Origin of the sequence: Morganella morganii H1r (assembly GCF_000633515.1) — a bacterium.
GTDB lineage: Bacteria > Pseudomonadota > Gammaproteobacteria > Enterobacterales > Enterobacteriaceae > Morganella > Morganella morganii_B.
Genome location: NZ_AYMP01000031.1, coordinates 1 through 55,957, shown reverse-complemented (window position 1 = coordinate 55,957; position 55,957 = coordinate 1). Strand labels below are relative to the sequence as shown.

65 protein-coding genes and 3 pseudogenes (1 of these 68 cut by a window edge) are annotated in these 55,957 nt (G+C 48.0%); 49 read left to right on the top strand and 19 right to left on the bottom strand.

Features of this window, described 5'->3' with window-relative positions:
* The 7 genes from phoQ to rluE form a co-directional block, all read right to left on the bottom strand.
* A protein-coding gene (gene phoQ, locus U868_RS0117870) for a two-component system sensor histidine kinase PhoQ (protein ID WP_025154492.1) crosses the window boundary here: on the bottom strand, positions 1-1,173 show its 5' portion. It extends 297 nt beyond the left edge of the window; only the first 1,173 of its 1,470 coding nucleotides appear in the window; it begins with the start codon at positions 1,171-1,173; the stop codon falls past the left edge of the window.
* A 32-nt stretch (positions 1,174-1,205) separates the two neighbouring features.
* A complete protein-coding gene (gene phoP / locus U868_RS0117865) occupies positions 1,206-1,880 on the bottom strand; it encodes a two-component system response regulator PhoP (RefSeq protein WP_025154491.1) in 675 nt (224 codons plus the stop codon).
* Positions 1,881-2,053: 173 nt separating this feature from the next.
* Complete coding sequence (gene purB / locus U868_RS0117860) at positions 2,054-3,421, bottom strand: adenylosuccinate lyase (RefSeq protein WP_025154490.1); 1,368 nt, start codon at positions 3,419-3,421, stop codon at positions 2,054-2,056.
* A 21-nt stretch (positions 3,422-3,442) separates the two neighbouring features.
* Positions 3,443-4,072: a high frequency lysogenization protein HflD gene (gene hflD / locus U868_RS0117855; RefSeq protein WP_025154489.1), complete on the bottom strand. Its 630-nt coding sequence runs from the start codon at positions 4,070-4,072 to the stop codon at positions 3,443-3,445.
* 2 nt (positions 4,073-4,074) lie between these two features.
* Complete coding sequence (mnmA, locus tag U868_RS0117850; RefSeq protein WP_025154488.1) at positions 4,075-5,178, bottom strand: tRNA 2-thiouridine(34) synthase MnmA; 1,104 nt, start codon at positions 5,176-5,178, stop codon at positions 4,075-4,077.
* Between the two features lie 142 nt (positions 5,179-5,320).
* A complete protein-coding gene (locus U868_RS0117845; protein ID WP_025154487.1) occupies positions 5,321-5,788 on the bottom strand; it encodes an NUDIX domain-containing protein in 468 nt (155 codons plus the stop codon).
* Positions 5,778-6,419 carry a 23S rRNA pseudouridine(2457) synthase RluE gene (rluE, locus tag U868_RS0117840; protein ID WP_025154486.1) on the bottom strand — a complete coding sequence of 214 codons (642 nt, stop codon included), beginning with the start codon at positions 6,417-6,419 and terminating at the stop codon, positions 5,778-5,780. Before rluE ends, U868_RS0117845 begins: the two co-directional genes overlap by 11 nt.
* Positions 6,420-6,563: 144 nt before the next feature.
* Between rluE and icd the strand changes: the two genes are divergently transcribed.
* The 3 genes from icd to U868_RS0117820 all read left to right on the top strand — a co-directional run bounded on the left by icd (position 6,564) and on the right by U868_RS0117820 (position 12,174).
* Entirely contained in the window at positions 6,564-7,817 is a 1,254-nt protein-coding gene (icd, locus tag U868_RS0117835) for an NADP-dependent isocitrate dehydrogenase (protein WP_025154485.1), read from the top strand.
* A 714-nt stretch (positions 7,818-8,531) separates the two neighbouring features.
* Entirely contained in the window at positions 8,532-10,712 is a 2,181-nt protein-coding gene (locus U868_RS0117830) for an AAA family ATPase (protein ID WP_025154484.1), read from the top strand.
* Between the two features lie 925 nt (positions 10,713-11,637).
* On the top strand, positions 11,638-12,174 hold the full coding sequence (locus U868_RS0117820; RefSeq protein WP_025154483.1) for a hypothetical protein: 537 nt from the start codon (positions 11,638-11,640) through the stop codon (positions 12,172-12,174).
* A 163-nt stretch (positions 12,175-12,337) separates the two neighbouring features.
* Here the strand turns inward: U868_RS0117820 and U868_RS0117815 are convergent, their stop codons facing one another.
* The 6 genes from U868_RS0117815 to U868_RS0117795 form a co-directional block, all read right to left on the bottom strand.
* On the bottom strand, positions 12,338-13,465 hold the full coding sequence (locus tag U868_RS0117815) for a site-specific integrase (RefSeq protein ID WP_025154482.1): 1,128 nt from the start codon (positions 13,463-13,465) through the stop codon (positions 12,338-12,340).
* The gene (locus U868_RS24715) at positions 13,446-13,688 is read right to left on the bottom strand and encodes an excisionase (RefSeq protein WP_071997735.1); all 243 of its coding nucleotides are present in this window, start codon (positions 13,686-13,688) and stop codon (positions 13,446-13,448) included. Before U868_RS24715 ends, U868_RS0117815 begins: the two co-directional genes overlap by 20 nt.
* 62 nt (positions 13,689-13,750) lie before the next feature.
* A complete protein-coding gene (locus tag U868_RS0117810) occupies positions 13,751-13,978 on the bottom strand; it encodes a hypothetical protein (protein WP_025154481.1) in 228 nt (75 codons plus the stop codon).
* Between the two features lie 150 nt (positions 13,979-14,128).
* Entirely contained in the window at positions 14,129-14,356 is a 228-nt protein-coding gene (locus tag U868_RS0117805) for a hypothetical protein (RefSeq protein WP_139294243.1), read from the bottom strand.
* 111 nt (positions 14,357-14,467) lie between these two features.
* Positions 14,468-14,680, bottom strand: coding sequence for a hypothetical protein (locus tag U868_RS0117800; protein ID WP_025154479.1), 213 nt, complete (start codon positions 14,678-14,680; stop codon positions 14,468-14,470).
* 129 nt (positions 14,681-14,809) lie between these two features.
* Positions 14,810-15,454, bottom strand: coding sequence for a LexA family protein (locus U868_RS0117795; protein WP_025154478.1), 645 nt, complete (start codon positions 15,452-15,454; stop codon positions 14,810-14,812).
* Between the two features lie 95 nt (positions 15,455-15,549).
* Between U868_RS0117795 and U868_RS0117790 the strand changes: the two genes are divergently transcribed.
* From U868_RS0117790 to U868_RS26025, 41 genes and pseudogenes are all read left to right on the top strand, one after another.
* The gene (locus U868_RS0117790; RefSeq protein WP_025154477.1) at positions 15,550-15,750 is read left to right on the top strand and encodes a Cro/CI family transcriptional regulator; all 201 of its coding nucleotides are present in this window, start codon (positions 15,550-15,552) and stop codon (positions 15,748-15,750) included.
* A 29-nt stretch (positions 15,751-15,779) separates the two neighbouring features.
* Complete coding sequence (locus U868_RS24710; protein ID WP_071997734.1) at positions 15,780-16,442, top strand: hypothetical protein; 663 nt, start codon at positions 15,780-15,782, stop codon at positions 16,440-16,442.
* Between the two features lie 23 nt (positions 16,443-16,465).
* Positions 16,466-16,951: a YmfL family putative regulatory protein gene (locus U868_RS24175; RefSeq protein ID WP_071997733.1), complete on the top strand. Its 486-nt coding sequence runs from the start codon at positions 16,466-16,468 to the stop codon at positions 16,949-16,951.
* A gap of 64 nt (positions 16,952-17,015) precedes the next feature.
* A complete protein-coding gene (locus U868_RS0117775) occupies positions 17,016-17,216 on the top strand; it encodes a hypothetical protein (protein WP_025154474.1) in 201 nt (66 codons plus the stop codon).
* Positions 17,209-17,403, top strand: a complete 195-nt coding sequence (locus U868_RS0117770) for a DUF4222 domain-containing protein (protein ID WP_025154473.1) — start codon at positions 17,209-17,211, stop codon at positions 17,401-17,403. Before U868_RS0117775 ends, U868_RS0117770 begins: the two co-directional genes overlap by 8 nt.
* Positions 17,400-18,284 carry a helix-turn-helix domain-containing protein gene (locus U868_RS0117765; protein ID WP_025154472.1) on the top strand — a complete coding sequence of 295 codons (885 nt, stop codon included), beginning with the start codon at positions 17,400-17,402 and terminating at the stop codon, positions 18,282-18,284. The genes U868_RS0117770 and U868_RS0117765 overlap by 4 nt, the downstream gene beginning before the upstream one ends.
* Complete coding sequence (locus U868_RS0117760) at positions 18,284-18,679, top strand: hypothetical protein (protein WP_025154471.1); 396 nt, start codon at positions 18,284-18,286, stop codon at positions 18,677-18,679. Before U868_RS0117765 ends, U868_RS0117760 begins: the two co-directional genes overlap by 1 nt.
* Positions 18,680-18,721: 42 nt before the next feature.
* Positions 18,722-19,513, top strand: a complete 792-nt coding sequence (locus U868_RS0117755) for a KilA-N domain-containing protein (protein WP_025154470.1) — start codon at positions 18,722-18,724, stop codon at positions 19,511-19,513.
* Positions 19,513-20,529 (top strand): DUF968 domain-containing protein, encoded by a 1,017-nt coding sequence (locus tag U868_RS0117750; protein ID WP_025154469.1) that lies wholly within the window; start codon positions 19,513-19,515, stop codon positions 20,527-20,529. The genes U868_RS0117755 and U868_RS0117750 overlap by 1 nt, the downstream gene beginning before the upstream one ends.
* 30 nt (positions 20,530-20,559) lie before the next feature.
* The gene (locus U868_RS0117745) at positions 20,560-20,997 is read left to right on the top strand and encodes an antiterminator Q family protein (protein ID WP_025154468.1); all 438 of its coding nucleotides are present in this window, start codon (positions 20,560-20,562) and stop codon (positions 20,995-20,997) included.
* 374 nt (positions 20,998-21,371) lie between these two features.
* Positions 21,372-21,584 (top strand): transcription antiterminator/RNA stability regulator CspE, encoded by a 213-nt coding sequence (gene cspE, locus U868_RS0117740; RefSeq protein ID WP_004242341.1) that lies wholly within the window; start codon positions 21,372-21,374, stop codon positions 21,582-21,584.
* A gap of 9 nt (positions 21,585-21,593) precedes the next feature.
* Positions 21,594-21,734 carry a hypothetical protein gene (locus U868_RS26030; protein ID WP_223302381.1) on the top strand — a complete coding sequence of 47 codons (141 nt, stop codon included), beginning with the start codon at positions 21,594-21,596 and terminating at the stop codon, positions 21,732-21,734.
* A 75-nt stretch (positions 21,735-21,809) separates the two neighbouring features.
* Positions 21,810-22,739, top strand: coding sequence for an LpxL/LpxP family Kdo(2)-lipid IV(A) lauroyl/palmitoleoyl acyltransferase (gene lpxL, locus U868_RS0117735; protein ID WP_015422817.1), 930 nt, complete (start codon positions 21,810-21,812; stop codon positions 22,737-22,739).
* Positions 22,740-23,286: 547 nt separating this feature from the next.
* Positions 23,287-23,478 (top strand): phage holin family protein, encoded by a 192-nt coding sequence (locus tag U868_RS0117730; RefSeq protein ID WP_004238694.1) that lies wholly within the window; start codon positions 23,287-23,289, stop codon positions 23,476-23,478.
* Positions 23,471-23,947 (top strand): lysozyme, encoded by a 477-nt coding sequence (locus U868_RS0117725; RefSeq protein ID WP_025154467.1) that lies wholly within the window; start codon positions 23,471-23,473, stop codon positions 23,945-23,947. Before U868_RS0117730 ends, U868_RS0117725 begins: the two co-directional genes overlap by 8 nt.
* Before the next feature lie 136 nt (positions 23,948-24,083).
* Positions 24,084-24,461 carry a hypothetical protein gene (locus tag U868_RS0117715; RefSeq protein WP_025154466.1) on the top strand — a complete coding sequence of 126 codons (378 nt, stop codon included), beginning with the start codon at positions 24,084-24,086 and terminating at the stop codon, positions 24,459-24,461.
* The gene (gene lysC / locus U868_RS26375) at positions 24,379-24,612 is read left to right on the top strand and encodes an Rz1-like lysis system protein LysC (RefSeq protein WP_029991293.1); all 234 of its coding nucleotides are present in this window, start codon (positions 24,379-24,381) and stop codon (positions 24,610-24,612) included. The genes U868_RS0117715 and lysC overlap by 83 nt, the downstream gene beginning before the upstream one ends.
* 470 nt (positions 24,613-25,082) lie before the next feature.
* Positions 25,083-25,394 carry a hypothetical protein gene (locus U868_RS0117705; RefSeq protein WP_015422814.1) on the top strand — a complete coding sequence of 104 codons (312 nt, stop codon included), beginning with the start codon at positions 25,083-25,085 and terminating at the stop codon, positions 25,392-25,394.
* 44 nt (positions 25,395-25,438) lie between these two features.
* On the top strand, positions 25,439-25,792 hold the full coding sequence (locus tag U868_RS24700; protein ID WP_025154464.1) for an HNH endonuclease: 354 nt from the start codon (positions 25,439-25,441) through the stop codon (positions 25,790-25,792).
* A gap of 146 nt (positions 25,793-25,938) precedes the next feature.
* Positions 25,939-26,409 carry a phage terminase small subunit P27 family gene (locus U868_RS23750; RefSeq protein ID WP_036412066.1) on the top strand — a complete coding sequence of 157 codons (471 nt, stop codon included), beginning with the start codon at positions 25,939-25,941 and terminating at the stop codon, positions 26,407-26,409.
* A gap of 3 nt (positions 26,410-26,412) precedes the next feature.
* Positions 26,413-28,143: a terminase large subunit gene (locus tag U868_RS0117690; protein ID WP_025154462.1), complete on the top strand. Its 1,731-nt coding sequence runs from the start codon at positions 26,413-26,415 to the stop codon at positions 28,141-28,143.
* 9 nt (positions 28,144-28,152) lie between these two features.
* Positions 28,153-28,332, top strand: a complete 180-nt coding sequence (locus U868_RS0117685; protein WP_025154461.1) for a hypothetical protein — start codon at positions 28,153-28,155, stop codon at positions 28,330-28,332.
* Positions 28,332-29,552 carry a phage portal protein gene (locus tag U868_RS0117680; protein ID WP_025154460.1) on the top strand — a complete coding sequence of 407 codons (1,221 nt, stop codon included), beginning with the start codon at positions 28,332-28,334 and terminating at the stop codon, positions 29,550-29,552. Before U868_RS0117685 ends, U868_RS0117680 begins: the two co-directional genes overlap by 1 nt.
* On the top strand, positions 29,542-30,192 hold the full coding sequence (locus U868_RS0117675; RefSeq protein WP_025154459.1) for an HK97 family phage prohead protease: 651 nt from the start codon (positions 29,542-29,544) through the stop codon (positions 30,190-30,192). Before U868_RS0117680 ends, U868_RS0117675 begins: the two co-directional genes overlap by 11 nt.
* 9 nt (positions 30,193-30,201) lie before the next feature.
* Positions 30,202-31,413: pseudogene (locus U868_RS23745) on the top strand (phage major capsid protein).
* Between the two features lie 41 nt (positions 31,414-31,454).
* The gene (locus U868_RS0117665) at positions 31,455-31,748 is read left to right on the top strand and encodes a head-tail connector protein (protein WP_024474653.1); all 294 of its coding nucleotides are present in this window, start codon (positions 31,455-31,457) and stop codon (positions 31,746-31,748) included.
* Between the two features lie 10 nt (positions 31,749-31,758).
* The gene (locus U868_RS0117660) at positions 31,759-32,085 is read left to right on the top strand and encodes a phage head closure protein (RefSeq protein WP_025154458.1); all 327 of its coding nucleotides are present in this window, start codon (positions 31,759-31,761) and stop codon (positions 32,083-32,085) included.
* Positions 32,078-32,527 carry an HK97-gp10 family putative phage morphogenesis protein gene (locus tag U868_RS0117655; RefSeq protein WP_025154457.1) on the top strand — a complete coding sequence of 150 codons (450 nt, stop codon included), beginning with the start codon at positions 32,078-32,080 and terminating at the stop codon, positions 32,525-32,527. The genes U868_RS0117660 and U868_RS0117655 overlap by 8 nt, the downstream gene beginning before the upstream one ends.
* A complete protein-coding gene (locus U868_RS0117650) occupies positions 32,524-32,859 on the top strand; it encodes a hypothetical protein (RefSeq protein ID WP_025154456.1) in 336 nt (111 codons plus the stop codon). Before U868_RS0117655 ends, U868_RS0117650 begins: the two co-directional genes overlap by 4 nt.
* A gap of 59 nt (positions 32,860-32,918) precedes the next feature.
* On the top strand, positions 32,919-33,386 hold the full coding sequence (locus U868_RS0117645) for a phage tail tube protein (RefSeq protein WP_025154455.1): 468 nt from the start codon (positions 32,919-32,921) through the stop codon (positions 33,384-33,386).
* Between the two features lie 3 nt (positions 33,387-33,389).
* Positions 33,390-33,773: a phage tail assembly chaperone gene (locus U868_RS0117640; protein ID WP_036412064.1), complete on the top strand. Its 384-nt coding sequence runs from the start codon at positions 33,390-33,392 to the stop codon at positions 33,771-33,773.
* A 23-nt stretch (positions 33,774-33,796) separates the two neighbouring features.
* A complete protein-coding gene (locus U868_RS0117635) occupies positions 33,797-34,069 on the top strand; it encodes a phage tail assembly protein T (protein WP_418300685.1) in 273 nt (90 codons plus the stop codon).
* Between the two features lie 25 nt (positions 34,070-34,094).
* A complete protein-coding gene (locus U868_RS0117630; protein WP_025154453.1) occupies positions 34,095-37,355 on the top strand; it encodes a phage tail tape measure protein in 3,261 nt (1,086 codons plus the stop codon).
* Positions 37,352-37,687, top strand: a complete 336-nt coding sequence (locus U868_RS0117625) for a phage tail protein (protein ID WP_025154452.1) — start codon at positions 37,352-37,354, stop codon at positions 37,685-37,687. The genes U868_RS0117630 and U868_RS0117625 overlap by 4 nt, the downstream gene beginning before the upstream one ends.
* Positions 37,684-38,442: a phage minor tail protein L gene (locus tag U868_RS0117620; protein WP_025154451.1), complete on the top strand. Its 759-nt coding sequence runs from the start codon at positions 37,684-37,686 to the stop codon at positions 38,440-38,442. Before U868_RS0117625 ends, U868_RS0117620 begins: the two co-directional genes overlap by 4 nt.
* A gap of 2 nt (positions 38,443-38,444) precedes the next feature.
* Positions 38,445-39,146: a C40 family peptidase gene (locus U868_RS0117615; RefSeq protein ID WP_025154450.1), complete on the top strand. Its 702-nt coding sequence runs from the start codon at positions 38,445-38,447 to the stop codon at positions 39,144-39,146.
* 31 nt (positions 39,147-39,177) lie between these two features.
* Entirely contained in the window at positions 39,178-39,780 is a 603-nt protein-coding gene (locus U868_RS0117610; RefSeq protein WP_025154449.1) for a tail assembly protein, read from the top strand.
* Positions 39,781-39,813: 33 nt separating this feature from the next.
* The gene (locus U868_RS0117605; protein ID WP_025154448.1) at positions 39,814-42,990 is read left to right on the top strand and encodes a host specificity protein J; all 3,177 of its coding nucleotides are present in this window, start codon (positions 39,814-39,816) and stop codon (positions 42,988-42,990) included.
* Position 42,991: 1 nt separating this feature from the next.
* Entirely contained in the window at positions 42,992-43,312 is a 321-nt protein-coding gene (locus tag U868_RS0117600) for a hypothetical protein (protein WP_025154447.1), read from the top strand.
* Positions 43,309-43,995 carry a hypothetical protein gene (locus U868_RS0117595; protein WP_025154446.1) on the top strand — a complete coding sequence of 229 codons (687 nt, stop codon included), beginning with the start codon at positions 43,309-43,311 and terminating at the stop codon, positions 43,993-43,995. The genes U868_RS0117600 and U868_RS0117595 overlap by 4 nt, the downstream gene beginning before the upstream one ends.
* A gap of 382 nt (positions 43,996-44,377) precedes the next feature.
* The gene (locus tag U868_RS26025; protein WP_025154444.1) at positions 44,378-45,766 is read left to right on the top strand and encodes a hypothetical protein; all 1,389 of its coding nucleotides are present in this window, start codon (positions 44,378-44,380) and stop codon (positions 45,764-45,766) included.
* A 273-nt stretch (positions 45,767-46,039) separates the two neighbouring features.
* Here the strand turns inward: U868_RS26025 and U868_RS0117580 are convergent, their stop codons facing one another.
* A complete protein-coding gene (locus U868_RS0117580; protein WP_025154443.1) occupies positions 46,040-47,629 on the bottom strand; it encodes an anti-phage dCTP deaminase in 1,590 nt (529 codons plus the stop codon).
* 379 nt (positions 47,630-48,008) lie between these two features.
* Positions 48,009-48,103, bottom strand: a pseudogene (locus U868_RS26020) (hypothetical protein); the annotation flags it as partial.
* Between the two features lie 662 nt (positions 48,104-48,765).
* On the opposite strand from U868_RS26020, the pseudogene U868_RS24685 reads away from it, so the two are divergent.
* Positions 48,766-48,933 (top strand): annotated as a pseudogene (locus tag U868_RS24685) (isocitrate/isopropylmalate family dehydrogenase); the annotation flags it as partial.
* A gap of 250 nt (positions 48,934-49,183) precedes the next feature.
* Here U868_RS24685 and U868_RS0117565 read toward each other — a convergent pair.
* Together U868_RS0117565 and U868_RS0117560 are read right to left on the bottom strand one after the other, a co-directional pair.
* Positions 49,184-50,377: an MFS transporter gene (locus U868_RS0117565; RefSeq protein WP_025154441.1), complete on the bottom strand. Its 1,194-nt coding sequence runs from the start codon at positions 50,375-50,377 to the stop codon at positions 49,184-49,186.
* 141 nt (positions 50,378-50,518) lie between these two features.
* A complete protein-coding gene (locus U868_RS0117560; RefSeq protein ID WP_025154440.1) occupies positions 50,519-51,655 on the bottom strand; it encodes an alpha/beta hydrolase in 1,137 nt (378 codons plus the stop codon).
* Between the two features lie 173 nt (positions 51,656-51,828).
* Here U868_RS0117560 and U868_RS0117555 point away from each other — a divergent pair, with 173 nt between their 5' ends.
* Positions 51,829-52,713 carry a LysR family transcriptional regulator gene (locus U868_RS0117555; protein WP_025154439.1) on the top strand — a complete coding sequence of 295 codons (885 nt, stop codon included), beginning with the start codon at positions 51,829-51,831 and terminating at the stop codon, positions 52,711-52,713.
* A 111-nt stretch (positions 52,714-52,824) separates the two neighbouring features.
* On the opposite strand, the gene U868_RS0117550 is transcribed toward U868_RS0117555, so the two are convergent.
* Complete coding sequence (locus U868_RS0117550) at positions 52,825-53,958, bottom strand: site-specific integrase (RefSeq protein ID WP_025154438.1); 1,134 nt, start codon at positions 53,956-53,958, stop codon at positions 52,825-52,827.
* Positions 53,933-54,184 carry an excisionase gene (locus U868_RS24680; RefSeq protein WP_071997731.1) on the bottom strand — a complete coding sequence of 84 codons (252 nt, stop codon included), beginning with the start codon at positions 54,182-54,184 and terminating at the stop codon, positions 53,933-53,935. Before U868_RS24680 ends, U868_RS0117550 begins: the two co-directional genes overlap by 26 nt.
* 76 nt (positions 54,185-54,260) lie before the next feature.
* Here U868_RS24680 and U868_RS24675 point away from each other — a divergent pair, with 76 nt between their 5' ends.
* The 3 genes from U868_RS24675 (at position 54,261) to U868_RS0117540 (ending at position 55,559) form a co-directional block, all read left to right on the top strand.
* Positions 54,261-54,602, top strand: coding sequence for an antitermination protein (locus tag U868_RS24675; protein WP_240182739.1), 342 nt, complete (start codon positions 54,261-54,263; stop codon positions 54,600-54,602).
* Positions 54,603-54,837: 235 nt separating this feature from the next.
* On the top strand, positions 54,838-55,131 hold the full coding sequence (locus U868_RS0117545) for a hypothetical protein (protein ID WP_025154437.1): 294 nt from the start codon (positions 54,838-54,840) through the stop codon (positions 55,129-55,131).
* Positions 55,131-55,559 (top strand): DUF1240 domain-containing protein, encoded by a 429-nt coding sequence (locus tag U868_RS0117540; protein ID WP_025154436.1) that lies wholly within the window; start codon positions 55,131-55,133, stop codon positions 55,557-55,559. The genes U868_RS0117545 and U868_RS0117540 overlap by 1 nt, the downstream gene beginning before the upstream one ends.
* Positions 55,560-55,957: the final 398 nt, after the last annotated feature.

The following is a 55,957-nucleotide window of genomic DNA, read 5'->3' as shown; positions in this document are numbered from 1 at the left end:
GTTTTCCATGATATTGCCCATGACTTCCATAAAGTCATTCTGCTGCCCCAGCCAGGTGATATCCGGCGGAATATCGACGGTGATATCCACCCCTTTGCGCTGATACACTTTGGACAGTGCGCTGGCAAGGCTGTCAATCAACGCAGGAACGGAGGAAATGTCCCGCATCAGCACGGTATTGTCACCCCCGATACTGGCGCGGTGCAAATAATAACCGACCTGCTGGGAAATCCGTCCGATCTGCTCAAGCATGACCGGCTCGGCGGTTTCAATGGTCATATCTTTACCGCTGCGCAGTGAGCGCAGGGTACTTTGCAGCACCGCCAGCGGAGTTTTCAGGCTGTGAGTCAGATCCGAAAGTGTGCGCTGATAGCGGGTATAACGCTCCCGTTCACTGTGCAGCAGCAGGTTCAGGTTACGCACCAGCCCGCGCAGTTCACTGGGCGGGGTTTGATCCAGATCCTCGCGCTCGCCTTTTTCAAGGGCGCTTATCTGCCCGCTGAGGGCATTAATCGGCCGCAGGCTCCAGTGTGCCGCCAGCCAGATCAGCGGTGTGAGGAGAAACAGGTTGGCCAGCACCACATAGCCGAACCATTCCCAGACACGGAAAGTCTTCTGCAGATTCTGCGGGATGGTATCCACCACCACAATCGTCAGCGGCGGCAGGGTATCGGTTTTGCCGTAACGGCTGACAGACACGGAGTGGATCATCCGCCCGTCGTTATCATCATCGAGGTCATTAATCCGGATATCTTCCGTGGCAAAAAGCGGGGTATTGACCAGCAGGGATTTGGTGGCTTCCAGCGAGGTATTCAGATCATACAACCCCTCTTTGGTCAGCCATTTGGCCGGAATCGCTCTCTCCAGCGCGTCAATATGATACTGCTGCCAGAGCAGATTCTGATTGTCATCATAAATCAGCACCACGGACGGGGCATTCAGGGAGAAATTCGGCGGAAAGCGGATATTAAGTTTACCGTTATCCCACTGCGACAGGCTGTAAAACAGGTTACTCTGGCTGCGCAGCATGGTGTAGGTGGTTTTATCAAAACTGACCAGGTAACCGACCAGCGCCACCGCACCGTAAGAGAGCGTCATGGCGAGGATCACGGCAAAGGTTGCCAGTAAAAACCGGGTCCGCAGAGAGAAAGGGCGCGTTGTCCGCCTGGTCATGCGCAATACCTCAGTGGCTTAAGTGGCGTCTGTTACTTCCCGGCGTCGAAACGGTAGCCCTGTCCGCGGACAGTGACGATGGCATCAATATCGGTAAATGCCTGAATTTTCTTGCGCAGACGCCCCATCAGTACATCGATGGTGTGACTTTCACGCAGTTCGGCATCCGGATAGAGCTGGCGCATCAGGGAATCTTTACTGACGACTTTACCATTATTCCGCATCAGTGTTTCAATAATCGTGTATTCAAATGCAGTCAGCTTGACGGCGTTACCGCCGACAAGGAACTCTTTGCGGGAAAGATCGATCATAAAAATACCCAGTTCCAGCGTCTGGGAGGCAAGGCCGCTGTTACGGCGCATCAGTGCCTGCATTCGGGCGACAATCTCTTCCAGCTGGAAAGGTTTGGTGACATAATCATCCGCCCCGGCATTGAGTGCGGCGACCTTTTCCTGCCAGCTTTCGCGGGCGGTCAGTACCATAATCGGGATTTTGACCTGTTGCTGACGCCAGCGGGCAATCATCACCATACCATCCTCACCGGGCAGACCGAGATCAACCACCGCGATATCCGGCTGACTTTCCTGAAGAAAATAATCTGCTTCTTTTGAATCTTCTGCCGCATCAACCTGGTGGCCGAGGTCGCGGATCTGAACCGTCAGATGGTGGCGGAGTAAGTTGTTATCTTCCACGATGAGCACACGCATACACAATTCCTTACAAAGACAGATATCTGAACAGAAAACGATGTGAATTGTAACAGTTTACATGAAGGATGGGGAACTTGTACGCCAAATAATACGCCGGATATGCGTTTAATCATAAAAAAGAGGCAGATATCCTCTGCCTCTGTGCAATTTAATTATCAGTGAATTAATAATTACAACTTGTCTGCCAGACGAATGGCATCCCCGAGATAGTTTTCCGGGGTCAGCGTTTTCAGGCGGGCTTTTTCTGCGTCAGGCAGATCCAGTCCGTCGATAAAGACCTGCATAGCCTGAGCATCAACACGTTTGCCGCGGGTCAGCTCTTTGAGTTTTTCATACGGTTTTTCGATACCGTAGCGGCGCATGACCGTCTGAATCGGCTCTGCCAGCACTTCCCAGTTCTGATCCAGCTCGTCACGCAGGTGTTTTTCGTTTACTTCCAGCTTGCTCAGACCTTTTTGTGTGGACTGATAAGCGATCAGCGAGTAACCGATCCCCACACCCAGGTTACGCAGCACGGTGGAGTCGGTCAGATCGCGCTGCCAGCGGGATACCGGCAGTTTGGTTGCCAGATGACTGAGCACCGCATTAGCCAGTCCCAGGTTACCCTCTGAGTTTTCAAAATCAATCGGATTGACTTTATGCGGCATGGTGGATGAACCGATTTCACCGGCAATCGTTTTCTGTTTAAAGTGATTCAGGGCAATGTAACCCCAGATATCACGGTCGAAATCGATCAGGATAGTGTTAAAACGCGCCACGCAGTCAAAAAATTCGGCGATATAATCGTGCGGCTCAATCTGCGTGGTGTACGGGTTCCACTGAATACCCAGCGAGGTGACAAACTCTTCGCTGAATGTGTGCCAGTCAATATCCGGGTAGGCAGATAAGTGCGCGTTATAGTTTCCGACCGCACCGTTGATTTTGCCGAGGATTTCGGTCTGTTGTAACTGGCGGTACTGACGCTCCATCCGGTAAGCCACGTTAGCAAACTCTTTACCGACGGTGCTCGGGGTCGCAGGCTGCCCGTGGGTACGGGAGAGCAGCGGCAGGTCGCGGTAATCCGCTGCCATCGCGCGGACAGTATCAATCATCTGACGCCATGCCGGCAGCAGTACGGTTTCGCGGGCGGTGCTGAGCATCAGGGCATGAGAAAGGTTATTGATATCTTCGGATGTGCAGGCGAAATGGATAAATTCAGATACTGCGTGCAGGGCAGGTACCGCTTCCGCTTTTTCTTTGAGGAAATATTCCACCGCTTTCACGTCGTGGTTGGTGGTGCGCTCAATTTCCTTGATCCGCATTGCATCTTTTTCGCCGAAATTCGCGACAATTGCATCCAGGTAAGCGATTGCGTCATCATCAAAAACCGGTACTTCGGGGATGTCTGCACACGCCGCCAGTTTTTGTAACCAACGCACTTCGACCTGTACACGGAATTTCAGTAAACCGTATTCACTGAAAATATCGCGCAGTGCGCGTGTTTTGTCACCATAACGGCCATCGACAGGGGAAACGGCGGTAAGTGAGGATAATTCCATTGGTTGCAACTCCCGGTAATTTTAGTGTTGAGCGAGAAGATATTTAGCAGTGTCCACCAGGCGTGAACGGGAAAACATCAGCTGTAAACGGTTGCCGCCGACCTGGCGCCAGAGCACGGTGCTGCGGATCCCGCTCAGTAACAGCGAGCGGACTTTAGCCTGAATCAGGGTATTACGCAGGATCTCCGGCGAGCCGGTCACCTGGATGCGCGGGCCGAGACCGCTGATATTGTCCACATAGATCCCGGCGATAGTATTCAGCATCGCTTCCTGCGACAAACCGAAATGGTCGCGCTGGTGTTCAAGGTTATCAATACGGCGGCCGAGTTCATCCATTGCTCCCGGTTGTTTATCCAGGCGGCGCTCCAGCTGCATCAATTGCCCTATATAGCGGGTCAGCTCGGTATTCAGTCCCTGATAACCGGTCATATTGAACATACCGGCAAATGCAGACAGGCCGGTATGCAGATTCTGCACATTGTCGCCGTAGACATTCAGGACGGATGACGGGTTATTATTGGTGATACTGCGTATCATCACATCAACCGCATCATTATTGGTCTGACCTTCATGCGCCAGCTGCTGCACCAGGCGCGCGGCCTGGCAGATCCCGGCCAGAGCGAGGGTTATGTCTTCGTAATTTTTAGCCATAATCACTCCGTAATACGCGCTTCAATGACCCCGCCGCCCAGGCAGACTTCATCCTGATAAAAGACAGCGGACTGACCCGGCGTGACCGCAGCAACCGGGTTATCAAACCGGACACTGATTTTATCATCGCCGAGCGGGGTGACAGTACAGGGGATATCTTCCTGACGGTAACGGGTTTTCACCACACAGCGCAGCGGTTGTGTCAGCGGCTCCCGTGATACCCAGTCCAGCTGCTGCGCGATAAGTCCGGCAGACATCAGACGCGGGTGTTCGTGGCCCTGTGCGACAATCAGAATATTGTTTTCAACATCTTTATCGACAACATACCACGGCTCGTCTGAACCTTCACGGGTTCCGCCGATTTTCAGCCCTTTGCGCTGGCCGAGAGTATGATACATCAGTCCGTCATGCTGACCGATTTCCTGACCATCAACGGTCATAATCGGGCCCGGTTTGGCGGGCAGATAGCGGGCGAGGAAATCACGGAACTTACGCTCACCGATAAAGCAGATCCCGGTGGAATCTTTTTTCTTTGCAGTGATAAGCCCTAATTGTTCCGCAATGCGGCGGACTTCCGGTTTTTCCAGTTCCCCGACCGGGAACAGGCTCTGTGCCACCTGGTCGTGACTCAGTGTATACAGGAAATAGCTCTGATCTTTATTGCTGTCCAGGCCGCGCAGTAGCTGCGTGGTACCGTTGATATCACGGCGGCGCACATAATGCCCGGTAGCGATATAATCCGCCCCGAGATCCTCTGCGGCGTATTCCAGGAAGGCTTTGAATTTGATTTCTTTATTACACAGAATATCCGGGTTTGGTGTGCGTCCCGCTTTATATTCTTCCAGGAAATGCTCGAACACATTATCCCAGTATTCCGCCGCGAAGTTGATGGTCAGCAGTTCAATGCCGAGTTTATCGCAGACGGCCTGCGCATCCGCCAGGTCGGCGGCGGCGGAACAGTATTCGGTATCATCGTCCTCTTCCCAGTTCTTCATAAACAGCCCGGTCACCTGATAACCCTGCTGCTGCAGTAAATAGGCTGAAACGGAGGAATCCACACCGCCGGACATTCCGACGATGACTTTTTTCTGGCTGTTATCTGACATGGCTGATCTCGCGGCGATTCGGTCTGCTCCGCAAATTGTGACGCGAAGAAGAACCGGGGAAAAAAACAAGCGCCGTACTTTACCATGATACGCACAGCGGTGCATCACTCAGGTGCGGGTCCGGCACTTTTTTCGCAGTGTATTACGGCGAAACCGGTTCCCCGAATGCATCACCGAACGTTCCCAGCAGCGAAAGCGGCAGCGGTTCTGCGGCAAACCAGGCAAACATACTTTCTTTTACCAGCGGGGAGCGCAGGATCGGGCTGTGAATAATGTCATCCGCACTGACCCAGTGGCAGCAGTCGATATCGCTGTCCTGCGGGTGCGTCTCACATTCACTGTCCAGCAGCACACGGAACAGAAAACGGATAAACGGTGTGCCGTCCGGTGCGACCCACTGATGGATTTTCAGCAGGGCATCCGGGGTGGCACGGATCCCGGTTTCTTCATACAGCTCGCGCTCTGCGGCAGCAATCAGGGATTCTCCGGCTTCCAGATGTCCGGCGGGCTGGTTCCAGGTGGCGTTGCCGTTAACGGTTTCTTCCACCACCAGAAATTTTTCACCGGCGCTGACCAGGCAGGCCACGGTAATATGGGGCTTAAATGTCATTAATACTTCTCCAGTCACCGGGTTTCAGTGCGTCCAGGGTATAATCGCCGATCTGCCAGCGGATAAGGCGCAGAGTCGGATGTCCGATATGTGCGGTCATCCGGCGCACCTGGCGGTTGCGGCCTTCTCTGAGTGTCAGTTTCAGCCAGGTCACAGGGATGGATTTACGTTCACGGATAGGCGGATTACGCGGCCACAGCCATGCCGGCTCAGCAACAATTTCCGCACCGGCCGGGCGGGTCGGGCCATCATTCAGGGTAATACCATTACGTAACTGATTCAGTGCATCCTCATCCGGTATCCCTTCCACCTGCGCGTAATACACTTTTTCTGCTTTATGAGCAGGCTGTGTCAGCCGGGCCTGCAAAACACCGTCATTCGTCAGAATCAATAACCCTTCGCTGTCGCGATCCAGACGCCCGGCGGCATAAATATCTTTGATCGGGATATAGTCTTTCAGCGTATTCTGCCCGGCTTCACCGGTAAATTGCGGCAGTACATCAAACGGCTTATTAAACAAAACCATTTTGCGCGGGCCGCGTTTACGGACAGGCTTATTCAGATGGCGTTGCGCTGCCGGGTGTGAGTGTTTTTTTCCGGTCGTGCGGATTTTGGGTTGTATGACAGCCATGATATCTTTTTTATAAAAAATGAGACTTACATTATAGCTTAAAACAGTTAGGATTTGCGTGACGCGATTATTCAAGTAGTATTGACAGTGCCATTACAAAAAATTAACAAAGCATTGCGCTTACATAACATTAAGGAGAGGTTGATGGAAAGCAAAGTAGTTGTTCCGGCGAAAGGCGCTAAAATTACCATTGACGCACAAGGCAAATTAATCGTTCCGGACAATCCGGTTATCCCGTTTATTGAAGGGGACGGAATCGGGGCTGATGTAACGCCGGTAATGATTAAAGTTGTTGATGCCGCTGTAAAAAAAGCCTATGGCGGTAAGCGTGAAATCTCCTGGATGGAAATCTACACCGGTGAGAAATCCACAAAACTGTATGGCAGTGATGTCTGGCTGCCGGATGAAACCCTCGATTTTATCCGTGACTACCGCGTGGCCATCAAAGGCCCTCTGACCACCCCGGTCGGCGGCGGTATCCGCTCCCTGAACGTGGCACTGCGCCAGATTCTGGATCTGTATGTTTGTCTGCGCCCGGTGCGTTACTACGCCGGTACGCCAAGCCCGGTAAAACACCCTGAACTGACCGACATGGTGATTTTCCGTGAAAACGCGGAAGACATCTACGCCGGTATCGAGTGGAAAGCCGGTTCTGCGGAAGCAGACAAAGTGATCAAGTTCCTGCAGGATGAAATGGGCGTGACCAAAATCCGCTTCCCGCAGGATTGCGGTATCGGTATCAAACCGTGCTCCGAAGAAGGGACAAAACGCCTGGTTCGCGCCGCGATTAACTACGCGATTGATAACGACCGTGATTCTGTCACCCTGGTTCATAAAGGCAACATTATGAAGTTCACCGAAGGTGCCTTCAAAGACTGGGGATACGAACTGGCCCGTGAAGAATTCGGCGGCGAGTTACTGGACGGTGGCCCGTGGTTAAGCCTGAAAAACCCGAAAACCGGCAAACAGATCATTATCAAAGACGTGATCGCGGATGCGTTCCTGCAACAAATCCTGCTGCGTCCGGCAGAATATGACGTTATCGCCTGTATGAACCTCAACGGAGACTATATCTCCGACGCCCTCGCGGCACAGGTCGGCGGTATCGGTATCGCACCGGGCGCCAACATCGGTGATGAGTGCGCACTGTTTGAAGCCACCCACGGCACGGCACCAAAATACGCCGGTCAGGACAAAGTCAACCCGGGCTCAGAAATTCTCTCCGCCGAGATGATGCTGCGCCACATGGGCTGGTTTGAGGCCGCTGACTTAATCGTTAAAGGAATGGAAGGGGCAATCGCTGCCAAGACCGTCACCTACGATTTCGAACGTCTGATGGAAGGCGCTAAACTCCTGAAATGCTCAGAGTTTGGTGACGCAATCATCAAACACATGTAATTAAGTTTACGGTGAAATAGTTAACGGGAACTTATTGGTTCCCGTTTTTTATTGTTCAGTCTGAAACGGTTATCAAAAAGTTTGCAAAATGATTTAGCAAAACGGTATGAAATTTGTACGATTTGTGTATATCTAACGTGAGTGAAAAGTAGACTTTGTGCCAACTAATTTGTGAGTATTTCCATGAAAATACAAAAAATAAGTCTTATTTTTATAAGAATAGCTAGTGATTTGTTAGTTATGGATTGCTTCTGCACAATTCTCAAAGTATTTATTCTCGCACTAAGCTTTATTCAATATAAATTTTACGTTTCAGCTAAAAAATCTATTAATTAATGGATTATGTGATGTATCTTAATGCGCTTATACTTGAGTTTCTATACTCTCTGATATTTTATTAAAAGTACGCATAGCCCATTGATAACAATAAGTAAATTATAGTGAGTTGACGGTTGAATATTTGAAGGAGCTAATCGCTCATGTCATTTTATCTCTGGCACGGAACTGCCTCACTCTGATAGGGTAGCATCCTATCTGTTGCATACAGAAAATGATTAGTATTGAAAAGTGTATTTTTGATGTGAGTGCATTCATGAAAACTACTCTTATTGAGATGTTTTGTTAAAAGAATTATCAGCATTCATATAGAGATAGCTTTCAGATTTTTCTCTAATCAGTATGATGTTTATATATTCAAACTACAGGGATTGGACGATGAGCATACTCTCTCTGCGTGGGGTACGTAGTTATTCCCGTGATAAAGCAACTCAGATTGATATCAGCAGTTATGTTACCTTGGTTTATGGTCAGAATGGAGCCGGTAAATCGACGATATCCGGATTTTTTTATCGACCGGATAGTGATGAATATGAACAATGCAGGTTTCATCCTCAACTAGATATGCGATATCTTGTATTCAATCACCAGTTTGTTGAAGATCTTTTTCATGGCCAGGCGGCTCAACCCGGTATTTTTACACTTAGTAAAGAAAATACGGTTATTGCTGCTGAAATCGAAGCATTGGAAACAAGAGCCAGTGATCTGCGCATTACACAACAGACCAACAGCACCTCTCTGCTAGAAAATACTGCTGATCAGAAAAGAATTCGTAGTAATTGTGCTGAGCGTATTTTTAGCAGTTCTGCTGAAATAAGGTCTTCAGCCGTGGCTGCTCTGATGGGAGGAGCAAAACGTACTGAAAGCCTTTACCATAAAATCATGTCATCATCTGATGTTATTGTTACCAGTACAGCTGCTTTATGTGAAGAACTAAAGCGTCTGGAAAACAGCCAAGGTAGCCGTGTTCAACCTATTGAGAGTTTTTCTCCTTTCATATTTACAGAGGAGGAACTTACTTTGCTGGAAGAGCCATTGGTGCCATCGGGTGATAGTGTTTTGGCTGCTGCAGTAAGGCGGCTCAGCAATAGCGACTGGATAGCGCGAGGAACAGAGTGGCTTAAAGGTGATATCTGTCCATTTTGCCAGTCACCTGTAAATGGCGAACATCTTCAACAAGAAATTACCGCGTTATTCGATCATTCATGGGAAACCGCTATAAGTGCGCTGAGACAGTTGGAGAAGCGATACTCCGAGTGGAAGAGCTTATTTCCTCGCTTGCGTGAGGCGCTGAATAAATGTCCTATAGTAGGCACTCAATCACCTGTGCTCGTGCTGTTATCTGAATTTGAACAACTTGTCCAGTTTAACCAGAATGTGATTTCACAGAAGCTTGCAGAACCTTCTATATGTATCAGTCCACGAAGCATCCTTGATGAAACACTAATCTTGCAGCAGGCGCTTGCGGAACTGAACGGTGAAATAAGTGATAACAACCGATTGGCGGAGAACTACACAACAGAGCGTGCGTTACTGACAAACCGAGTTTTTGCATATATACGCCACCTTTCCTCTGATGTAATTGAGCAACAATATGCTGAATTGGCTGCATTACAGGAAGCTAGAAGAACTCAAGAAGCTGAATCAGAGTACATTACAGAAAATATCGAGAATACTGAAAAAGAAATAGCTCTGAGATATGCAAAAACTGTCAATATAGATAATACAATACAGAATATTAACAATACGTTGACTTCATTAGGCGTAGATAGTTTCAGGATCGTTAGATGTGATGAGGGCGTTGAATCTTACCGGCTCAGCAGAATAGGAGAAAACTCAAATCGTCAAGTATTTCAGACTCTTAGCGAAGGAGAGAAAACATTAATCGCCTTTTTGTATTTTATAGAAACATGCAAGGGGCGGAATAGTCGCAACCAATCTGATAATCGACCTAGTTTTATTGTTATTGATGACCCAATCTCCAGCTTGTCCCAGAATTATATTTTTGAAGTAGCCATGCTGATACAGCACGAAGTAATTAAACCTCGGCGTGCCGGAAAGGTGATGATACTCACACATAGTTTGTTCTTCTTTCAAGAGCTTCTGCTCTCAAGTGGAAGCAGGCCTGCAGGGAAAAAACCAGTAGATTGGCAATTATATCATGTTACCAAAGATCAGTTCAGCTGTGTCAGTTCTATTACAGAGAAGGATCTACTTAACGACTATCAGGCTCTCTGGTATGTATTACGCAAGGCTAGTAACGACGGACCTTCGGGTGTCATTATTCCAAACGTAATGCGCCAGATACTTGAACATTATTTCAGTTTTTCAGGGAAAAGTGAACGTCTTTACACTGCATTGAATACTCTGGCAGAGAATAATCGAGAACCTAGATTTCATGCTTTTTACCGTTTTATCAACCGTCATTCGCATGCAGATAGCCGTAACATTCGTCTTCATGAAGAATCATCAGCAGATATGTATATTGAGATGTTTAGGAGGGTATTTGAGGAGACGGGGGATATAGAACACTACAACATGATGATGGTTGAAACCTGAAGTGCTACCACTACCGGGGACATGACATTAACGATTAGGCAGGGAGCGCATGTGCATGCACACGTCCTCCCAGCGGCCTAACCGAAAACGCTGATACTTGCGCACCAGAACGGTTTTCTGTTTCATACCGGACTCCTTCTACGTCGCCGGTTTACCACCGGCCAGCCCCGTACACCTCGTACGAGCATGACTAACGTGTAGGGACAAAAGGTGCCCGGAGTGGTAGCGGAGAGATAATAATATTTATTATAGTAAATTACAACTCCCTTATACAGATAGACATCATTTTATCGGTACTTATACTAGAAGGAATAATTAATAAAGTATCAGGTCAATATCCTTATCCACTGCACTCTTCCCCTAAATATGACAGCTATAATTAGATTTTCTGCTCTGAAACAGCAGAGGCCACGATAAAAATTCCGTTTTATTGAAGCTCCAAGTCGTTAATAGTTTTGCACTAGCTGATTCTGGTCTGAAAGTAGATGATGTTTTTCGTCAAAATAGATTCGATAATGTCACTCATTATAATTGAAAATAAAAGTACAGTAGTATGGAATATCAATGATATTAAATTGATTAAGTAGATTTTGAATGAAAACACAAAGCTTGCTTTGCAGAAATAAGTTTTGAAAATTATGCGATAAAGGAGGTTTTTTGAAAAAATTGATGATATTTGGAAAAAGTACTGTACTCAATCATTAAAAGCGGTGGATTCATCAGTAATTAAAGTTTTCAAACTGATATTATTTCCCTGACTAATATTTTATAGTTGAAAATAAACGGATTTCAGGTAATGTTAAAATAGCTATTTACAAAATATAAATTTTTCATTTGCATTAAAATTACTAGTTACGTAACATGGTTCATAATTAAATTCTCTAATTAAGGTTTTATTTTTGTTCACATAATAGCAGGGGGTTTTATGCCTTTAAATTATATTAATTTAGATGATTCAACCAAGAAATTCATGCTCAGAGAGATTAAACTTGATCAAGAGAATAATAGTTTTTATTTGAGTAATTTTCTTACTGATCAAGGTAAAGCAGTGTGGCCATCTTTATTGGAAGAAGCATCTCAACATGATGATGCATGGCTTGAGCGAGAAATCCTAAATAGAGGATTATTGGCTACCCATTATCCTCGAAAAAAACCTAATAGCACTGAGATTATTCAAGTTAAAGTCCCTTATACTGCAGCTCAAACTTTAGCTGAAGGAGAATTCAATCGTTTATATGCCCGAGGCTTAAGCTCGCGAGCAAAAGCAGAAGGGATTGAATTTGTTGAAGCTTACCGAGCAAGACACTCAGAAAAACCTCGTCCGGGATCTCAAGCTATAATTGGGAAAAAGTTCCGACCTGAAGAAATCCTTGAGGATTTACGTAATAACCCAGGCGTAGATACGGCATTAGGTGTTCCTCCTGGCCCTAACTCTGGCATAACAATTAAACTTGTTAAGTAAAAAATAGTGAGAGGCACTTTCGGAATTTTGATCCTTAAGTGCTTTTATGATGACCGGCTCCCATTGATTAACACATTCTGATGTTAAAAGGTTTACTTCTGACACAAGCCCGGCTGTAGCTTGGAAGCTAGATATACGAGTTTAACTATGGGTTAATAAAATATTATATCAATACCCTTATCCAATCTTTGCCACGATCATCATGATATTTATCGGTTTGCTGCTGGTTTTTATGCCCCAACAGGTTTTTGGTATTAATTCCCTGTTCCCGGTATAAACGCTCTGACAATGACCGCATTTCATGAAATGTTGCTGGCGTACCTTCTCCCCAATCGATATCGGTTTTATCTCTGGCTTTTTTAAAGTTGGTGGTCAGGGTATTTGCGGTTACCTGTCCGCCGGGTTGTGACTGTGATGTGTTTCGTGTGTAGTGGACTAAATATTTGCTGACATACAGATCACGGCATCCGGCAATCACATCCCGCAGGCTGATATTGAGTGCATCACAATGGAGGGAAAGGGGGATAGCAAGCCGCGTTCCGGTTTTTTGCTGGATGACATGCAGATGATCATCCCATATATCACGGAATTTCATTTCTGAAATATCTCCGAGGCGCTGTCCGGTAACAACAGCCAACAACATGGCATTTCCGAGATATTTATGGTCCTTACAGGCGATATCATAAATTTTCTGCCATTCTTCCAGGTTAAGTCGTTGCCGGGTTACCTTTCTCCGTGGTTGCTTTGTCGCGAGAGCAGGGTTATATCCCGGCGGAACTTCACCGGCATGCTGCGCTTCTTTGAAGACATCGATTAAGACCGAACGGACAACCTGAGCCATCCGGTGCTGACCACTGGCCTTATACTGATCCAGAATATCGGCAATATCGCGGGCATCGACTGCCGGTAATGGTTTTTGTGACAACGCATGACGCATCAGTGCTACAGGTTTCTGTTTTTGTTTAAAGGTATTCTGTTTTATTTCACCATCTGCCAGACGCTCCGCCTGGATTTTCTGGTACCGATCCAGCCAGGTATTAACAGTGATTTCTTTGCCTTTTATTTTTGCCATCCGATCACTGATCGCCATTACCTGACGGCTTCGCTGTTCAGCAAGACGCAGATTAGCCTCAACCGCAATTATTTTGGCCTCTTCCTCGTTGTCACCGAGATAATGGAATTTCCCGGTGACGGGATGTCTGTAGCGCCAGTACACCTTGCTGGTTTTCCTGCTGAAAAACGGGTACAGGTTGGGGATATCGATATTATTTTTACGGGGTCTGGCAGCCATCAGTTAAAATCCTTTGCAGCCTGGGATTGTCACTTTTGCTGATCACCGGTGAGATTAAATTACCGACAAGTTCGGCATCTTCTCTCACGCGCCAAATACCACCTTCTTTCTGTGCCGGTGGGAAAAACAGACCACATCGGGCGTACCGCTGTAATGTTCCCAGTTTAGGCGGGCGGCTCCTGTACCGGTCTTCTGCCCATTCATCCAAAGTTAACATTTTCATAGTCACACTCTGCACATCACCGTATACGATTAAGACTGTTCAGATATAAGAAGAGCGTAGCTTCAGTGAATATTTCTTTTTTTAATGGTGTCTTTTATTGCTTTTTTTATAGCCTCTGTAGTCGTCCCTTCGCTGGCAATATGTTCACCGATTTTTTCTAAAAAAGAGGCTATATAAGGTGAATTTTCAGGTATGTTGAATTCCTTACTTACCTCAACATTAATGCAGGGTGCTTCATTTAAGGTCACAGTAATATTAATCTTAACACTTGGGTTATCCTGTTTTGACATAGACAGTTCCTTATCAGTGATAATGATTTTATATCGTATTAATTTATTTTTTCCCGGTGCGGGGCAGCAATAATTCCGCCGGATAAACGGAATAAAATAATTTTTTAACCGGCTGTAATGTATTTAATTTCTGGTTATTGACAGTATGGTTTACTGAGCATTTTCAGATGCAATTGCCTGATACATGTCTGTAAATCCATTTCTTATCAATGTGATGACTTTCAGGGATGGCTCTTTATCATCCGGACTTATTTCCTCCAAAAAATCGACAGCGATTTCCTGAATATTTCTTGGCAACTGACTAAAGTCCATTGCGTCTGTCTCCTCAATAGAATTTGTTATTGGCGATTTAAAAAATTGCGGCTGGCAGACGGACATTATCATCGCTCCTCCGTTTTAAGGTTCAGAGCTGCACAGCCGCGAACAAGGGATTACACCGTTATTATTTTGTCGCCTTACTCTTCACACAGTTATTCAGATACGCAGCCGTTACTGCGGTTGTACTGTTAAAGCACAGAAGTCTTCCCATCTGGCGATGTCTTCATCGAGGCGGGCCATAGTGCGCTCGTGGTCACGGATCTCTCTTTGGCGTTCAGCACGGAGTGATTGCAGTTTTTGAAGCGCCCGGGCTTTTTCAGTGATCCACGCAGCAACTTCGTCTGCTGACATGTTGTTGGTGGTGATGATTGGTTCGCTTTGCATTAATTACTCTCCTACATTTCGATAGTACAAATGTAGGATATCCAACATTTCTGTGTCAAGGTTTTGTAGGAAAACTTACATTGAGGTGGAAAAATAAACCCCAGGCCGGGGTTTACAGATTTCTGCGGGTTATGGCAGGCGGGCGATCTTTGCATCAACAACAACACCGATGATCCGGCAATTTCCGTTTATTTCTATCATTCGGTATTGTGGATTTAGTGGCTTAAGATAGTGATTACCGGCATCAACAATGTACTGCTTAAATGTAGCCTCATTGTCAGAGTCGATTTTTGCCACGACGAGCTTTCCTGATACTGGTTCAACTCTCGGATCGACCAGAATCACCATTCCTTCGGGGATACTCAGGCCTGATGGAGAAGTCATAGAGTCTCCCTTTACTTCAAGCCAGAAAGATTCTTCAGAGCAATACACGGTCGTCTCGTACCATTTATCAATTACTTTCCGGTGATACGGTTCCAGAGCCTCACACCAATTACCTGCACTAACCCATGAAATTAAAGGGTATTCACCACGAGGGTTGTTGAATTTTGAAAAGCTGACATTTGTTTGTTCATCTGTCACACCATCAGTGAGCCATTTGGCATTAGTTTCTAATGCTTCTGCTAGTTGTTGCAGGTTCACTCCGTTTGGTTGGTAGTCACCTTTTTCCCACCCAGTAACAGTCACGCGATTTACACCGGTCTTATCTGCCAGTGCTTGCTGAGTCATTCCAAGTTCGCGGCGTTTTAGCCGTATTCTTTCATTTATTTCCATGTAGGCAATCCTACCAAAATGAAATGTAGGAATCTTGACATTGTTATGTAGGATATCTTACATTTTGTATGTAACTGACTTATCAGGAACTTCATATGAAAAAAGCGGATGTCATTAACTACTTTGGCGGTATCTGCAAAACAGCGGATGCCCTTGGAATAAAGCACCCCTCTGTATCCGGATGGGATGACGTGATTCCGAAAGGCAGGGCGTATGAAATAGAGAAGATTACAAAAGGAAAGCTCAAGTACAACCCTGCACTTTATCAGCATAGCAGCACGGAAAAGCACGGTTAACTACAACCCAATCTGAAAGTGAGTAGGCAATGAGAGTATTAGCGGTGTTTAACAAAAACAAGCAAGTCGGTAATGGTGGGGATCACGCTCTTGGGGTCACTGATGATCGGAACAATTCTTCCGTCGTACTCGGAAAATTGGTCAAGAGCACCAAAAAATGCGTCTACGGCTGCGTTATAGCGATTGCACTGACTGGTGGACAAGTGCGGGCGCAGGGTTCTGAAGTCATCTCTGGTGATGTTCGGCATGTCTCGTTTATCTTCCCTGCATTCGTCGAGAAATTTGTCGAGCCTGAGGAACAGCGGATCAGCGACAGCATTAAATTCCTTTCTTCGGTCCCGCTTTTTGGCGAGGTAGTGACCGGCCCAAACACCCAGTCCGAAAGAGATTACCGCCCAACAAGCAGTCCAAATCAGGGTAATCAGACGCGGGTTAGCGTTGAAAATCAATATGAACTCACCCCAGAAGCTGCTGAGCATTTCGAATTACTCCTTTGGTTGATGTTATTTCAGTTTCTGGTGCTGTTCCCGCTCGGGATTTATTTCAGCATGTGTATCAGTCCGAGAATATTAGCAAAGCGCAGACGCTGGATGAGGTTTCATCAATTAAAAGCAAACCGGTTTCACAGAAAAAATCCCGGCAAAATTTACCGGATGCCCCGCAAAGCATTCTGTCAGTGGCTTTGGTTCTGACAATAAAACACAGGATAGCAGCAATGAAAAATAAATTACCGGAAGAAATTCGAATTGTGGATCTTAAACAACGGGTTTCTGACTTTGTGGAAAGTTGCCCGGGCGGTCATGAAGCCCTGGCGGCTATTCTGAATATCAGATTACCCGCGTTCCGTAATCGCCTTTACGAAAAAAACGGTACCGGTTATTTCACACTGGGACAGTTAGAAACACTGGAAGACCTGTCAGAAGAGAAATTTTTAGCTGATTACTTCAATGAGCGTATAGGCCGCATTTCATACCAAAAGCCGGATGCCGGGGCGCTGGACAGCGTTGAACTGCATGATCTGCGTATGCGGGTAGACCAGAGAAAGGCCGCGCTGAATGCGTGTATCGGGGAATCAATTTCGAATGACGGGTATATCGATGAAAAAGAAGCTGTTGAGATTATCAGGAAACATAACCGGTGCATTGCCGCAGAAACTGAATACAGGCATTCGCTTATCGAAATTTACCGGAAGAAAGGGTGAAGCCGAAGGTATACGGCCTCCGGCTTCGGTCGCGCTATATCAATTTGTGTGAAGAGATAAACGCATGAGCAGATTAACTCATTCAGAACCAGAAAAGCAATTTAAATGCCTCGTTATTGGTAATGAACCGTTTCGTTATATTGAAAGCATACCTGCTGGTGGCACAGCCGACAACTACCGGAAAAAACCGGAAATGGTAGACCGGCAAAAGGTGGAGGACAGCTGGTCACAGTTTTATTACCGCAGCGGAGGTCAGCATGCCTGAAGAAACAGCTGACAATCTGAACCGGTATTACACCGATAAGCGGGGACGGAAAGTCCGTGTTATCCGGTATGACCGGGAAAACGGCTGGGTGATTTTCATGCGTGACGGTTATGAGCACCCGTGCTTTGAACCGCTGAAAATCTTTCAGGAACGGTATACACGCTGTCCGGATGAGGTGAAACCATGAGCATGATTTTAACTGCACGGGCTTTGCAGATAAAAACAGGCAACCCGCTGCGAAAACTGGTACTGGTCAAACTGGCGGACAATGCCAACGACCAGGGGGAATCATGGCCGTCTGTGCCGTACATTGCTGAGCAGTGTGAAATATCTGAACGCTCAGTGCAGAACCACATCAATGCCCTGGTGAAAATGGGGCTGGTTCGTGTTGAGTCACGAAAATCGGCCAACGGTCTGAACCAGTCAAATATTTATCATCTGTGCCTGGATGCTACCGCTGTGAGTGGTGAATCTCCTGCACCCTGTGGTGCAAACCCTGCGGGGGGGAGTGGTGCAAATGGTTCCCGGACTGGTGCAGCAGATGCACCGGGTGGTGCAAATGGTTCCGGTAGTGGTGCAGGAGCTGCACCCGGAATCAGTCATGATCCAGTCATAGATCCAGATAATAAAAATATTAATCCTGTTCGCGGAAAAGCCAAAAGCAAAACCGTGATGCCGGAAAACTTTGCTCCGACACCAGAACACATTGAGCAGGCCAAAGCCGCCGGTCTGGACATTCAGGACGAGTTTCAGAAGTTCAGCGATTACCACGCCAGCAAGGGTACGCAGTATGTCTGCTGGAACTCCGGTTTCAGATACTGGCTGAATACGGCCGCCGGATTTAAACGCTCTGCGGACTCAAAGAACATCGACACCACCGAGTGCGATGAAGTCTTCAGAAAAATGTTCTCATCCTCCGACTGGAAGCCAGAAAACCGCGTACAGGAGCTGGTCGCAAAATACAAATCCTACATTGGGCGGATGAATGAAATTGCCGGACGAGCAGCATTTCGCGGGTACTGGAAACAGGCCACAGAGCAGGCCGCAAAAGAACGGGAGGCTGCGTGATGATGCTTTACACCCGAATTGCGGCAGAGGAACCGGCCGGAACTGAAATCACTTCCGGGTACATCATGGAGAAATACGGCGTATCACGCAGTATCAGCCAGTCAGCTGTCAGGGTTTTAGCGAAGATTGAAGCGGTCACGCCGACCCGGTGGCGGGGGAATGACCGGATGGCTTTCCGGATATTGCCGGATGCACAGGAGAAAGTCCGTGAATATGAGGAACTGGTGGCAGCCTGTCGGCGGGGAGTAAAAAAGGTCCGCTGTACGGACCCGGTACCGGAAGAGAACCGGGCCACTCTCACCGAACGGGAATTTGTATCTGTCTATAACCGGTTGTTTACGGCCTTCACGGCAAAACAGCGGGAACTGAGAAGAAAAAACGGTCTGGCGATGTGAGGCGCAGTATACGGCTGCGCTTAATGAGCGGAGAGATAAACGATGAGCAATCTGATTATTGTTGACGGTATTAATGTGCGCCGGGACATGGCCGGTCGCTATTGCCTGAATGATTTACACCGTGCCGCCGGGGGTGAAGAGCGCCATAAGCCATCTAACTTTATGCGGATGGAATCAACACAGGCATTGTGTTCAGAAATCGACCGATGCTCAGATATGAGCATCGCCTCTGTAAACACCATTCGCGGCGGTACGGAGCAGGGGACATATGTTGCCCGTGAGGTTGTTTATGCCTATGCCATGTGGATAAGCCCGCTGTTCAACCTGAAAGTAATCCGTACGTTCGATGCGGTGGCCGGAACACAGCAGGCGGTACAGCTGGCCGATAAGGTACAGGCAGGCGCTATCCTGCTGGAGTCTATGGCGAAAACGCTGAATCTGTCGAATTCCTCAAAACTGGGCGGGTATCAGAAACTGCAAAAAATGGCTGGTCTTCCGGATCTGGCTCCCTCCTATGCGATTGATGCACCGGCGGGCGCGGTGGATGGCTCCAGCAGACCGACAACCTCTCTGACTACGCTGCTGAAAAATCACAATGCAGCCTTGTCTGCGACTAAAGCATACAAACGTCTTGCTGAACTGGGGATTGTCGAACAGAAAGCCCGTCCGGGTTCGAAGGGAACACAAAAACTGTTCTGGTCTGTTACATCAAAGGGGCTTCTGTACGGCAAAAATATCACATCTCCGGCGAACCCGAGGGAAACGCAGCCGCATTTCTTTGAGAGCAAATCAGCGGAACTGCTGGCACTGATGATGACTCCGGCGGTGGCCTGATGAATTACCTGTTAACCGGCTTTGTTCAGAAAGATACCCGGATCCTGATGTTTAATCCCGGTGGTGAAATTTGCAACTTCCGGAACGGTGCCCGTTATGTTGTCAGTGCGGCTCCCCGTTCAATGGATGGCGTTCCGTCCGGTCGCGTTCCGGCAGATGCACAGCCGCTGCTGACAGATGAGCGGGTACTGCGTTTCCTGGACAATCCCGCCGTGGTAAAAGCTGCCGGTGGTTTACAGGGATTTCGTCATTACGTTTCATCAGTAAATCATTGCCAGATTGACGACGAAGCAGATCCGTATCATCACCATGAACTGACCATGACCCGCCACAAAGACGGTTTTATCCGGACGTGCTGGCATCATGACAATATTCTCAGGAAGGGGGAATGCTGCCAGCAGCAGGCGGACAAAATTCTGTTACGCAACCAGCGGGCATTTGCGGCACGCAGTATCTTTACCGATTTACGGCTGCCCGGCGGCCATCTTCTGAATCCTTCCGATTTGTTCACCTGGTCTGTGATGCATCGTGTCAGTGAGCATCTTCCGGCCTTTATTTGCTCTTACATTCTGATGCAGTCACCGGAAGAAGAGATAACCGGCACCATGACGGAGCATTCCATCGTTCACCGGGCGCGCTCACACAACCGGATTGTTCAGGACATCGTTGAGCAGATAAAACCTGTCATTGTTCCTGATATAGAGCCGGAACCACCAGCAAGTTTTATGCGGATCCCGAAGTTAAAGCGCTGGGAGTGTCCGAAGTACCTGCAATGGGTGAAGAGTCAGCCGTGTTGCGTATGTGGTCAGCAGGCAGATGACCCGCATCACATCATCGGGCACGGCACCGGCGGTACCGGCACAAAGGCACACGACATTTTCACCATCCCGCTGTGCCGTATTCACCATGACGAGTTACACCGGGATGTGAACGCCTGGGAGCGGAAACACGGCAGTCAGCTGGAGTTGTTGTTTAGATTTATGAACCGGTCATACGGGATCGGTGTTTTTGGTTAATGCGCTGTACGGAGCGCGGAGAGATAAACGATGAGCAATATTCAGATGATATTAGAACGCTGGGGGGCATGGGTTGCGGATAACCCGGAATCTGTAACCTGGTCATCAATTGCCGCCGGGTTTAAAGGGCTTATCCCCGTAAAGGTTAAGAGTCGTCAGCAATGTACTGATAATGATGCACTGGTGATATCCGGCATTATGGCAAAACTGAACATCCGCAACAGCGATATGCATGATCTGCTTTTTGACTACTATGTTTTCGGCAAAACGTTTATCCGGTTGGCGAAGAAATACGGGTGCTCAGACACTCACATAGGGAAAAAACTCCAGAAGGCAGAAGGGCTGGTGGAAGGAATGCTCATAATGGGAGATGTAAAACTGGAAATGGACGGTACATCACATCGTGGAGGTATGCGGACATTTATGAATAAATTACATGATTTAAAAATTAATGCTTTACGATCGTAAAAAAGACGCTATTGTGATCAGAGTTATTTCTGTGTCGTATTGATTACAAACTGAAACCCCGTTTTTACGGGGTTTTTTTATGTTGATAAACAGATAAGATAATTGGTTAAAATCAGTCGTGATTTACGTGTAGTGATACGTAACATCCGAGGGATAAAATAATAAAGTTTGCTATTTGTGATCATCTGTGGCTTAATGGGGTCACTGGTTTGGAAGTACAGGCCTATTTATGCTAGTCAGTTTAAAGTCGTTCACCATTTAGCGTTATCCTCGATACCACTTCATTGCGAATTCCTTCTAATTAATTCCCATAAGTAAAAATAAAAAACAAACCTCATATGCCTTATGGCAATCAAAAAATTAAAGGAAATTCTATGTCTAATACAATGACTGGTTCAGTAAAATGGTTTAACGAATCGAAAGGTTTTGGCTTCATCACTCCGGCTGACGGCAGCAAAGATGTGTTTGTTCACTTCTCTGCGATCCAGAGTGACAGCTTCAAAACATTATTTGAAGGTCAGAATGTTACCTTCAATATTGAAGACGGGGCAAAAGGTCCGTCTGCATCAAATGTGGTGGGTCTCTAAGGCGCACCAATGATAATAGCACTGTTTTTTCAGTGCCCCTGTTGCAGTGGAACACAATACCGAACTTCGCACTTTGATGTTTCTGCATCAAATCCGCATGGAGCAAAATGCATTTTTTGTAAAACGGTGATGCTGTTGTCCAGGCAATAGAAAAACTAAATTCCAAGGCCTGATAATATTATCAGGCCTTTTTATTATGTAGTAATTATTACTTGTCAGGAAAAAATGTATTCTCTGAATAAATTTTCTATCAGGCTTCTTCACCCAAGGTACATTTTAACCTGGATTGGTATCCTATTGCTTTTCTGTTTGGTTCAGATGCCTTATCCATGGCTTGTGTTTTTAGGCGATAAGTTAGGTCGTTTTTCTGGTTTATTCCTGAAAAGGCGGGTATCCATAATTAAAAAAAATTTAGAATTATGTTTTCCTGACAGAAATAAAATCCAGATAGAGAGTATGGTCGCAAGTAATCTATCATCTTTAGGGATTGCATTATTTGAAACCGGTATTGCCTGGTTCTGGAATGACAAAAGAATTAATGAAATATTTAGAGTAACTGGTTGTGATAACTTTAATGATGTATATGACAGAAATAATGGTGTTTTAATTATTGGTATTCATTCCATGTCGCTGGAACTTGGGGGCAGAGTTATGGGGCTGTGTTTTCCTGTAAATGCGATGTATCGTCCCCACAACAATAAAGCAATGGAGTATATACAGACAAGATGCCGAAGTCGCTCCGGAAGTGGGATGATCGACCGTAAGAATCTGAAGTTTATGGTATCTGAACTAAAACGCGGGCAGGCTATTTGGTTTGCTCCTGATCAGGATTTTGGAACGAAAGGCACTATCTTCGCCCCTTTCTTTTCGATAGCGAAGGCTTCAACATCAAAAGGTGTGGCAACTATAGCCAAATTATCAAAGTCCCCGATACTTACTGCAACGATGGTAAGAAATAATGAAAGTGGTAAGAGGCCTTACGAATTAATAATTGGTAAAGAAATTACTGATTTTCCGCGTGGAGATGACTCGGCAGATGCTGAGAAGCTAAATCAAATTATTGAGACAGAAATCATGCATGCTCCGGATCAATACTTGTGGGCACACAGAAGGTTTAAGACCAGACCTCCGGGAGAGAATTCTCTGTACAAATAAGTTACAGAGATTGTCATTGGGTGATCCCTATATCTATTGCTTATAAACTTAAACTTTTCACCCACAGGTTTTTTATTGCCTGAAATCCAACTCGTAAGAGTTACTTACAGGTTCAACTCTCCGGAATTTCCGGATAGTTCACATGTTCGGTTATTCAGGACGGGTCACAGGTACAAAAAAAGCCGGTGAGTAGCAACCGGCGAAAAAGCACATGTAACAAGGTAATGTATGAAACTACATACTATTTAATTTTATGTTTACTCAATTTTATCGTCCATACTGAAATTTCACTTATGTGACATAAAACAAATTCCAAAGGTCGCCATGTGTGGCCTTTTTTCTTGCCCGCAATAATAAGAGCATTGGAATACGACAGGCTCATTACCTAATCCGTATTCGGCCACAGTGCTCTTCTTATTGCTTTCCCGCCGCTGGTGGGATTCCGAATAATGCCGCAGTCACCTTACTTTAACCTGTTTAAAACATATAACCCGGTTGCGGCATTTCCCTATCACTCAACATACGGAACACTCCGCAGGGGGTGGATATGCGCATGTCTGACAAATATTCCAGCCCTACAGCATATGCCTGGGGGCTTATAACCTCTGCCTTTGGCATTTTATCTCTGGATCAGTGGGCCATTGTTGCCGGGATCATCTGTACCGTCGGTACGTTCCTGGTTAACTGGTATTACAAACGGAAGGAATTCCAGTTGAAAGCCGGAGAACATCATGAATAAGCGATTGGTTAAAAAGGTAATGGCCGCTTGTACTGCCGGGGCAATTGCCGGTGCGCTGGTGCTGATCCCCGCATATGAAGGTGTTGAGTATATGCCTTATCGTGATGTGGCCGGAGTGCTCACCGTATGTTATGGCCATACCGGCAGTGACATTCAGCCTGGCAAGTTGTATACGGATGCTGAATGTAAAGCGCTACTGCATGACGACCTGACGAAAGTCCGGCGTGCGGTTGACCCGATGATTAAGGTGCCGATTGATGACAATACCCGGGCGGCCATCTATTCATTTGTCTACAACGTCGGCCCCGGCGCGTTCTCGCGCTCGACGATGCTGCGGAAACTCAATACCGGTGATATCGCGGGTGCCTGTGGCGAAATGAAGCGCTGGACATTTGCCGGTGGCAAGCAGTGGCACGGACTGATTAACCGGCGGGATACGGAGAACGCGGTATGCCACGGAACCCCTTAACGTTGATCATCATTGCTATCATCCTGCTGACTACTGCTCTGTTGGCGGGTTGTTATCTGTATTCACTCCCGAATTACTGTAAGCCTCTGCAGGGTTACCCGCTGGACGGTGTGATCCATTATAAGTGTGAAGCGCTATGAACCGGAAAGAAGCGGTAATTGCCGCGCTGTTTATTTTTGCCGCCTGGTGGGTATATGACACCTACCGGGATAACCAACAGCTGAAAGTGAGTAACACAGTACTCTCAGGCCAGTTATCAGCACAGCAGGCGATAAACACCACCACGCTTGCAGCTGTTGCCATCAGACACCGCGTGGCACTCGACAACATCAAAGCCAAACAGGTTGAGGACACAGAGCATGCCAACGTTAAGACGGTTATCAAAACAATATTTAAGGGCAGTGAATGCGCTGCTGTTTCTGTTCCCGCTGATGCTGTCAGTGAGTTGCGCAGATACGCGACCGGAATTAATACCCGCACCGGTGATACCGATTCCGCCACAACTGACCGCTGATTGTGAGCAGGTAGAGATACCGGATGATCTGACGTTCGGTGGCGCAGTTGAGCTGCTGGCCGATGCCATGAAATACATTGCCAACTGCAATCATGATAAGAAGGCAATACGGGAGATAGAAGCGGAGAGGCAAAAAAAAGCCCCAGAATAAAGGGGCGCATATGGAAGATTCAGGAAATAGTTATTGTTATTTTCGTACTGAGTATACCCTCAGTACCTCCGTAATTTCAATGTGATTAAAAAATCAAAAAATCATTGTAAAACAGGGATGTAATGCAATTGAAGAAGAATGTTTATTCTAACTGCGATGTTCAATATGCAGGCAACCTCGCGTACTAATCAACAACGCTTGACTATAAGGATTTCGAGGCTCGCTGTATTCAGGCTTTCGGCAAATCAGGGATGCGAATGATTTATCCTGCTGACCAACCACATAACTATGCAGTAACACTCCAATAGACTGCCCAGTGGTATTTTTTATGTCCTATGCTCAGATATGAGCAACGAACCATTTTATCAAACTCTGCAAACGGTCGTTTACGGGTGGTGTTAATAGAGACTTATGAAAGTCTGCCGCCATCATGTAGTATCGGGGTACATGCCACAATGGTGAGAAATTGTATGATTCTGCATAATGTGCTTAAAACTATATACATAGACAATGACGACAATGATTTTTTGAAATATGAAATCATGGGGGAGCACGGTGGCGATGTAACAATAGCGATCGTATCAGCGGAAATTAAGTCAGTAGTTGGCGGAATAGACTGTTATCTGTGGGCTAAAGTCGGAGAGCTAACATTTGAGTACCTTGACCCGCCAAAGAGAGGATCATTCCAGCAGACTGTAGCAATGGAATCTCCGCCGGGGAGAAGTATCAGCACCGTAATGCGGGAATGCAAAAAACACAGAGCTACCTGGCAAAGACCGTAACAAATACATAACCCGCTCCGGCGGGTTTTTTATTGGGGAAATCTATGCCACCACGTATACCACGCGCCTGTCGCAAGCGAGGCTGCGCAAAGACAACCACAGACCGCAGCGGATACTGCGAAGAACACCGCAATACAGGGTGGGAGAACCATCAGCAGGGCAAGAGTCGACACGAACGTGGCTACGGCACCAAATGGGACAGGCTGCGGCTGGTGGTTCTGAGCCGGGATAAGCATTTGTGCCAGCAGTGCCTGCGTGAAGGACGGGTAACCGAGGCGAAGACAGTCGACCACATCACTCCCAAAGCACATGGGGGAACCGATGCGGAAAGCAATCTGCAAAGCCTGTGCTGGCCATGTCATTACCGCAAGACGGTGACAGAGCGCAATCGCGGCTGAACCGCAACAATGCACAGGGGAGGGGGAGGTCAAATCTCTGTCGCCCCACCGCCTGAGGACCGCCGCCTTGCCTTTTTTCACATCGCCGCAGGTTAGAAAACTTTTTTTGGGGTTCCTCCAGCATGTATTAACAGGAGATATCTATTATGTCAGGACCACCAAGAACCCCGACACATCTGCGTTTGGTCAGGGGTAACCCATCAAAACGCCCGATCAATAAAAAAGAACCAAAACCACCGTCAGGGGTACCCCCAACACCGAAATATTTTACCAAGCAGGGGAAATACTGGTTTAAGCGGATAGGGGAAGAACTCGATGCCATGGGCGTGATGAGTTCGATGGATGCCAAAGCGCTGGAGCTGCTGATCGAGGCATACACCGAATACCGGCAACACTGCGATACCCTGGACGAAGAAGGTTATACCTACACAACACAGAGTGATGGCGGACCACTGATAAAAGCACACCCGGTGGCGGCAATGAAAGCTGATGCATGGAAACGGATCCGCGCGATGCTCTCCGAGTTCGGTATGACCCCGGCAGCCCGGCAGAAGGTAACGATTAACACACCAGCCGAAGAAGACCCTTTCGAGGCATTTCTGAAACAAAGAAAATGATGAATGGCAACCGTAGCAGACGGGATCCGGTACGCCGAGCAGGTGGTTGCCGGAGAAATAGTTACGGGCGAACTGATACGCCTGGCGTGTCAGCGGTTTCTTGATGATCTGGAATACGGCCCTGAGCGCGGTATTTATTTCATGGAGGAACGCGCTCGGCATATTCTGGATTTTTACCGGTTCGTCCCGCATGTCAAAGGGGCGCTGGCAGGTAAGCCGATTGAGCTGATGCCGTGGCATACCTTTATTCTGATTAATATTTTTGGTTTTGTAATCCCGCTGGTTGATGAACTCACCGGCGAGGCTCAGTACGACGATGACGGGGACCCGGTGCTGGTTCGCCGGTTCCGGACGGCCTATAACGAAGTTGCACGTAAAAACGCTAAATCCACCCTCTCATCCGGTATCGGTCTGTACATGACCGGCGCTGACGGTGAGGGTGGCGCCGAGGTTTACTCGGCTGCCACCACCCGTGACCAGGCCCGTATTGTGTTTGAAGATGCGAAAAACATGGTCAAAAAGGCCAAAAGCTCACTCGGCCGCCTGTTTGAATTTAATAAGCTGGCGATTTATCAGGAGCGGTCTGCATCCAAGTTTGAGCCGCTGTCCAGTGACGCAAATAACCTCGACGGCCTGAATATTCACTGCGGCATTGTGGACGAACTTCATGCCCACAAAACCCGTGATGTGTGGGATGTGCTGGAAACCGCGACCGGTGCCCGTCTTCAATCCCTGCTGTTTGCGATCACCACAGCGGGATTTAACCGCGAGGGTATCTGCTACGAACTGCGGGATTACGCCATCAAGGTGTTGCGGGGCGTGGTGGAGGATGACACCTTTTTCGCGGCAATTTATACACAGGATGAGGATGATGACCCGTTCGATGAAAGCATCTGGATAAAAGCCAATCCGGGGCTGGGTGTCTGTAAGCGTTTTGACGATATGCGCCGCCTGGCGAAAAAGGCAAAAGAGCAGATTGCGGCCCGGCCTAATTTCCTGACCAAGCACCTCAATATGTGGGTGAATGCCGAATCCGCCTGGATGGATACCGGTAAGTGGGACAACTGCCCTGAAAATGCGCCGGATGATGAGCTGAAAAATTACCCGGTCTGGGTTGGTGTGGATCTGTCAAACAAAATCGATGTGACCGCAGCCGTTAAAGTGTATGAGGATCCGCGCGGACAACTGCATATGAAGTGCAAATTCTGGCTGCCGGAGGACAGAGTGGTAACTGCACCGAAGCATATCGCTGACCTGTACCGGAAATGGGGAGCTGCCGGTTATCTTGAACTGACGGACGGTGAGGTTGTCGATCACGATATCATCAAAGCCGACATTCTGGCATGGTGCGAAGGTGAGGATTTACGTGAACTCGGTTTTGACCCGTGGAGTGCCGTTCAGTTCTCCCGCCGCCTGGCGGAAGAAGGTATTCCGCTGGTGGAGGTGGCGCAGACGGTGAAAAACCTGTCTGAATCGATGAAAACCGTTCAGGCCGATGTATATTCCGGCAAATTTCACCATGACCACAACCCGGTAATGTCCTGGATGATGTCTAACGTGACGGTAAAACCGGACAGAAATGACAACATTTTCCCGAACAAATCGACACCGGAAAACAAAATTGACGGGCCGTTTGCCCTGTTTACTGCCAAATCACGCCAGATGGTGAACGGCGGGGAACAGGAACAAAGTCTGTCCGATGTTTTATCTTCCAGGGGCTTACGTTCACTCTGAGGAAATCCAATGAAATTACTGACTATTACCGCCCTGCTGGTGGGGGTTGCGGGTGCCTGTCTGCTGGCGTTCGGTGCCTGGCTGCTGATGCCTGCTGCCGGGTTTATCACTGCCGGCGGTTTATGCCTGCTCTGGTCATATCTGGTATCAAAATCAGCGGGAAGCCTGAATAACAACGGAGGATCATAATGTTCTTTCCCGGTTTATTCAGAAAATCCGATACGGGTATGAGTTCGTCAGAGCTCAGCGAAATGATCGGTCTGACCTATGACACCTATTCCGGCCGTCGCGTCAGTCCGCAACTGGCGATGCAGCTTACCGCAGTATTCAGCTGCGTTCGCGTGCTGGCGGAATCAGTCGGAATGCTACCGTGTTCTCTGTATGAACAGCTGGAGACAGGCAACCGCCGGGCTGTCCGTGAACGGCTTAACCGGCTTTTATCTGTAAACCCCAATAATTACATGACACCGCAGGAGTTCTGGGAATTACTGATCGCCTGCCTGTGTCTGCGCGGCAATTTTTATGCTTACAAAGTCAAAGCGCTGGGTGAGGTGGTGGAGCTGCTGCCGCTGGATCCGTCTTCAGTTACTCCAAAACTGAACAGTAAGTGGGAACCTGAATATCAGGTTATTTTTCCGGACGGAAGGCACGACACGCTGACACAGGATGATATCTGGCATGTGCGGATTTTCACCCTGGACGGATTAACCGGACTCAGTCCGATAGCGTATGCAAAACAGGCGGTCGGGCTGGGGCTGGCAACGGAGGAGCACGGCTCACGTCTGTTCGGGAACGGCGCGGTAACCAGCGGTGTCCTGCAAACTGACCAGTACCTGAAAGACGATGCCTATGAGCGGCTGAAAACCGACTTTGAAAACCGGCATCAGGGACTGGCTAATGCACATAAACCCATGATCCTTGAGATGGGCCTGAAATGGGAGCAAATCAGCATGACATCGGAAGACGCACAGTTCCTTGAGACCCGCAAATTCCAGCTGGAGGAAATCTGCCGTATTTTCCGTGTGCCGCTGCATATGATTCAGAACACAGATCGGGCTACCTTCAATAACATTGAGAATCTCGGGATTGGTTTTATCAATTATTCTCTGGTGCCTTATCTGACCCGAATAGAACAACGTATCAATGCCGGACTGGTGAAACCATCAAAACAGGGTGTTTTTTACGCAAAATTCAACGCAGGGGCATTGTTACGCGGAGATATGAAATCACGGTTTGATGCTTATGCCACCGGTATTAACTGGGGGATCTATTCACCCAATGAATGCCGTGAACTGGAAGAGCTCAACCCGCGTGAAGGTGGTGATATCTGGCTGACACCGATGAACATGACCACAAAGCCTGAGAGCAGCCCGGAAAAAGAGGAAAAGCAGGATGTCGATGATGACTAAACAGCGGCTGGACATACCGCTGAAAATAAAGTCGGTCACTGAAACCGGCGAATTTGAAGGATACGGATCGGTTTTCGGCGTGAAGGACAGCTACAGCGATATTGTTGTGCCGGGTGCTTTTCAGGCATCACTTAGTGAATGGCGAGAGAAGGGCGGTCTTCCGGCCATGCTCTGGCAGCACCAAATTTCCGAACCGGTCGGTGTGTATACCGAAATGCGGGAGGATGATACCGGCCTGTATGTCAAAGGGCGGCTGCTTATCGAGGATGACCCGCTGTCAAAACGGGCTCATGCACATCTGAAGGCCGGATCATTATCCGGCCTTTCTATTGGCTACATCCTGAAAGACTGGGAGTACGACCGGAGTAAAGGGGCGTTTCTCCTGAAAGAAATCGATCTGTGGGAAGTGAGCCTGGTGACCTTCCCGTCCAATGATGAAGCCCGGGTCAGTGATGTTAAATCGGCATTTGCCCGTGGTGACATCCCGTCACAAAAAAGTATTGAGCGCGTCCTGCGTGATGCCGGACTGTCGCGGACACAGGCTAAGGCATTTATGGCCGACGGCTACCATGCTCTCTCTCTCTGTGACGCAGAGGAAGATGCACTGGAAACACTTAAATCCATTAATTTTAATCAGTAAGGGGCTGTTATGGCTGTTGATCATAAAGATATCAGTGAAGTGGCAAAAGAGCTGAAAGCGTCATTTGAAGAATTTAAGTCAAAAAATGACAAACGTATTGATGCCATCGAATCAGAAAAAGGCAGACTGGCCGAGTCAGTGGAAACGCTGAACGGCAGATTATCCGAACTGGACGAGCTGAAATCGTCGCTGGAAGCTGAGCTGGCGGCCGTGAAACGCCCGGCAGGTGGTGTGGCAAACAAAGATGTTGCTGAGCACAAAAGTGCATTCGAACTGTTTGTCCGCAAAGGTAAGGATGACGGCCTGGCCGAACTGGAACAGAAAGCCATGCAGATTGGTTCTGATCCTGACGGTGGTTATGCCGTGCCGGAAGAACTGGATCGCAATATTATTTCTGCTCTGCGTGACGAAGTCATTATGCGTCAGGAATGTAATGTTGTCTCAGTCGGCACGCCGAATTACAAGCGCCTCGTGAATATGGGAGGTACCGGCAGCGGTTGGGTTGGTGAGACTGATGCCCGTCCGGAAACCAGCACGTCAAAACTCGGTACCATTGAACCGGTGTGGGGGGAAATTTACGGCAATCCGGCGGCGACTCAGACCATGCTGGATGATGCCTTTTTCAACGTTGAGCAGTTCATTACCGGTGAACTGACAACTGAATTTGCAGCGCAGGAAGAAGCGGCATTCACCAGCGGAGACGGCAGCAAAAAGCCCAAAGGATTGCTGGCCTACGGCAGTGATGATAAAGCGGATAAGGAGCGTGACTGGGGCAAATTGCAACACCTGTTGCTGAAGAAACCGACCGAACTGACCGCTGATGAAGTGATGAAACTGATTTATACCCTGCGAAAACCATACCGTAACGGTGCTAAGTTTATGATGAATAACAATACGTTATTCAAAGTGCGCACACTGAAGGATTCCTAGGGAAATTACCTGTGGCAGCCGGGCCTGCAATTGGGTCAGCCGTCTGCATTACTGGGATATGGTATTGCGGAAAATGAGCAGTTTGCTGATATGGCTGCCGGTGCTGTTCCGCTGGCGTTCGGTAACTTCAGACGCTGCTACACCATCCTGGATCGTATCGGCATCCGTATGCTGCGCGATCCGTACACCAACAAGCCGTTTGTGCATTTCTATACCACGAAGCGTGTCGGCAGCATGATGGTGGACAGTAATGCTGTGAAATTACTGAAAGCTGCAGGTGCAGGAGGCTGATTAATTACGGCGGCAGAGATGCCGCTTTTCCGGAGGGTTTCATGTCATTACCGACAATTGAAGAGCTGAAAAGGCAATGCTATATCGATGGTGACCATGATAATGATCTTTTACTGCAATTTTTGAGTGCTGCCGTATCAGAAGTTGAGCGGGTCACTAACAGAAAGCTTACCCCGGAAAAACCTGATAAAGACGACCCTGATACCTTGTTTTTAAGTGCGGATATAGTGCTCAGATTAAAACAGATGGTCGGATTTTGGTATGAAAACCGGGAGGGGCAGTCATTACCGGACTCTTTGTACCGCCATTTAAGAGATTACCGGCGCAGGCCGTAAGGATGAAATTATGCAGGCTGGTCGTCTGAGACATATTGTTGTATTTCAGAGAGCTGAAATCACAATACTCCCGTCTGGCCAGAGAGAAAAGTTATGGGTTGATATTGGCCCGGCTGTGAATGCGGAAGTCAGACCCGTCAGTGGCCGGGAACTGCTGACCGCCGGAGCGGAAATGTCAGAAATCACTGTTCGTGTATGGATGCGGTACCGGCCGGATATTCATCCCGCATGCCGGATGGTATATCGCGGTCAGGTCTACGATATTCAGGCTGTGATCCCGGATGTGAAATTTACCCGGCTGGAACTGCTGTGTAAACAGGGGGTGAAAGATGGCTGATATGGGGCTGGATTTGTCCGGTTTTGCTGAACTGTCCCGTGATCTGGAATCACTCAGCCGGGCTGAAAATACCCGTGTGCTACGGGAAGCGACGAAAGCCGCAGCGGATATGCTGCGGGATGAGGTCCGGCGGAGCGCTCCTGTCAGGACCGGAAAACTGGCGCGTAATATCGTTACCGGCGGTCAGCGGAGCCGTTATAAAGGTGAGGTTGTCTCTGGTGTATACATCCGGGGAACCAACGCCGCAGGAACCAACAGTGATAACACACTGAAAACGGACGACCCGCGTAATGCGTTTTACTGGCGTTTCCTGGAAAACGGTACATCAAAAATGGCACCACAACCGTTTATCCGTCCGGCATTTGACGGTAAAGCGGATGAGGCAGCGGATCTGGCACTGAGTAAACTCAGTCAGGCTATCGATAAGGTGCTGAGCGGATGAAAGAATCTGATTTGTTTTCTTTACTTGCCCCAGTGCTGCCGGGCAGGGTTTTCCCGTATGTGGCTCCGCAGGATGAGCCTAAAATTCAGCCGCCGTGGTGTGTTTTTTCACTTTATGATACCGGCGGCGATGTGCTGTGCGGTCGTGCTGAGACAATGACCAATATCCAGATTGATGTGTATGCAAAAACCATCGATGAAGCCCGCCGGATCCGTGAACTGTCTGTTGCTGCTGTTTCTCCGCTTTCACCGGCGGAGTTCACAGAAAAGCAGGGCTATGAAGCGGATACCTCGCTTTACCGGGCCACGCTGGAGTGTCAGGTCTGGCAATAACGTAATCTTGAACAACAAGCTGCTGCGGCAGCTTTTTTTATGCTTACAGGAAAATAACCATGCCGAGCAAATATGAAAAAACGCAGGGCACGAAAATCAGTATTTCAAAGCTGCCTGCAACAGAAGTGAACCCCGCATCCGCAGAATTTCTGCCGCTGGCCTGTGCGGCCAAAGAGATCAGTTATACCGGTGGTCAGAAGTCGGATATTGATGTCACAACCCTGTGCTCAACGGAGCAGGAAATGACCAACGGGCTGGCCTCTCCGGGGGAAATCACGATCTCCGGTAACTGGTCACCGGATGAAGGCCAGGAAGTTCTGCGTACTGCCTATGACAAAGATACTATTCATGCGTTCAAAGTGGAATTTCCGTCAGGTAATGGTTATGCCTTCCTGGCAGAAGTCCGTCAGAACAGCTGGAGTGCGGCAACCAGCGGGCTGGTCACCGCGTCTTTCACGCTGCGCATGAAAGGTAAGCCTGTTCCGCTGAAAAACGGGGCGGTAACTGAGTCGGGAAAGAGGGAATAAGCCGTGGCGAATCCGAAACTGTCATTAAAAGAACTGGCACTCAGTCCAAAAAACGCCTTCCGTTCAAAGATGGTGAAGGTACCTGAATGGAGCGGCGTCACCGTTATTCTGCGGGAACCGTCTTCGGCAGCCTGGCTCAGATGGCGTGAGCTGATGAATACCGGCGCAGACGGTGATGAAAAATTGTCAGAGGCAGAACAGGCGCAGCGCAATCTGCGTGCAGATGTGGTGATGTTTTCTGATGTGCTGCTGGATGAAGATAAAGAGCGGGTGTTCAGTGATGACGACACTGAAGAAGTGATGGCTGTTTACGGGCCGGTTCATGCCCGTCTGCTGAAACAGGCGCTTGATCTGATGACCACGCCGGATGAAGCGGAAAAAAAGTAGCGCAGCCCGGTATGTTTTTTCTGATGACACTTGCGCTCCGGATGGGGCGCACAGTGGATGAACTGACCAGAACGATGAGCGCCGGTGAGCTGACCATGTGGATGGCTTTTGACCGCCTCAGTCCGATCGGGGACATCCGCAGTGACATACAGACGGCCCATATTGTCTCATCGCTGTACGGCGCACAGGGCGGCAAACTCAGCCTGAATGATGCGATGCTGCAATGGGGAAAAACGGATAGCGGTGAGGCAGGTGACGGGCTGGAGGGTTTTCTGAAATCGGTATCTGAAAGCTGATTGTACTGACATAGCAGAGGACGTAATGGCAAAGCTTCGTGAGCTTATTATTAAAATATCGGCAAATTCCTCCTCGTTTCAGTCTGAAATAGCGCGCGCTTCACGGATGGGGGAGAACTATTACCGGACGCTGGAGCAGGGCGGACGCAAAGCAGCATCGGCATCACGTGAAACGAAACGGGCAATCAGTGAACTGAATAATGAACTGTCATCAATAAAATCGACAGTAACCGGCGTAATGGGGGCCATGGCCGGTGCTTTTGCCACGCAGCAGCTTATCAGTTATGCCGATACCTGGAGCCAGTTAAGCGGTCGCCTGAAACTGGCCTCTGTGTCTGCGGAGGATTTCAGCCGTGCTCAGCAGGAACTGATGTCACTGAGCCAGCGTACCGGCACATCACTGGCGTCAAATACCAACCTGTACGCCCGTATTGCACAGTCGATGCGTGATGCGGGTTATGCCTCCGGGGATGTGGCAAAAGTCACTGAAACCATCGCAACCTCACTGAAGCTGTCCGGTGCAAGCACCGAAGAAGCCAGCTCTGTTATTACTCAACTCAGTCAGGCACTGGCTTCCGGTGTTCTGCGCGGTGAAGAATTTAACGCGGTGATGGAGAACGGCGGACGGCTGGCAAAACTGCTGGCGGACGGGATGGGGACCACCATCGGCGGGCTGCGCGATATGGCGCAGAGCGGGCAACTGACTACCGATAAAATCGTTCCGATCCTGACAAATACGGAGCAACTCAGAAAAGAATTTGAGCAGTTACCACAGACCGTCAGTATGGCTTCGCAAAAGGTGGAAAATGCCTTTATGGCGTGGGTGGGCGGGGCTAATGAGGCATCGGGCGCAACCAGCACACTGACTGGTGCACTGAATGGTATTGCAGGAAATATAGACACCATCGCCACTGTTGCAGGGGCACTGGTCGGGGTTGGCCTTGCACGGTATTTCGGCGGGCTGACCGCCAGTGTGACCAAAGCAACCATCGGGGTGGCCGGTGCCGCAAAAGGCGAGATCGCTCTTGCGCAGGCCCAGCTGCGCGGGACACAAATTGCGGTTGCCAGAGCGCGTGCGGCAGAATACCGGACACAGCAGGCACTCACCGCATCACGTGGCACGGATGCACAGGCTGCCGCAGAAAAGCGGCTGGCTGCCGCTCAGGCCTCCGTTGCCCGTAACGTGAATGCCCGCAATATTGCCCAGAATAACCTGAACAATGTCACGTCTGTCGGCACCCGTCTCCTGGGCGGGGCGCTCGGCCTTATCGGCGGGATACCCGGACTGGTGATGCTGGGGGCCGGTGCCTGGTACACGATGTACCAAAAGCAGGAGCAGGCGAGACAATCGGCGCTTGAATATGCCGGGGCTATCGATCAGGTTCTGTCAAATCTGAACAAAATGACGTTGCCGGAAATGTCAGATAATGCGGGGAAAACCAAAGAAGCTCTGGCGGCGCAAAATAAACTGGTTGATGAGCAGCGTCAGAAAGTCGAGGGATTAAAATCAGAGATAGCCGGGTATCAGCAGATGCTGGCCTCACCGGGACCAAGTATCAACGGCTATCTGATTAATCATCTGATCAGTCAGGAGGATGCGGTTAAATCCCTGGCGGCTGCGCAGGATGAACTTTCTGTTGAACAGAGCAGGCTCAATGAGCTGAGCAAAAAATCGGAAGAGATTCAGTCAGCGCTGAAGGCGGTCGAAAGTCAGCGTGATTTTCTTATTCGTCAGCAGTCTGCTGCCCAGAATAATATGCGTCATTCATTACTGATGGTGAATGCGGAGCATAGCGAATTTAACCGGATAATGTCTGCCGGAAATCAGATCCTGACTAACCGTCTGGCTCTGGTTAACAGCCCGATGCGTATCCCGGCAGCGCCTCTCAGCGAAAAACAGCAGGATTTCATTCAGAAATCAGAGCGGGACAAAGAACTGTCCGCACTGACCGGGGAAGCCCGTGTTATCCGGCAGGCTGAGTTTGCCGCAGATGATATCGGTCTGCTGAATAAACCCGAATTTGCCGATAACCGGCAGAAATACATTGATAATCAGGTGGCAGCCTACCGGAATCAGGAAAAGCTGAGTAAGGAACTGAAAGCGGGTAAAATCGCCCAGAGTGCTTTCAATAAAGAGCAGAAAGAAGCGGAACGTCAGGCGGAGCAGTATGCCCGTAAAATGGCGGATCTGAGTGTGGCTACGGAGGTTCAGAAAGTCAGGGCCACGCAGGGAGAGAAGGCCGCAGAGCTGTATGCGGCTGCGCATGAGGCCGGTACCAAATGGACGGATGAGCAGCGAAAAGCGATCCGCGCATCCTCTGTTGTTCTGGCTGAATGGACACAAAAGGCCGATGAGGCGGTCAGAAAGCAGCGTGAAATGGATGATGCGCTGAAAGCGATGCGTGACGGAGCCCGGAAATTCAGTGACGAAGCGGAGCAAATTGATAAAACCCGGGGAATGGGCGGAAACCGGCGCAGTCTTTACGATGAGCGTCAGCAGATTGATCGTGTTTATGCCAAATCGGATCAGGGAAAAAGTGCGACCGAAGCCTATAACCGCGAGATTGATGCGCTCAACCTGAAATATCAGAAAATAAAGGAGGTTCAGTCTGACTGGACCAGCGGGGTTACCCGGGGGATGGAAGACTGGGTTGCTGAGGCCGGAGATTATGCGGAGCAAACCGCATCAGCAGTGCAGAGCGCCATGGGCGGTATGGTGAATAACATCACTGACATGCTGAACGGAAATAAAGCCAGCTGGCGCGACTGGTCAACAGATGTCCTTAAATCCATCCAGAAAATACTGGTCAACGCTGCCATCGTGAACAGCCTGAAATCCATGTCAGATGCCGGTGGCTGGATTGGTGCTGTCGGTAACTTCCTGGGAGGTGCCGCGGCAAATGCCAAAGGCGGAGTTTATGACTCCCCGGGCCTGAGTGCGTACAGTAATCAGATAGTCAGCACCCCGACTTATTTTGCGTTTGCCAAAGGTGCCGGGCTGATGGGTGAGGCCGGACCGGAAGCGATTATGCCGTTAACACGGGCGGCGGATGGCTCTCTCGGTGTCCGGGCGATCGGCAGAAATCAGAATACCGGTTCTGCAGCACCACAGGTGTTTATTACCATTGACAGTAACGGCAGCAGCCAGACGCAGTCGTCAGCTGGTTATGAACAGTTTGGCCGGGAGATTGGGCAGTATGTAGACCAGCGTTACCGGGCGCTGATTAATACAGATCTGCGGCCCGGCGGTGCCATCTGGTCGGTTGCGAAAGGGGGCCGTCAATGATTGAAATTTTCACCTGGTGTCCCCGTGTTAATCCCACGGAGGACATCACCTATAAAACCCGCAGGGCGAAGTTCGGTGATGGTTATGAGCAGGTATCCGGTGACGGCATTAACCCCCGCAGCCAGAAGTGGTCACTGGAATTTACCGGTCGCGGGGAGTATATCGCGGCTATCCGTCAGTTTATCGACCGTCACGGCGGTATAAAGGCTTTTCAGTGGAACCCCCCGCTTGAGCCGGTCGGTCTGTACCGGTGCGACGAACATAAGCTCATCCCGCTCGGCGGTGACAACTATTCACTTTCTCTCACTTTTACCCAGGCATTTAAACCATGATCACAAATGACTACCAGAAGTTGGCTCCGGGTAATGCCGTCCGGCTTTTTGAGGTTGACGGTACCGTATTCGGTGCGCCGGATATTTTGCGGTTCCATGCATACAACATCCCACATACAGAGGCAGAAATTACTGCCGCTGGGGGTGATCCGGAAAAATTACCGGCGAAATCCATATGGTGGCAGGGAGAAGAGTATCGCGCGTGGCCGGTACAGATTGAGGGGCTGGAAGCATCAACAACCGGATCCGGTGCGCAGCCGAAGTTATCGGTGGCAAATCTGGACGGTTCGGTGACTGCGCTGTGTCTGGCATATGATGACATGCTGAAGGCTAAAGTCACGATACACGATACGCTGGCTCATTATCTGGATGCGGCGAATTTTCCGGATGGTAACCCGGCGGCAGATCCTACCCAGGAAAAAGTCTCGGTCTTTTATATCGACAGCAAATCCTCGGAAACCAATGAGGTTATCGAGTTTGATTTAGCCAGTCCGATGGATTTGCAGGGGGTGTTGATCCCGACGCGGCAACTGCATGCAATGTGTACCTGGTGCATACGCGGCAAATACAAATCCGGTGACGGCTGTGATTATGCCGGTCAGAACGGGTATTTCGATAAGCACGGCAATCGAGTGGATGCTCCGGCACAGGATCAGTGCAGCGGTATGCTGAATACCGGTTGCTTCCCCCGTTTCGGGAAAAATAATCCGATCCCGTTCGGCGGCTTTCCGGGAACATCACTACTGAGGAAATAGGGATGCGCAAAAATATCCAGGCAGCCATTTTTTCACATGCCGAACGTGAGTATCCCCGCGAATGCTGTGGGGTGATCGCGCAAAAATCCCGGGTGGTGAAATACTTTCCCTGCCGCAATGTCGCGGCCACGCCGGAAGAGCACTTCGTATTATCACCGGAGGATTACGCCGCTGCTGAGGATTGGGGTACGGTGACCGGTATTGTGCACAGTCACCCGGATGCTACCACTCAGCCGTCAGAACTGGATAAAGCACAGTGTGATGCCCTTGGCGTGCCGTGGTACATCGTCAGCTGGCCGGAGGGGGATCTGCGGACTGTTCAGCCGCGCGGCGAGCTGCCATTACTTGGTCGACCGTTTGTGCTCGGGTTTACGGACTGCTGGGGGCTGGTGATGAGTTGGTTCCGGCAGGAACACGGCATTGAGCTGCCGGATTACCGGGTGGATTATCCCTGGTGGGAACAGGGTGAGAACCGGTACGCCGATAACTGGCGGGAGGCGGGATTTATTCAGGTTGACGATCCGCAACCCGGTGATGTTATCGTGATGCAGGTGCAGGCACCGGTTGCCAATCATGCCGGTATTTTGCTGCCTGATAATATGCTGTTGCATCATTTATACGGTCACCTGAGCCAGCGGGTACCGTATGGCGGTTACTGGCGCGACCGCACAGTTATGGTACTGCATCATGAGCAACTGATATGACCCGCTCCGGCGGTTTTTTTACGGGGTAAATATGTCACAGGAAATTATGGTGAAAATTATACTTGGTGGTGTGCTGGGTAAGACTTTCGGCAAAACACATCAGCGCCTGGTCAGCACAACCTCGGAAGCGGTACGTGCATTGTGCTGTACTATCCCTGGCTTTGAACGTTACCTGAATACCAGTAAATCCCGCGGCTTAACGTATGCGGTATTTCGCGGGAAAAAGAATATCGGGGTGGATGACCTCGGTTTTCCGGTGACGGATGATGTTATCCGGATTGTGCCTGTTGTGATCGGCAGCAAGCGCGGGGGATTGCTGCAGGTTATTTTCGGCGCGGTGATGGTGGCTGCTGCGTTCTGGACAGGCGGTGCGTCAGTGGCAGCATGGGGAGCGATGCATACCGGGCTGGCCATGACAGGTGTATCCATGATGCTGGGCGGTATAATCCAGATGTTGTCCCCGCAGCCGGGAGGTCTTGCCATGAAAGACCAGGGCGAAAATAAACCGTCCTATGCGTTCGGTGCTCCAACGAACACTGTTTCTCAGGGCTACCCGGTACCGATCGGTTACGGTAAGCGCCGCATCGGCGGGGCCGTTATCTCAGCCGGAATTTACGTCGAAGATCAGCAGTAACTTTTCCTTCAGTTATTCAGCAGGAAATCCACAATGACACAAATCACAGGCCGCAAAGGCGGCGGTGGCAGCCCGCGCACGCCCGTCGAACAACCGGACGATTTACAGTCCGTAGCCAAAGCCAAATTGCTGATTGCCCTCGGTGAAGGGGAATTTGCCGGTGAGCTGACCGGGAAGACTATTTTTCTGGATGGTACGCCGCTGCTGAATGCTGACGGGTCGGAAAATTTCCCCGGCGTGGTGTGGGAATACCGTCCCGGCACTCAGGCGCAAACCTATATACAGGGGATGCCTGCGGCGGAGAATGAAATCACCGTTGGTACCACCGTGCAGAGCAGCACGCCGTGGGCACACGCATTCACTAATTCGCAGCTGTCTGCGGTCCGCGTCCGCCTGAAATGGCCGTCCCTGTTCCGCCAGGAGGATAACGGGGATATGGTCGGTAACGAGGTGGCATACGCCATTGATTTACAGACTGACGGCGGGAGCTGGAAAACCGTTGTGGACGGACGTGTAAAGGGCAAAACAACTACCGGTTATGAGCGTACCCACCGCATTGATCTGCCGCAGTCGGCCACATCCTGGACACTGCGTGTGCGTAAAATCACGGCAGATGCCAACAGCGCTAAAATTGGTGACACCCTGGTGCTGCAGAGTTACACCGAGGTAATTGATGCCAAACTGACCTATCCGCACACCGCGCTGCTGTATATTGAGTTTGACTCAAAACAGTTTAACGGCTCCATCCCGCAGGTCACCTGCGAGCCGAAGATGCGGATCATCCGTGTACCGTCAAACTATGACCCGGAGCACCGGACGTATTCCGGTACCTGGGATGGTTCGTTTAAATGGGCATGGACCAATAACCCCGCCTGGGTCTTTTACGATATCGTGATTTCCGATCGTTTCGGCCTCGGTGACCGTATTAAAATTCAGAATATCGATAAATGGGAGTTGTACCGTGTTGCGCAGTATTGTGATCAGCCGGTACCGGATGGCAAGGGCGGCAGCGGTACTGAGCCACGCTATATCTGTGACGTGTATGTCCAGGATCGCAATGAAGCTTATATCGTGCTGCGTGACTTTGCGGCTATCTTCCGGGGCATGACCTACTGGGGCGGAAACCAGATTATCACCCTGGCGGATATGCCGCGCGACATTGATTACAGCTACACCAAAGCCAACGTGCTGGACGGTCGTTTTACCTATTCCGGCAGCAGCAGTAAGGCCCGCTATTCCTCCGCGCTGGTATCGTACTCAGATCCGCTGAACGGTTATGCTGACGCGATGGAGCCGGTGTTTGAAAATGAACTGGTTTACCGGTTCGGCTTTAATCAGCTGGAAATGACGGCAATCGGCTGTACACGCCAGTCAGAGGCCAACCGCAAAGGCCGCTGGGGGATACTCACGAACAATAAAGACCGGGTGGTGACATTCGGTGTGGGACTGGACGGCAACATTCCGCAGCCGGGCTACATTATTGCAGTGGCGGATGAAAACCTGTCCGGGAAAGTCACCGGCGGCCGCGTCAGTGCGGTGAATGGCCGGAGTATCACCCTCGACCGCAAACCGGATGCCGCGCCGGGTGACCGGCTGATGCTGAACCTGCCGTCCGGTAAATCACAGGCCCGTACTATTCAGATGGTCACGGATAACGTGATCACCGTTACCACGGAATACAGCGAAACGCCGGAACCGGAATGTGTCTGGGTGACAGAATCAGACGAGCTGTACGCCCAGCAGTACCGGGTGGTGAGCGTGACTGAAAATGACGATGGCACGTTCACGATATCGGCGGCCATGCATGATCCGGACAAATACGACCGGATAGATACCGGCGCGGTACTCGATGAACGGCCAGTCAGTGTTATTCCGCTCGGCAACCAGTTCCCGCCGAAAGATATCACCATCAGCTCTTATTCTGTCGTGAATCAGGGGATCAACATTGAAACCATGCAGGTTACCTGGTCACCGGCAGAGAACGCGATTGCTTATGAGGCGCAGTGGCGGCGTGATGACGGTAACTGGATCAATGTGCCGCGCAATGCCACCACTTCGTTTGATGTGCCCGGGGTTTATTCAGGCCGCTATCTGGTGCGGGTCAGGGCAATTAACGCGGCGGAAATTTTCAGCGGCTGGGGATATTCAGAGGAAACCCGGCTGACCGGCAAGGTGGGGGAGCCGCCGGTGCCGCTGAACTTCCGTGCGTCCACGCTGGTATTCGGGATCAAACTGAACTGGGAGTTCGGGAAATTCACGGAAGACACCCTGAAAACTGAAATTCAGTACAGCAAAACCAATGACGGGCAGAACCTGTTGCTGCTGGCTGATGTGCCGTATCCGTCCCGCTCTCACGAACTGGCCGGTCTGGCCGCCGGTACCGCGTTTTATTTCCGTGCCCGGCTGGTGGATAAAACCGGTAACCAGTCCCCCTGGACTGAGTTTGTACGCGGTGTGGCCGAGTTCGATGCATCGAACATTATTGATGAAGTGGCCACCGGACTGAGCGACTCTCAAATCATCAAAGACCTGCAGTCGCAGGCGGATGACAACTTCGAGGCCATTATCAACAACGCCAACAACGCCTACGGCCAGTGGGGCTACTGGCAGCGCGAAACCGGCGCGATGAAAGCGGAAATTATCGAAGTCCGCAACTACACGGTCACGGAAACGACTGCACTTGCAGAGAAACTGGATGCGGTTAAGGTGACTGCAGACGACAGTTTCGCGATGGCACAGAACTCCATCCGGGCGCAGTGGGATATGGCATCCGGTCAGGCATCGGTGGTCCACGATATGAAAGTCCGGATCCGTTATAACGGTGAGGATTATTCCGCCGGTATGGTGATCGGGGGTGAGCTGAAAGGTGGTCAGGTGAACACGCTTATCGGGTTTAACGCGCAGCAGTTTGCGTTTTATAATCCGGTAAAAAAATCGATGGATCTGTTCATGTACATGAAGGACGGACAGGTCTTTATGCGTGAGGCGTTCATTAATCAGGCATGGCTCAACAGTGTGGTTGTCACTGACAAAATGCAGTCGGAAAACTATGTGCCGGGTAAACAGGGTTTTATTCTGGATGCAAAGGCTAATAAATTTGAGTTCTTTGACGGAACAACAACAAACGGTACCGGTATTACAGCGGGAGGTATTAAAGTATATGACAATAACCGGCTGACGGTCATTATTGGTGATATATCGGGGTATTAATATGTCTCACGGGATTATTGTATATGATGATCGCGGTAATAAAATATTAGATTCCGGTAAAAGACTCGGTCGATTCGTCGGTTGGCATGATATTAATCCTGCACCGGTCGGTCAGTTTAAATACAGCTGGGATCACCGGAACCTGCTCCCTATGGGGGAGATTTTTGTCTGGGTTAATCCGAGCTTTTGGTTCAATCATAACGGCTGGTGCGATTGCCGGGTTGAAAATGGCGTTATTATTTTTGAGGGTAATTTAAGGCGAAACGACGAACAGAGAGCCAGGGAAACTTATATGCGTATATTATATGGTGTAAAATCATGAAACACGGTTTTATATGTTTTGGTGACACCGGCAGGATGCAAATTGACGGTACTAATATAGCGTTAGGGTTAATCAGAAAACAGTCGTTTCATTGTCCGAAAGTACAGGATGCCGGACAGGGAACCATTAAAGAGGTTTATTTCCCGGCCAGAGTTCATCCGAATACACAAATGATCGCAGCCAGATCATCATTCTGGGTCAGAATAGGCGGTCAGGCGTTTGACAATACGAATAACAATGCTTTTGTCTCGATGCCTTTCCGCGACGGTCCCGGCGGAAATATAGAAATCTGGGAGTTTGGCAACGCTCCTGTTAAGGTGCGTAATCAAAAAACGGGAATAGTTGTGATAAACCCGCTAACCAATCAGGTGGTATATAATACTAACTGGTGCGTTGCAAATATACTGCATGTTCAGCGGCTTAAACTATGGCCTGATACAATGTGGTCTATGACAATGCCTAATAATGGTAATAACTGTGCAGTTGTATTTGGCGGTGGTGCTCAGAAAAGAACAAATTATGATGAATATATGGAATTCGAGTCTTATTTCTGGCGAATGAACGGTTCTAAACTGGAAGTACGACTGTTGGTTGATACGTATTCCAGACCGCATGCGTCACAATCTTTTGAATCATGTGATATACCACTTTATATAATGATAATAGATACAGCGGGGATATAAGAATGAATATCTCAAAATTAATCACATTAGCTGCAATAACCACGCTGACAGCCTGCAGCCATAACGTATACATCAAACCAGTGGATTGCACCGGGCATATGTTTGAGGGGCTGGATAACCGGCATTACTCAGCTAAGCTGACAAAATATGCGCCGGACAGTAAACGGTTTTTCAGTACAGGTGACCCTGTTCTGGGGTTACATGGTTGGATCCGCATGGATGCATTTGACAAAATTACATGTGTTAAAGGCAAGAGTACAGAGGACTGATTATCGCCGTTACCGTCGCTTACTTCGACCCGCAAAAACTAAAATCAAAATAAACAATCTCCTCCAACAACCGCTCCGGCGGTTTTTTTATGTCCGAAATTCGAGGAAAACCCATGATTTACACCGACGGCACCATAGCCATTAATGCCGGTTCACCGATTGTGACCGGCACCGGTACGCAGTGGAAAAAGAACATTCACGGCGTAGCCCCCGGCCAGCTTATCTGTATTGAGAACGGCACAATACCAGTCAACATGATGATCCGCGCGGTAAACAGTGATACCGAACTGGTGTTGTCATTCAATGCGCCGGTGACGCTCAGCGGCGCGAAATACTCCATCGCCACCACGGTCCCGGATACCATTTCAGATGCGGCCCGCACCATGTCAGCCAATCAGGGCTATATTGTGTATTTTCTCCGGGCCATGCAGCAGTGGATGACAGATACCGGTCAGGTGGAAATTGAGCTGCCGAACGGCCAGAAAGTGACGCTTGAGAACATCAGGGCGCTGACGGAGAAAATGAAAGATTTATTATCCTATTCTAGTCACCTTGTAACCGGAGGAGTTGACTCTTCCGGAAATGGATCCGTCAATTTCGCCGGTGGCATGGGACGTGTATACAGAACGAAGGCCGGGGTCATTACGATCTATTCACGACCGGATGGTAACGGATCAGGATATACAACGTCATTTCAATTACCGGAAACACCGGGTGCAGTTATGGGAGCTGACAGAACGTGGGTAGGGGATAATTTCTTCTTTGCCCAGCGAGAGGTATTCTCTGCTCCTCCGGGGACTACCGTGCGTGGTTCGTGGTCTGGTACACAGTCTATATCCTATGCCAAAGGAATGAATTTCGGTTATCCGGGAAGTAACAACAGCGATACCGGCCAGATGTACATAGGATACAACGGGAAGGGATACCTCTATTTTTTGAACAGTGGGGCAGCCGGTGGTAAATGGGGTGGGGAGATTGCTTTAATCGGTTCCAGTGTGGTATTCGACAGCAATGGATTTTTGAAAAAATCCTCACCAGTCATCGTTATTCACTCTGACGGTAACTACGAAACCAACGACGAATCCGAAGGCGCGGAAGTCCGCCGTACCGGCACCGGCCAATATCACATTACCGGCATTCTTGGTTATAACTCAGATGGTGCATGGGGCGTAAACGGTGGTATCTCAGTACCGAAAGATAACAACGGCCTTGAGCTGGTTTATGTCGATGACCGCGTACAGGAAGACGGCAGTATTATCATCGAAACCTGTCACCGTCAGCATGCGCATTTGCCGGAACGTTTCCAGAACTGGCGGCTGAAAGAAATCACCCCGGAAAGTGAGCGCATCTTTTATCAGGACGGTGAACCGTGTGACCTGCCGGAATCCACCCGTCTCGATGTACGTGTTGAAATGCCGCAGGGCTCTGTGTGGAATGTGAAACAGCGCGAACTGGCTGAACAGATGGAGCGGGAGGCACAGGATTGTGAATCGGAGGAATAAAACAAAGTTGTGCTGGTGGATGTATGGCGAGATAATCGTTTATATATTAGCTTGGATTTTAGTTGATAGAGTATTGTAGATCGAGTTCAATAAAATTTGGTTATCTGGTTCGGGCGGAAGCTGAGATACTAAGCCAGAAAATAACAATAGCTCTCAAGTTACAATTAATTCATTACGAATATTTTTTTTAAAAATTGATAGAGAGTAAACCATTATGGATATAAAAATTTCTCTCCTTATCTTTAATATAATAAGGAGAGAAGTCTGTTATTACTATGACTCTAGTTTGGTAATTTCTTTTATAAATTTCTTGGCAACAGCGACTTCATATTTTCTGTAATCATCAAGATATTGAACATCTATATGATTTTCGTAGCGGACATTAAATTTTTTCGCCGTTCCAGTTTTATCATCTTTGCGCTCATCTGTTGGTCTGAAAAATTTATTGTAGCGACGTGGTGATATACCTTCAAAGTCACAAAATATTACTTTAGATGATTCTTCATTCTTTGTTATAGCATCATTATGTAGATCAAGAGCAAGGCTTTTATCAAATGGCTCTATATATACTACTTTTTTTATTCCTGCAGCGACGATATGTCTTGCACAGTTATGGCAAGGATAAGTGGTCGTATAAAGAATTTTGTCTTTAGTATCGCCATTTTGTTTTCTGGCCATAGAAGTAATTACGTCCATTTCAGCATGAATTGATCTGGAATACTCCATCACCCTTGAAATTTTACTATCTTCATAAATACCTTCTGCAATTTTGTCTAAGCTATTTAAAAGTCGGGTTAGATTAATATCAGCAACAGTTTGTCCTAAGGAAACACCTAATATAGCACGGACTTCATTTGATAATACATTTCTTATTCGTTCTTTAATTTTTAATTTGTTTGTGTCATTATAGCACTTACCACTTTTATGAACGCATCGATGATCTTTATCAAGATCATCACTGCTATACAATCCGCCACCAGCTTTAGGTACGTCGTTCTTACCTACTGCGAGTAAATTCCCTTCATCGTCAAACAGGGCAGCCCCTACCTGGCGAGACAGACAAGCTGATTGTAATGATGTTGAAAAAGCAGCGTACATGCCTTTTTCGTGAAATGTCGGTGTTAAACCATTTTTACCATGAATAAGACCAAAAAAACGTTCAATCTTCTTTTTTAATTCACTTTTTTGGCTGAAATTATTTTTAATGAAAAAATCAGAATCAAGAATAGTTTCTCCAGTTCTTTGTCCATGTGTATCAGAGGATTTATTATCAATATTAATAATTAAGTGGAGGTCATCCTTTGTTGATTCGTCAGCAATAAGATTCGGTATTCGGTAATCTAAATCGCGCAAAACTCCTAATAAGTAGAAATTATGCTGATATATGACCCTGAATAGCTCTACTTCTTCTGGTCTTTTGAATTGATCAATAATGAATACTGTACCTTTATAGGCCTCATCAGTATAATTAATTTTTTTCTTCTCCGCGGAGATTGCGGCAATCGCCGCTTCAGCTAGTAGCTCATTTCTGTCATAATATGCGCGAAGTTTATTGGCAGTATCTTGAAGTTTTAGATGTCTGTTAACATTATTACTTTTAGATATCGCTAGTGCTGCCGGTTCAAAATATAATGAACTTTCAAGAAGTGCACTTATTCGGATATGAACAACATTGTAACCCCAATCTTTGGATATTTCTTCAACGAGTTCATTTATTGTCCTCATACCACATCCAACATATCCACACAATCCAAGATAGATATCTTTTGATTGTCGTGAATTCAAAAATTCCATTGATGATTCTGACGTGGTTCCTTTATTTTCATCACGCTTTTGTGGTGTTTTTTTTGCTGCTTCTGCCATTGCTAATTACCTAATCAAAAATTATATCAGTATTCATGATTTCAATAAATGCATCTAGAATTTCTTTATTTTTCTTCATACTTTCAAATGAAATTACATTATCACAATTAAATTTTGTTAATTCAATGCAAACAGAATCCCCCTGATCATTGGCAACTATGGTAGATTCTATTTCATTAAATGTTATTGTATTCATTTGTCTCATCCAAACATAATAAAAACTACATGATCTTTAGTGTACTACAAAAACGGGCACTTTCCCCTCTTTTTAGGGAGACAAGTGTGGTGCGCATCATATTTTTCGCCATACCTGACAATTTTTGCCTATGAAGCAGAGCTTTTCGTACTAATTATGAATAGAAATTCCTCCATCCAGATATCAAAAGTTAGGAGAGCATTTCACAGGAGACATGGTACCTTTCTTTCTCAGGTCATCAGGGATTTTTTACCGAGGTAACGCTGTAATATATCAGGGGGATACTATTCTTTCCCAGAACCCCAAACGGAATTTTTTAATAACGTAGGTATTCAGTCGCCTGCTTTACCCCTGAGTTCCCACCAGATTACTATGTTTGAGATTACAGGCACAAAAAACCACCATAAGAGTTTGGTTTTATTGTAAAAATCCTGGTCGGCATGAAAGGGGTTGAACCTGCGCCCCGACACCTCATGACAGTGTACTTAACCAGACCCAGTAAATCCTGGAGACTGGTCAGTTGTGACCCACTACTTGTAACGCTAATCAAAAAAGTCCATACAGACTCAGTTAAACAACCAATAGTTAAACAAATTAAATTCCAAATTTTATTCATGCATTCCCCCTTTTTTTTCTGAAAATTAACATAATTAAATATCAACAAGCTGACTACTCTTATGATTACAACAAGGGCGATGAGCATTACAAATGCAGGGGGTGAACCTGCGGAACTGGTTAAGTACACTTCATTACATTATACAACAAAGAATTATATAGCATTTTATCGCAGATCAAGTGCGGTTCACTAAAAGCAGTTATCAAAAACAAAATAAAATTCAAAGCATTCAATAGGTTGAATAACTGAGTTTTACCAGTGCCAGGTGGTGACTTAGGTATATAATAACTATATTAATCATGGTGTTACAAAGCTGATTTCAATCTAATGCTGCGCCACATGGGCTGGTTTGAGGCTGCTGACTTAATCGTTAAAGGAATGGAAGGGGCAATCGCTGCCAAGACTGTGACTTACGATTTCGAACGTCTGATGGAAGGCGCTAAGCTCCTGAAATGCTCAGAGTTTGGTGACGCAATCATCAAACACATGTAATTAAGTATACAGTGAAATAGTTAACGGGAACTGATTAGTTCCCGTTTATTTTTTAATCACTGAAAATCTTCCCCAAAACCTCCCCAAAACTCTTCCCCAAAACGGTATGAAATTTGTACGGTTTGTGATGTGTTTAAAATTCAGGTGAGTAGGGGTTTTAAGCAAGTAGGGTTGCTTTGAGCGAATAGCAAACTTTCGGCTCTCTGCCATATGCCACAATTAAGAGCACGCCTGAAATAAATGGATTGTGCTAGTGCGCTTTACTGTTTTGAAGAGATGTGACGTAAGTAATCGCTGCCGCCCCCAGCAGTAATAACCCACTCAGGCAGAAAGCACTTTTCCATCCCAGACTGTCGAATACCACTCCTCCTGCCGTTGAACCAAGTGCAATCGAAAGCTGGATCACCGCAACCATGAGACCACCACCCGCCTCAGTATCTTCGGGCAGCGCCCGTGCAATCCATGTCCACCATCCCGTTGGTGCAGCCGTGGCCAGTAACCCCCACAGGCTTAATAAAACGGTAACCGCCCAGATGCTGTGTCCGAACAGCAATAATGTACCGGCTACCGTTGCCATAAGCAGAGGGATCATTATTAATATTTGATACAACCAGGCATTCAGGAATGTCGATACGGCTAATGTGCCGACAAAACCTGCTGCGCCTATTGCGAGCAAAATCAGAGAGAGCCCGGCAGGACCTACGTTGGTCACGGTCTCAAGAAAGGGGCGCACATAGGTAAATAAGGCAAACTGCCCAATAAAGAAGAGACCGCAGGCCAGCAGTCCTGTTAGTACAATTGCGTCTCTGAACAGACGAAGCAGAGTTCCCTGTGGCTTTTGTTTTTTATCGCTTTCCATAGTGGGCAGGCTGACCCATTGCCAGATAAACGCGGTTATCGCCAGGGGGATGATGCATAAAAAGGCCCCACGCCAGCCGACAGTTGTCCCCAGATAGCTACCAAGTGGCGCAGCCACAACGGTAGCCAGCGCGTTCCCGCCATTAAAAATCGCCAGTGCACGGGGAACCTGATGCTGCGGCACGAGCCGAATGGCGGTTGCAGCTGAGAGTGACCAGAATCCACCGATGGCGATGCCAATCAGGGCTCTCCCCAGCATATAAACCGGATAGCTGGGTGCTATGGCGATAACCAATCCAGATATGGCCATCAGGACGGTTAGCCCCAGCAGAAGATATTTACGATTCAAATCTCCGGCGATATGGGAGATAGTCAGGCTGGTCAGTACCGCCAGCGCGCCAGATATTGCAATTCCTTGGCCTGCCAGGCCTTCCGTAATGTGCAGCTCGCTGGCAATAGGCGTCAGTAGGCTGACCGGCATAAATTCGGAAGCGATTAGTACAAAAACGCAGAGCGTCATGGCAAACACGCCACTCCAGTGCGCATCTGTTTTCTTAGGTGATCTTTTAAGACTTATTATGGACATTATCAGCATCTCTTTATATGGGCGTGACGAGATTCAGCAGCAGCCGGGACAAACACTATTCAGAGAATAACGAGAACATGCGGATGAGAATGGGGAGCGGACGATTAAAACCGCCTGCAATCAGCAGGCAGTTTCAGGTCGTTATCTTAAGTTAGCTTTGAAAAACTGCTCAAATTTAGCGAACGGGATCTTGCCCGCAACGTTATCGTACAAATCAACGTGGTTTGCCCCCGAAACAATCACCAGCTCTTTCTCTTTACTGCCAATGGCCTTAAAGGCATCTTCAGCAAAATAGCGTGAGTGGGCCTTTTCGCCGGTCACAATAAGTGTAGGGATAGTGACTTCATTGGCGTAACTCAGCAACGGCATATTCATAAATGACAGCGGCATCGTCGCATTCCAGGCCCCGGTTGAATTGACCGAACGCACATGGAAACCACGCGGCATGCGATAATAATCAAAGAACTCTTTCAAAACAGCATGAGGATTGGCAGGTAACGTTTCCGGCAAAACACGATCCGATGCACTGACGTTACCCTTCTCATCAACATTAATGTCATGGCCGCCGGGTGCGTAAGTGCCATTTTCCGCATCCTTCCAACGCTGTGCGTTCAGATGCTGTAGTACGGTGCGACGATCTTTAGTGGAATAGCGGTCTTTACCATCACCCACACCATGCCCCATCGCACGGCTCATGTCATACATCACGCTGGTCGCCACCGCTTTCACACGGGTATCCATTGCGGCGTCGTTTAAGGCCATGCCGCCCCAACCGCAAATACCGAGCAGCCCGATACGATTGCGATCCACCTCTTTTTGCAGACCTAAGAAGTCAACTGCCGCGCTAAAATCCTCTGTATTAATATCCGGAGAGGCGACATTACGTGGAGAGCCACCGCTTTCTCCCGTATACGAAGGGTCAAACGCCAGGGTAATAAACCCCTGTTCAGCCAGCATTTGTGCATACAGGCCGCTAGATTGCTCTTTCACTGCGCCGAAAGGCCCACTAACGGCAATGGCCGCCAGCTTACGCTCACCACGATCCTTAGGGATATAGAGATCCCCCACTAAAGTGATCCCGTAACGGTTCTGAAAGGTCACTTTACGGTGATCCACTTTCGTGTTTTCTGGGAATGTTTTATCCCATTTTTCGACCAGCGAAACAGGTGCGTTCGGATTAGTTGTATCTGCATAACTCATATTTGTGACTCCACTTAATGATGCACATAACAGTATGGCAGGTATCGCAGTTGCCAGTTTTTGAGTGAAAACAGTCATCAAAACTCCCCTTATAAAACGTGATTGAAACAGGTTTCATACGGACAACACTGCTGTGCTTTGTAGCAATGCACTCATTATAGTTAGCGGAAATAGTGCTGATTAGAGGGAGAAAAGTGCTAGGATTAATACCATATTGTTCTAAATTAAGAAGTGGTTTCGGGAGCGGAATGATGGCGAAACGGGAAAACTATAACGATTTGTACCTGTTCATGCAGGTAGTACGGGAAGGGAGCTTTACAGCCGCAGCACATCGCCTTGGCCTGGCACAATCAGGAATAAGTCGTTCAGTACGGGAACTTGAAGAACGGCTGGGCGTTCAGCTCCTGGTACGCACCACGCGCAGATTATCTCTCACCCATGCCGGTGAAAAGCTCTACCGGACCATTGAAGCAGGATTCGACGCTTTAGATATGGGGCTGGACACGCTGGCTCATTATCGCCAGTCCCCATCGGGGACGGTACGCATCAATGCCAGTCAGCATGCTATTGATAAATTGCTTCTGCCAAAGCTTGCGGTGTTTAAGAAGAGCTACCCGGATATCCGACTTGAACTCATTAGCGAAAGCCGATTTGTCGATATTATTGCCGAGAGGTTTGATGCGGGTGTTCGCCTGGGGCCTGAAGTAGGTAGTGGCATGGTTGCTGTGCGTATTTCCCCTGACATGGAGATGGCTGTTGTCGGCACGCCTGATCATTTTCGTCGCTATGGCTTTCCGCAAGTCCCCGCAGATTTAGCGGTTCATCCCTGCATCGCTTATCAGTTTGGCGACGGGAAACTGTATTCGTGGGAACTTCATCATAACGGTAAAAAAATCACCCATCGGCCGCAGGGGCAGTGGATTTTCACTGACAGCTATATGGAGGCCAAAGCAGCCAGGCTGGGCCTGGGACTGGCTTATGTTCCCGAAGAGTTGGTATCTGATGATTTAGAACAGGGTTCGCTCATCAGAGTTTTACAACGTTACAGCCAACGCCTGGAAGGCTCATTTCTATATTATCCGCACCGCAATGTGTCGCCTGCTCTACGAGCAGTTATCGATACGTTGAGAATTTAGGACTGAGGACGAGCTTATACACATGTAAGGGTAAAGGGGCCTCTTTTGGCACAACGCTGACATACAATTTGAAAGGCAGATATACGAGCTAAACTATGGATCAATAAAATATTATATCAACACCTTTATCCAATCTTTGCCACGATCATCATGATATTTATCGGTTTGCTGTTGGTTTTTATGTCCCAACAGATTTTTGGTGTTAATTCCCTGTTGCCGGTACAAACGCTCCGATAATGACCGCATTTCATGAAATGTCGGTGCTGCTCCTTCATCCCATTTTATTCCGGATTTATCCCTGGCTTTCCGGAAAGTTGTAGTCAGCGTATTGGCTGTTACTTTTTCTCCTTTTTGCGCCTGTGATGTGGTGTGCTGATAATGAACCAGGTATTTACTGACAACACGATCCCGGCAGAAAGTAATAACTTCTCGTAATGACATACCTATCGCCTGGCATCTCAGTGAGAGAGGGATAGCCAATTTTACACCAGTCTTTTCCTGCTCGATGTGGAGCATGTCGTCCCATACATCCGAAAACTTCATATCAGAAACATCTCCCAGACGCTGTCCTGTTACGACAGCCAACAGCATTCCGCATCTCAGATAGTGGGGGTAATCCCCCGCTTGGCTGAATATCGCCTGCCATTCTTCCAGTGAAAGCCGTTCGCGCTTTATTCTGTTTCGTGGCTGTTTGGTTGCCTGCGCCGGGTTATATCCCGGAGGTACGTGACCGGCATGCTGGGCTTCTTTGAATACGTCGATCAGCACCATTCTGACAACCTGAGCCATTCGGTTATGGCCGGCCGCTTTAACCTGATCTGTTATTTCAGCTATTTCCAGTGCGGTAATATCTTTAAGTTTCAGCATGCCGCAGTGTTCCCGGAATAAATTTACCGGTTTGTTTTTCTGCTTCAGTGAATTAGGTTTTAGTTCACCTTCACGTACTCGTTCGTTCTGAATTTCCAGATATTTATCAAGCCACACGCTGACACTGATCCCGTGTCTGGCGTTTTTAATTCCTGACAGGCGATCATTAATACTCAGTATTTGTTTTGTTTGTTGTTCAGCAATTATCATATTTGCCTGGATAGCGACTTCTTTTGCTTCTTTCTCATCGGTACCCAGGCTGTGGAATTTGCCTGTCAACGGATGTTTGTACTGCCAGTATGTCTTGTCGTTTCGCTTATCAAGTTTGCAGTACAAATTGGGGACAATAATATTATGAGAGCGTGGTCTCGCAGCCATCAGACAAAATCCTTCTTAACATATCGCCAGAATTGCCCGGTAATTGAGGTTTTGAAATAATTCCGACATAACGCGCATCACGATCTACCATCCATTTTTTACCGACTTTTAAAGCTGGTGGTACCATCATGTGAGATTTCGTATATTTATATAATGTCCGCCTGCTCGGAGCCTCATCACCAAACTCATGTTCTGCCCACGCTTCAAGATCTACCATTCTTGACATAGTTTTCTCTCCACACAATTTAGATAATAAAAAGCCGTTACTTTTTATAAGTAATTAGTTCCCTGGTGTTGGAATAATGGTTATTTCTTTTTTTATTGTTCACAAAAATAAGTCCACCAGCGGTCAGGTAAGGTATCTAACCCACCGGTGCTGCTGCAAAGGCCGGGGTGAGGTATATGATGAGGAGCCGAGTGAATTACAGGGTGTTCCGGTATTCAAAGACTGCCCGAAATGCTCAGGCCGAGGGTATAAGCGCGTTCCGTCTTCAGTAGCTTATCTGGCGATAAAGTATCTGGTAGCGGATTTAAACGAAAGAACATGGCGCAGAAACTGGAAACCGTTTTACGAAGGTCTGACGGGGAAATGTCACATTGAGGAAAGCCATGCTGAATCATGGTTTGAACAGTTAACGCGTTGACAGTTTAATTATGACCGTCGCTAAATTGAAAGCGCCGTAAACAAATTCAGGATATGCAATTCAAACAAGCTTGCGCTTTCATAGGGATTATGGAATATTGCAATTTAACTTAAGTATCGAAGTGATGTCGGTGCTGTATTTTTGTCTGATGTGAGGGAGTACATGAGCGATAAAAAATATGATCCAACAATGAGCGGCTATCTCGGTGACATTCTGAGCGGAAAAGCCAAAATCAATGAGCTTCGGCCTCAGCACGAGTTCTTTGACGCTATCGGATTGGAAAAACAGTTGCGGGACATTAGGGGTTGCTTCGTTTGTTGCTCGGGGAGTTGGTACCGGCATGATCGCATTTGTAAGCGCAGCCCCTCCAGTAATAGTTGCATTAGTTGTTTTTGGTATAGGTTTTGGTTTGGCTTATACATTTAATATTTTAGATGAGAAATACAAAGTAACAGAAAAATTAACACAAAAACTAAGAGATGCGCAAAATATACCTGAAGTCGAACGGTATTGGAAAGGCAACCATTAATGAAAAAAATAATAATGTTAGGTGTTGCTATGTTAGTTGTCGGTATGGTAGTTCTATACCCTTTCTTTCTTAGTATTAATTCTATTTATAAAGTCATATCTAAAAAAGACATCTTAGAGATGTCTTATGGTGTTGTTATATGCTTAGTTATGCCAATGATTACTTATTTATGTATTGATATATCGCTAAGAGGGATGTATTTGCATTTTTTTAAAAAAGAAAAAATAAAATCAACGTATAAAATAAGTGGGGTAATTATAGCGTTATGGATATTTTTATCCTTACCCATTTCATGGGGGATGAGTTTTTATCTAACCTCAAATGGTTATGAAAGGTGTCCGTCAACTAACCTTTTCACTCAATACTACACGACAAATTTGTCTTTGTGCTCGGACCCTTATTATGAGGAAAGAGCAAGCACAGAATGACGATCTGACTATTCTGGCTGACGTATAAATGTTATATCGTAGGTGCTGATTGCTGGTGTAACAATCGCATTTACATTTTGTCCGGAATTGCCTTATCGTGTCTAAATAGTGGGCATATCTCGGTTAAGCGCACTACACAAATTTTAAACCTCGCACTCGCGGGGTTTTTTTATGCCTTAAATTAAAAGGTGAGAAATATCACCTTTAACTATCCTCATGATGTGAAATGGGCGGCTGGTAGGTGTTGGTAGCACCTTCCCAGCCATTCACCCGTTTGTGTGATCACGGATAAACCAAGGCCCACTGCTTGTGTGCATAAAGCAAAGTGAGCTTAACAAAAAAGGTTACCCGGATCTATGAAAAATACTGTGTATTTAAGGGTCTTCCCCGATCATGGT

Bases quoted from the DNA above. Each gene is read 5' to 3' on its own strand.
- U868_RS0117615 (WP_025154450.1), top strand. From the start codon at position 38,445: ATGCGCAAAAATATCCAGGCAGCCATTTTTTCACATGCCGAACGTGAG.
- U868_RS0117830 (WP_025154484.1), top strand. From the start codon at position 8,532: ATGAGCATACTCTCTCTGCGTGGGGTACGTAGTTATTCCCGTGATAAA.
- U868_RS0117810 (WP_025154481.1), bottom strand. From the start codon at position 13,978: ATGTCAAAACAGGATAACCCAAGTGTTAAGATTAATATTACTGTGACC.
- U868_RS0117815 (WP_025154482.1), bottom strand. From the start codon at position 13,465: ATGGCTGCCAGACCCCGTAAAAATAATATCGATATCCCCAACCTGTAC.
- U868_RS26030 (WP_223302381.1), top strand. From the start codon at position 21,594: ATGATAATAGCACTGTTTTTTCAGTGCCCCTGTTGCAGTGGAACACAA.
- U868_RS24700 (WP_025154464.1), top strand. From the start codon at position 25,439: ATGCCACCACGTATACCACGCGCCTGTCGCAAGCGAGGCTGCGCAAAG.
- U868_RS0117725 (WP_025154467.1), top strand. From the start codon at position 23,471: ATGAATAAGCGATTGGTTAAAAAGGTAATGGCCGCTTGTACTGCCGGG.
- U868_RS26025 (WP_025154444.1), top strand. From the start codon at position 44,378: ATGATTTACACCGACGGCACCATAGCCATTAATGCCGGTTCACCGATT.
- U868_RS0117820 (WP_025154483.1), top strand. From the start codon at position 11,638: ATGCCTTTAAATTATATTAATTTAGATGATTCAACCAAGAAATTCATG.
- cspE (WP_004242341.1), top strand. From the start codon at position 21,372: ATGTCTAATACAATGACTGGTTCAGTAAAATGGTTTAACGAATCGAAA.
- U868_RS0117595 (WP_025154446.1), top strand. From the start codon at position 43,309: ATGAAACACGGTTTTATATGTTTTGGTGACACCGGCAGGATGCAAATT.
- U868_RS0117705 (WP_015422814.1), top strand. From the start codon at position 25,083: ATGATTCTGCATAATGTGCTTAAAACTATATACATAGACAATGACGAC.
- icd (WP_025154485.1), top strand. From the start codon at position 6,564: ATGGAAAGCAAAGTAGTTGTTCCGGCGAAAGGCGCTAAAATTACCATT.
- U868_RS0117805 (WP_139294243.1), bottom strand. From the start codon at position 14,356: ATGTCCGTCTGCCAGCCGCAATTTTTTAAATCGCCAATAACAAATTCT.
- lysC (WP_029991293.1), top strand. From the start codon at position 24,379: ATGCTGTCAGTGAGTTGCGCAGATACGCGACCGGAATTAATACCCGCA.
- U868_RS0117550 (WP_025154438.1), bottom strand. From the start codon at position 53,958: ATGGCTGCGAGACCACGCTCTCATAATATTATTGTCCCCAATTTGTAC.
- U868_RS0117555 (WP_025154439.1), top strand. From the start codon at position 51,829: ATGGCGAAACGGGAAAACTATAACGATTTGTACCTGTTCATGCAGGTA.
- U868_RS0117685 (WP_025154461.1), top strand. From the start codon at position 28,153: ATGAAATTACTGACTATTACCGCCCTGCTGGTGGGGGTTGCGGGTGCC.
- U868_RS0117845 (WP_025154487.1), bottom strand. From the start codon at position 5,788: ATGACATTTAAGCCCCATATTACCGTGGCCTGCCTGGTCAGCGCCGGT.
- U868_RS0117620 (WP_025154451.1), top strand. From the start codon at position 37,684: ATGATCACAAATGACTACCAGAAGTTGGCTCCGGGTAATGCCGTCCGG.
- U868_RS24715 (WP_071997735.1), bottom strand. From the start codon at position 13,688: ATGAAAATGTTAACTTTGGATGAATGGGCAGAAGACCGGTACAGGAGC.
- U868_RS0117630 (WP_025154453.1), top strand. From the start codon at position 34,095: ATGGCAAAGCTTCGTGAGCTTATTATTAAAATATCGGCAAATTCCTCC.
- U868_RS0117680 (WP_025154460.1), top strand. From the start codon at position 28,332: ATGTTCTTTCCCGGTTTATTCAGAAAATCCGATACGGGTATGAGTTCG.
- U868_RS0117765 (WP_025154472.1), top strand. From the start codon at position 17,400: ATGAGCATGATTTTAACTGCACGGGCTTTGCAGATAAAAACAGGCAAC.
- U868_RS0117790 (WP_025154477.1), top strand. From the start codon at position 15,550: ATGAAAAAAGCGGATGTCATTAACTACTTTGGCGGTATCTGCAAAACA.
- U868_RS0117675 (WP_025154459.1), top strand. From the start codon at position 29,542: ATGATGACTAAACAGCGGCTGGACATACCGCTGAAAATAAAGTCGGTC.
- mnmA (WP_025154488.1), bottom strand. From the start codon at position 5,178: ATGTCAGATAACAGCCAGAAAAAAGTCATCGTCGGAATGTCCGGCGGT.
- U868_RS24710 (WP_071997734.1), top strand. From the start codon at position 15,780: ATGAGAGTATTAGCGGTGTTTAACAAAAACAAGCAAGTCGGTAATGGT.
- U868_RS0117655 (WP_025154457.1), top strand. From the start codon at position 32,078: ATGGCTGATATGGGGCTGGATTTGTCCGGTTTTGCTGAACTGTCCCGT.
- U868_RS24675 (WP_240182739.1), top strand. From the start codon at position 54,261: ATGGTTATTTCTTTTTTTATTGTTCACAAAAATAAGTCCACCAGCGGT.
- U868_RS0117650 (WP_025154456.1), top strand. From the start codon at position 32,524: ATGAAAGAATCTGATTTGTTTTCTTTACTTGCCCCAGTGCTGCCGGGC.
- U868_RS0117645 (WP_025154455.1), top strand. From the start codon at position 32,919: ATGCCGAGCAAATATGAAAAAACGCAGGGCACGAAAATCAGTATTTCA.
- U868_RS0117635 (WP_418300685.1), top strand. From the start codon at position 33,797: ATGACACTTGCGCTCCGGATGGGGCGCACAGTGGATGAACTGACCAGA.
- U868_RS0117730 (WP_004238694.1), top strand. From the start codon at position 23,287: ATGCGCATGTCTGACAAATATTCCAGCCCTACAGCATATGCCTGGGGG.
- U868_RS0117795 (WP_025154478.1), bottom strand. From the start codon at position 15,454: ATGGAAATAAATGAAAGAATACGGCTAAAACGCCGCGAACTTGGAATG.
- U868_RS24680 (WP_071997731.1), bottom strand. From the start codon at position 54,184: ATGTCAAGAATGGTAGATCTTGAAGCGTGGGCAGAACATGAGTTTGGT.
- U868_RS0117800 (WP_025154479.1), bottom strand. From the start codon at position 14,680: ATGCAAAGCGAACCAATCATCACCACCAACAACATGTCAGCAGACGAA.
- U868_RS0117770 (WP_025154473.1), top strand. From the start codon at position 17,209: ATGCCTGAAGAAACAGCTGACAATCTGAACCGGTATTACACCGATAAG.
- lpxL (WP_015422817.1), top strand. From the start codon at position 21,810: ATGTATTCTCTGAATAAATTTTCTATCAGGCTTCTTCACCCAAGGTAC.
- U868_RS0117580 (WP_025154443.1), bottom strand. From the start codon at position 47,629: ATGGCAGAAGCAGCAAAAAAAACACCACAAAAGCGTGATGAAAATAAA.
- U868_RS0117605 (WP_025154448.1), top strand. From the start codon at position 39,814: ATGACACAAATCACAGGCCGCAAAGGCGGCGGTGGCAGCCCGCGCACG.
- U868_RS0117745 (WP_025154468.1), top strand. From the start codon at position 20,560: ATGAGCAATATTCAGATGATATTAGAACGCTGGGGGGCATGGGTTGCG.
- U868_RS0117660 (WP_025154458.1), top strand. From the start codon at position 31,759: ATGCAGGCTGGTCGTCTGAGACATATTGTTGTATTTCAGAGAGCTGAA.
- U868_RS0117755 (WP_025154470.1), top strand. From the start codon at position 18,722: ATGAGCAATCTGATTATTGTTGACGGTATTAATGTGCGCCGGGACATG.
- purB (WP_025154490.1), bottom strand. From the start codon at position 3,421: ATGGAATTATCCTCACTTACCGCCGTTTCCCCTGTCGATGGCCGTTAT.
- U868_RS0117600 (WP_025154447.1), top strand. From the start codon at position 42,992: ATGTCTCACGGGATTATTGTATATGATGATCGCGGTAATAAAATATTA.
- U868_RS0117690 (WP_025154462.1), top strand. From the start codon at position 26,413: ATGGCAACCGTAGCAGACGGGATCCGGTACGCCGAGCAGGTGGTTGCC.
- U868_RS0117715 (WP_025154466.1), top strand. From the start codon at position 24,084: ATGAACCGGAAAGAAGCGGTAATTGCCGCGCTGTTTATTTTTGCCGCC.
- U868_RS0117625 (WP_025154452.1), top strand. From the start codon at position 37,352: ATGATTGAAATTTTCACCTGGTGTCCCCGTGTTAATCCCACGGAGGAC.
- phoP (WP_025154491.1), bottom strand. From the start codon at position 1,880: ATGCGTGTGCTCATCGTGGAAGATAACAACTTACTCCGCCACCATCTG.
- U868_RS23750 (WP_036412066.1), top strand. From the start codon at position 25,939: ATGTCAGGACCACCAAGAACCCCGACACATCTGCGTTTGGTCAGGGGT.
- rluE (WP_025154486.1), bottom strand. From the start codon at position 6,419: ATGGCTGTCATACAACCCAAAATCCGCACGACCGGAAAAAAACACTCA.
- U868_RS0117565 (WP_025154441.1), bottom strand. From the start codon at position 50,377: ATGTCCATAATAAGTCTTAAAAGATCACCTAAGAAAACAGATGCGCAC.
- U868_RS0117545 (WP_025154437.1), top strand. From the start codon at position 54,838: ATGAGCTTCGGCCTCAGCACGAGTTCTTTGACGCTATCGGATTGGAAA.
- U868_RS0117750 (WP_025154469.1), top strand. From the start codon at position 19,513: ATGAATTACCTGTTAACCGGCTTTGTTCAGAAAGATACCCGGATCCTG.
- U868_RS0117560 (WP_025154440.1), bottom strand. From the start codon at position 51,655: ATGACTGTTTTCACTCAAAAACTGGCAACTGCGATACCTGCCATACTG.
- U868_RS0117610 (WP_025154449.1), top strand. From the start codon at position 39,178: ATGTCACAGGAAATTATGGTGAAAATTATACTTGGTGGTGTGCTGGGT.
- U868_RS0117540 (WP_025154436.1), top strand. From the start codon at position 55,131: ATGAAAAAAATAATAATGTTAGGTGTTGCTATGTTAGTTGTCGGTATG.
- U868_RS24175 (WP_071997733.1), top strand. From the start codon at position 16,466: ATGAAAAATAAATTACCGGAAGAAATTCGAATTGTGGATCTTAAACAA.
- U868_RS0117760 (WP_025154471.1), top strand. From the start codon at position 18,284: ATGATGCTTTACACCCGAATTGCGGCAGAGGAACCGGCCGGAACTGAA.
- U868_RS0117775 (WP_025154474.1), top strand. From the start codon at position 17,016: ATGAGCAGATTAACTCATTCAGAACCAGAAAAGCAATTTAAATGCCTC.
- U868_RS0117665 (WP_024474653.1), top strand. From the start codon at position 31,455: ATGTCATTACCGACAATTGAAGAGCTGAAAAGGCAATGCTATATCGAT.
- hflD (WP_025154489.1), bottom strand. From the start codon at position 4,072: ATGGCTAAAAATTACGAAGACATAACCCTCGCTCTGGCCGGGATCTGC.